The organism is Paraburkholderia domus (assembly GCF_905220705.1).
Classification (GTDB): domain Bacteria; phylum Pseudomonadota; class Gammaproteobacteria; order Burkholderiales; family Burkholderiaceae; genus Paraburkholderia; species Paraburkholderia domus.
Map to the genome: position 1 here is coordinate 57,672 of NZ_CAJNAT010000027.1, position 42,820 is coordinate 100,491.

Here is a 42,820-nt window from a genome sequence, read left to right on the forward strand (position 1 = left end):
CTGGCGTGGTAGTCATCGAGCCAGGTACGACGCAAAAGCTCGCGGTGGTGGGCATGACGCATCGCTTCTAGGTAGTCTCCCCAGGACGGCGGCTGGCCTGCCGTTCTCGAATCCCCCCCAAACCGGGTAGGGGGGGACTCTCCGGTCCCCGCGAAGATGATTCTGTTGAAACGAGGCGGCTGATGGGTTGCCACGAGCCACCAGAATAGGATCGGGAGAGTTGTCAGATGGAAGTAAATCGCACCGTTTTTCGCGACGACCATGAAATGCTTCGCGAATCCGCACGCCGCTTTTTCGAACGCGAGTGCGTGCCGCGCCAGGCGGCATGGGATGAAGCCGGTCGAGTAGACCGCGAAACCTGGCGCAAGGCTGGCCGCGAAGGTCTGCTGTGCGTCGCGATGCCGACCGAATACGGCGGAGGTGGTGGCGATTTCGGGCACTCGGCGATTATCGTCGAGGAAACGCACCGGGCCGGCATCTCGGGCGCAGGATTCTCCCTGCATTCCGACATCATTGCGCCGTACATCAATCGCCTCGGTACAGAGGAACAGAAACAGCGCTGGCTGCCCGGCGTCTGCGCGGGCGAAACGATTCTGGCGATTGCCGTTACCGAACCCGGTGGCGGCTCCGACGTGAAGGCATGCCGCACGACGGCGGTGCGCGAGGGCGACGAATTCGTCATCAACGGAAGCAAGACGTTCATCTCGAACGGCATGAGCGCCGACATGATTCTGGCGGTCTGCAAGACAGACCCGTCAGCCGGCGCGAAGGGCGTGAGCCTGTTGATGGTCGAAACCGATCGACCAGGGTTTCGCCGCGGTCGCAAGCTACAGAAAGTCGGTCAGCCGGCGGCGGACACTGCTGAAATCTTCTTCGACGACGTGCGCGTACCCGCAACCAACTTGCTGGGCGAAGTGAACCAGGGTTTCGGCTATCTGATGCAGGAACTCGCCCAGGAGCGTCTCATCATCGCGGTGTACTCGGCGGTGGCGATCGAGCGACTGCTCGGCCTCACCCTCGAGTATGTGAAGGACCGCGAGGCCTTCGGCCAGACCGTGTGGGACTTCCAGAACACCAAATTCAAGCTGGCCGACGTCAAGGCCCAGGCGGTGGCGATACGCACTATGGTGGACTACTACCTCGCCGAACACATGCGCCGCAAGCTGACCGTCAGCGAGGCGGCGATCGCGAAGATGCATGCGACCGAAACGCTGTGGAAATGCATCGACGACATGGTCCAGCTGCATGGCGGCTACGGCTACATGCTGGAGTACCCGATTGCACGGGCGTTCACCGATTATCGCGTGTCGCGCGTGGTGGGTGGCGCCAATGAAGTCATGCGCGAGTTGATTGCGCGAAAGCTGTAACTCACAAAAAAAACAGTGGCTATTTGCGGTCGGCAGACCGGCGGCCACGCCCTTTCACTATCAGAGGAAATGAAATGAGCGAGAAAGTCCTGGTTGGTGGCGTTGGCATGATCCCGTTTTCGAAGCCGGGCGCGAGTCCGAGCTACACGGACATGGGCGCCAATGCCGTGCGACGCGCGCTGGCTGACGCCGGCATCGGCTATGACCTGGTGCAGCAGGCATACGTCGGCTATGTCTACGGCGATTCGACCTGCGGTCAGACGGCGCTCTACGAAGTCGGTATGACGGGTATTCCGGTCGTGAACGTCAACAATAATTGTTCGACCGGTTCGAGCGCGCTGTACCTGGCGCGTCAGGCCGTCGCGCTGGGTGACGCCGATTGCGTGCTGGCACTCGGCTTCGAACAGATGCAAGCCGGCGCGCTGAAGTCGCATTGGGATGACCGTCCGCCGACCCGTGCGCGGTTTCAGCCGATCGTGCAGGCGCTCACGGGCGACGTCGAAGGATTGCCCGGCGCACTGCGTAGCTTCGGTGGCGCGGGCCGCGAACATATGCAGCGCTACGGCACGAAGATGGAAACTTTTGCCGCGATCCGCGCGAAAGCCAGCCGTCACGCTGCGAACAATCCGCTGGCGCTCTTCAAAAACGTCGTCACCACCGAAGAGGTGATGAACGACAAAGTGTTGTGGCCCGGGGTGATGACGCGCCTCATGGCGTGCCCGCCGACATGCGGCGCAGCCGCCGCGCTGATCGTTTCCGAGCGCTTCGCGAAGAAGCACAACCTTCGCACCGACGTGCAGATTCTTGCGCAGGCCATGACCACTGATCCGGTCGAGTCGTTCGATCCACCTTCGATGATTTCGTACGTGGGCAGTTACATGGCCCGCGCCGCAGCGAACAAGGTCTACGAGCAGGCTGGCGTAGGTCCCGAAGATATCAAGGTGTGCGAGCTGCACGATTGTTTCGCGCATAACGAATTGCTCAGCTACGAGGCACTCGGTTTCTGCCCGACCGGCGAAGCGGAGAAATTCATTCTGGACGGCGACAACACCTACGGTGGCAAGGTCGTGACCAATCCTTCGGGCGGCCTGTTGTCCAAGGGGCATCCGCTTGGCGCCACCGGCCTCGCGCAATGCTACGAACTGACCAACCAGTTGCGCGGCACAGCCGATAAACGCCAGGTCGAAGGCGCGCGATTGGGTCTTCAGCACAACCTGGGTCTTGGCGGCGCGTGCGTCGTCACGCTGTACGCGAAAAACTGACACCACGTCGGCCCCGTCCAATTCAGAATCTAGCAGGAGCAGCAAGAGAAATGAGCAAGACCCTTGATGGAAAAGTAGCGATTGTGACCGGCGCAGGTCGTGGCATCGGCCGCGAAGTGGCACTGAAGCTGGCGAGCCAGGGCGCGCGCGTGGTCATCAACGATCTCGATGCAGCACCCGCGGACGAAGTCGTCGCGGAGATCGCGAAGGCGGGCGGCGAGGCCATGACGTTTGCCTGCAACGTAACCGACAGCGATTTCGGTGCGCGCCTCGGGAAAGCGACGCTGGACAGGTTCGGCGCGATCGACATCATCGTGAATAACGCCGGCTACACGTGGGACAACGTGATCCAGAAGATGACCGATGAACAGTGGGACGCGATCCTCGATTGCCATCTGAAGGCGCCGTTCAACCTTCTGCGCGCGGTTCAGCCGTATTTCCGCGAAGTCAGCAAGGCGGAAGCCGAAGCGGGCAAGGAAGTCTTCCGCAAGGTCGTGAATATCTCGTCGGTCTCCGGCACGCAGGGCAACGCGGGGCAGGTCAACTATGCGGCGGCGAAGGCTGGCGTGATGGGGATGACCAAGACACTCGCGCGCGAGTGGGGACGCATGAAGGTCAACGTGAACTGCGTTGCGTTCGGCTTTATCGCGACACGTCTGACCGAGCCGACCACCGAGCAGAAGACGGTCAGCATCGAAGGCCACGAGATCAAGGTCGGCGTGAACCCGGATCGCATTGTCGCCGCTAGCAAGGAGATCGCACTGGGTCGTCCGGGCACGGCCGAAGAAGCAGCGGGTTCGGTCTACATGTTCTGTATTCCCGAGTCCAACTACGTGACGGGTCAAACGCTGATTTGCGGCGGTGGCCGCGGCGGCTTCTAACCCGCGGTAAGGATGGCGCGCCGAGCGCCATCCTCCTGCTGGTGCAATAGATGAGCGGGTCCACAAAGAGACCCTGCCCGCCCCGCGCTGTCGGGGCCAGAAACGGAGACATTGACATGTACATGACACAGTCGCTGCATCGTTCGATGCAGCAGCGCCCCGACAAGATCGCGCTGCGCTTCAATGGACAGAGCACGACTTATGCCGAGTTCGGCGATCGCGTCGCGCGCCTCGCGGCGGCGCTGCGCAAGCTCGGTGTCGCGGAGGGCGAGCGCGTGGCGATGTTTTCGCTCAACTCGGCGCGCTATATCGAGTACTACATGGCTGTACCGTGGGCCGGCGCGGTACTCAATCCGGTGAATATCCGTTGGAGCGCGCCGGAGGTAATCTATTCGGTCAACGATTGCAGTACGGCGGTGCTGATCGTCGACGATCCGTTCGTCGATATCGCACGCAAGGTTGCCGCAGCCTGCCCGAGTCTTCGCCGGATCATCTACGCGGGGGACGGCGAGACACCCGAAGGCATGCTGAACTACGAAGCGCTCGTGGCCGACAGCGAGCCGATGGAGGATGCGTACCGTCATGGCGACGACCTGGCCGGCATCTTCTATACCGGCGGCACGACGGGCGTGCCTAAAGGCGTGATGCTGAGTCATACCAATCTTGTTTCATCGTCCTGCAACCAGTTGATGGCTGGCACGCTCGACGAAGGGACGACGATGTTGCACGTGATGCCGATGTTCCATCTGGCCTGCTTCGCTTCGATCAATGGTGTCTTCCTGTCGGCGGGGACGCACGCTGTGCTGCGTGCGTTCGAGCCAGGCGCGATGATGGCAGCCATCGCGGAAACAAGCATTACTCACGTCCTTCTCGCACCGACGATGATCCAGATGGGTCTCGACTGGATGGGGAGCAATCCGGGGCGCGCCGCACACCTGGATCTGACGTCGCTGCGCAGCATCCGTTACGGTGCTTCGCCGATGACACCGACGCTGATGGCGCGCACGCGTGCGACATTTCCCCACGCTACGTTTACTCAGGGCTATGGGATGACCGAACTGGCGCCGGTGGCGACCCTGCTCGGTGCCGAATATCACACGGACGAAGCCGTTGCGACCGGCAAGATTCATTCGGTGGGTCGCCCCGTCCACACGACTGAAGTGAAAATCGTCGACGAGATGGGCAACGAAGTGCCGCGTGGCTGTGTCGGCGAAATCGCGGTGCGCGGCCCCAACGTGATGCTGGGCTACTGGAACAAGCCGGAGGCGACGGCCGAGGCGATCCGCAACGGCTGGATGCATACCGGCGACGGCGGATACATGGACGAAGACGGCTTCGTCTTCCTGATGGATCGAATCAAGGACATGATCGTGAGCGGCGGCGAGAACGTCTACTCGGCGGAAGTGGAGAAGGCCCTCGTCAATCACCCGGCGGTTGCGCAGTGCGCCGTGATTGGCGTGCCACACGAAAAGTGGGGCGAGGCCGTGCATGCGGTGATCGTGCTGAAGCCCGGCGCCACCACGACCCTCGAGTCCGTTCGCTCGCATTGCCGCGAACAGATTGCGGGCTACAAGTGCCCGGTGAGCGTGGACTTCCGCGAGGCGCTGCCGTTGTCGAGCATCGGCAAGGTTCTGAAGAACGAGTTGCGCAAGCCCTATTGGGCGCAGCCGGCATAAGCGCCGGGCGGGGCGCCACGCGAGTGGGGGCGCCGTGCCGCACATCAAGTCAACTTTCTTCGCGCGCACCATGCGTCTGCGGAGAAGCCGGCCGCGTGGAATGGATACGCCGCGGCCGTCGTGCTAAATCGAAAGCAATCGGAGGCATTACATGGAATCTGCAATGGTCGATACGCAACCCGCGATGACGCATGCTCAGGATGGCGAACACTGGCCGTTTTCAGTCAGGCGCTCGACGCCGTCGATCGGCGCGGAGATCGGCAATATCGATCTGCGCCAACCGCTGGACGACGATACCTATCTCGCGCTGCGTCGCGCGCTGGTCAAATTCAAAGTGCTGTTCTTTCGCGATCAGGACATCACGCCGGCGCAGCACGTTGCGCTCGCGCGGCGCTTTGGTGAACTCGAAATCCATCCGATGATTCCGCATCACGCGGACCATCCGGAGCTTGTCGTTTTCGGGCACGGCAAAAGCAGTCCGGGCCGCGAGAATCTTTACCATTCCGACGTTTCGTGGCGCGAAACGCCGTCGATGGGCTCGGTGCTGCGTTGCGTGAGCTGCCCGGAAGTGGGCGGCGACACGATCTGGGTCAACATGGTGGCAGCGTATGAAAACCTGTCCGCCGAGACGAAGGCGAAGATCGCGCGATTGCAGGGCGTCCACGACGCCATGCCCACGTTCGGTCAGGCACTGTCCGACGAGCAGTACGAAGCCATGCGGAAAAAGTATCCGCCTGCGGTGCATCCGGTCGTGCGCACGCACCCCGAAAGCGGCGAAAAGATCCTCTACGTCAACGAGGGCTTCACGACTCATCTGGCCAACTATGCTAAGGAGCAGCCCTACCGTATCGGTTCGGACTTCCGGCTCGGCGAAATGGATCTGCTTCAGTATTTGTATCGGCAGGCGGCGGCCCCGGAATATCAGGTGCGTCTGAAGTGGCAGCCGAACACGATCGCCTTCTGGGACAACCGCTCGGCCCAGCACTATGCCGTGCAGGACTATTTCCCGGCCGTACGCCACATGATGCGAGCCACGATTATTGGTGACCGTCCCGTTTGAATTGAAGTCCGGGCAGCGAACCTGAGAGAGCGAGCAAGCGAGCGAGACGCGATGCCGATACGTTGGCATCCGCTCCTCGCAAGTGCCATGGCCCAGGCTTATTCGCCCGGGCCTTTTTGATGTTTCGTCAACCCTATGCGGGAAGGCGCCGTCCTTGCGGCCATATCACCTTCACGGCTTCGCCTTCCATGCGATAGGTGTGGCAGGTACCGACCACCCACGGCTTCGGCAGCGACGTATCGGAGGCGGTCAGGACGTCCACGCGCTCCTGCGTCTGCATATTGGCGAATGACGCTTGCATCGCGGTGGTTGCCATCGGGCCGAGCAAATCCGTCAGGTGCGTGCATCCCCTCACACCGCCAACGCGTGCCTTGACCTCGGCTTTGAAGCCGGGCCCGATCCGTACACCGACCAGGTTGCGATAGGTCGAGTTCATTTCGGTGCAGTACGGCGTGGGAGCCGCCTGAGTGCGTGCTTCCAGTTCCTGAATCACCATGTTTTCATCGACCGCCATGACGATGACCATGTCGTGAAACGGCGTTCCCGGCTCGATCGTCTTGAAGGGCAACACGGCGGCATAGGTCTTGGTATCGACCATACGGCCTTCGATTTCGACCAGTCCGTCTCTGCGCCGATAGGCATCGCACGTGATCTGGCGCGTATGGACTCGTGTCCGTTCAGGTGCTCGTTGACTGATTGCGTTCATGAATTCCCATCCGGTTAAATCGGAGTCGTATTGCTCCTGTTTGCGAAACAGCGCTGGTTCAATGGTCATCAGACCGGCTCAACGGATGACTCCCCATGTTGGGGGGGCGGCCCAGGCAGCGGGGCTTCGGGTTTTCCCTTCCTACTCACTTTGGGGAGGTAGCGTGAACGCGGGTGGGGCGCACCATCCGTAGCAAGGAAGCCAAGCTTTTTACTGGAGGGATAGGCCTTGAAAATTCTTGTGGCAGTTAAACGCGTCGTCGATGCGAATGTGAAGGTTGGTGCGAAATCGGACGGCACGGGCGTCGACATCGCGAACGTGAAGATGTCGATGAATCCGTTCGACGAAATCGCGGTTGAAGAAGCCGTTCGTCTGCGTGAAGCAGGCGTGGCGACCGAAGTGATCGCCGTGTCGGCGGGTGTGACGCAATCGCAGGAAACGCTGCGCACGGCGCTGGCGATCGGTGCGGACCGCGCGATCCTGATCGAGTCGAATGAAGAGCTGCAGCCCCTGGCGGTTGCCAGGCTGCTGAAGGCGCTGGTCGACAAGGAACAGCCTGGGCTGGTCATCCTCGGCAAGCAGGCGATCGACGACGATTCGAACCAGACCGGCCAGATGCTGGCTGCGCTGGCGAATCTGCCGCAGGCCACGTTTGCGTCGAAGGTTGTTGTTGCAGACGGTAAAGCCACCGTTTCGCGTGAAGTCGATGGCGGCGCGGAAACGCTGTCGCTGAGCCTGCCGGCCGTGATCACGACTGACCTGCGCCTGAACGAGCCGCGCTACGTGACGCTGCCGAACATCATGAAGGCGAAGAAGAAGCCGCTGGAAATCATCAAGCCGGAAGACCTCGGCGTTGATGTGACGCCGCGCCTGAAGACCCTTAAAGTCGTCGAGCCGCCGAAGCGCTCCGCCGGTGTGAAGGTGCCGGATGTGAAGACGCTGGTCGAGAAGCTGAAGACCGAAGCCAAGGTGCTGTGAGGAGACGGACGAAATGACGAATCTGGTGAATCTTGTAATAGCAGAACACGATAATGCGTCGATCAAGGCCGCGACGCTGAACACGATTGCAGCGGCGCAGAAGATCGGTGGTGATATTCACGTGCTGGTAGCGGGTCACAACGCACAGGCTGCGGCGGATGCCGCAGCGAAGATTGCAGGTGTTTCGAAGGTGTTGCTGGCCGACGCGCCGCAACTGGCAGCAGGGCTGGCCGAAAACGTCGAAGCGACGGTGCTGAACATCGCGAAGGACTATTCGCACATCCTCACGCCGGCGACCGCCTACGGCAAGAACATCGCGCCGCGTATCGCCGCGAAGCTCGACGTTGCACAGATCAGCGACATCACGGCAGTAGACAGCGCCGACACGTTCGAGCGTCCGATCTACGCAGGCAACGCTATTGCAACGGTGCAGTCTCAGGACCCGATCAAGGTCATCACGGTCCGCACGACTGGTTTTGACGCGGTCGCGGCAGAAGGTGGCAGCGCAACGGTCGAGAAGATCGAAGCGGCAGCCGATACGGGCCTCTCGCAATTCGTCAGCCGTGAAGTGACGAAGCTGGACCGTCCGGAACTGACGTCGGCGAAAATCATCGTCTCGGGTGGCCGTGGTCTCGGCAACGGCGAGAACTACACCAAGGTTCTCGAACCGCTGGCCGACAAGCTGAACGCAGCGCTGGGCGCATCGCGTGCAGCGGTCGATGCGGGCTTTGTGCCGAACGACTATCAGGTCGGTCAGACCGGCAAGATCGTCGCGCCGCAACTGTATGTGGCCGTCGGCATCTCCGGTGCGATCCAGCATCTGGCCGGCATGAAGGACTCGAAGGTCATCGTGGCGATCAACAAGGACCCGGAAGCGCCGATTTTCAGCGTCGCCGATTATGGTCTCGTGGGCGACCTGTTCACGCTCGTGCCGGAACTGGTGGCGCAGGCAGGTCTGTCGTCGTAGTGACTTGCCGGGTGCTGCGACGACCCGGCAGATATCCACAAGGGACGCGGCGGGTAGTGACGCGCCGTTGCCGAAGGTTGCTGGAGGAACCCATGATGACTGGGGAAAGGACACTGCGTCTTCTCGTCGATAAATGGCTCGGCCCGCGCTCCGAGTTGCGCACGCGCATCACGCGGCTTAGCCGCTTCCGGCAGGCCCAAAGGCGTTATGTTTGCGTGGAGGCGGTCCGCTCGTCGGGCGCGCTGGCGATCGTGTTTTTTCGCCACGACGATGGCTCATGGTGCGTGTTCCCTCCCATGTCGAGGCGACCCGAAATGGGCTACGTGACTCGCGCAAGTCTGCAAGGTAGTCGCGACCCGTTCCCGGAAAAGCCATCGTTGAATGTGCCCGAACGGCATCTGCCGTACTGAAGCCGCGACACGATGCGGCGCTAGCGCGATCCGGATGTGTGCGTGTCAGGCGGCACAAGTCAAGCCATCCATCAAGCGGTTTCACCCGTCTAGCTGCGTTGATCGATAAAAAAATGAACCTGTGATGTTCACTGGAGAAGGTGTGGTGATGAGCGATTTCCTGAAAATCGAACGGGACGGCGGCATTATGGTTGCCACGATGAACCGTCCCGAAACGCGCAATGTAATATCTGACAACGACGCTGTCGACGCATTGGTCAATCTGTGCGCGACGGTCAATGCCGACCAGTCTGTGCGTGCGTTGATCCTGACGGGCGCCGGTTCGGCATTTTCGTCTGGCGGCAATCTGAAGACCATTCGCGATTCGTTTGGCGCCGGATTGGGGGAGCCCGCGCACAGCCGCTATGCCTATCGCGACGGTATCCAGCGCCTGCCGCTCGCATTGTGCAACCTGGAAGTGCCGACCATTGCTGCGGTCAATGGCCCGGCATATGGCGCGGGCAACGATCTGGCGTGCATGTGCGACATTCGTATCGCGTCGCAGGAGGCGCTGTTTGCCGAGAGCTTCGTCAAGCTCGGCCTGATTCCGGGCGACGGCGGCGCATGGCTGCTGCCCCGAGTCGTCGGCATGTCGCGGGCCTGCGAGATGTCGTTCACGGGCGATCCGATCGACGCCAATCAGGCCCTCGCTTGGGGTCTCGTTTCGCGCGTCGTACCGGCTGACCAGTTGATGACGACCGCGCTAGAACTCGCGGACCGCATCGTGGCGAATTCGGGCAAAGCGCTGCGTATGACCAAGCGCTTGCTGCGCGAAGGGCAGCAGACACGGCTCGACACTTTGCTGGAAATGTCGGCGGCCTTTCAGGCCGTCGCGCATTACACCGAAGAGCATGACGACGCACTCGACAATTTTCTGACACGCCGCGGCAAATAGCGCGTGCATAGCAAAGAGACGTATACGACACCGCGCACTGCCACGAAGTGCGCGTACGGCAATGGCTCGTATCGAATATTGTGCTGGAGGAGTCTGTTGAATTCAATTTTCCCCGCGTTGTCGCACGCAGCGATTCCGGCTGAAGACGAAGCACTGCGCGCGCCCGTGCGTGCGTTTTTGCAGGCGCGGCTGCGCGACGTGCCAACCGAGATTCGCGCGCGCTCATGGCTCGGTTTCGATGCCGACTTCAGTCGCGCGCTCGCCGCGCAAGGATGGCTTGGGTTGACCTTGCCGCAGCAGTACGGCGGTGCGGGCAGAAGCGGCTTCGCCCGGTTTGTCCTGCTCGAAGAACTCCTGGCGGCAGGCGCGCCGGTCTCCGCCCACTGGATTGCGGATCGCCAGACAGCGCCGCTCATTCTGCGCTTCGGCACGCCCGCACAACGGGAGTTCTACGTGCCGAAGATCGTGCGTGGCGAGGCCTTCTTCTGCATCGGCATGAGCGAGTCCGACACGGGCTCCGATCTCGCCAGCGTGCGCACGCGCGCCACGCGCACCGCGACCGGCTGGCGCTTGAGCGGGCGCAAGATCTGGACGACCAACGCGCACCGATCGCATTACATGATCGCGCTGGTGCGCACGTCAGGCGCACCGGAAGACCGGCATAAAGGTCTCTCGCAAGTAATCGTCGATCTGTCTTTGCCGGGCGTCTCGATACGGCCAATACACGACATGGCGGGCGACGGCCACTTCTGCGAAGTGCTGTTCGAGGACGTCGATCTGCCGCCCGAGGCGTTAGTGGGCGAGGAAGGTTCCGGCTGGACTCAGGTGACCGCCGAGCTGGCATTCGAGCGCAGCGGCCCGGAGCGGGTCTATTCGAGCATCGTGCTTGCCGATACCTGGCTTGCCGAAGTCAAGCAGGCCGGCGTGACCAGTCTCGCCGTTCGCGCAATTGCGGGGCGCATCGCAGGACGTCTCGCGGTGTTGAGGTCGATGTCGCTTGCGGTGGCAGACATGCTCAACCAGGGCCGCCATCCGGATCTCGAAGCAGCCGTCGTGAAGGATCTCGGGACGGAATTCGAGCAGACGGTGCCCGTATGGATCGGCGAGGCGCTGGGGCTGGAGCCGCACTTCAGGCCGTCGCCCGCGCTGCTGGCTACGCTCGCCTACGTCCGGCAAATTTCACCGACCTATTCGCTGCGCGGGGGCACCCGCCAGATCATGCGCGGCATCATCGCGCGCGGACTTGGACTTCGTTGAGCAAGACACTATGACCGACGCAATATCAGACGAATTTGAACGTGCCCTCGCGGGCCTGTGTTCCGACGATCGGCTGCGTGCCATCGAGGCGGGTTCGCTCGCGGACGCCGAAACCCAGTGGGTGGAGATCGACGCATTGGGCTTCACCGACGCGCTCGTGCCGGCCTGCCACGGGGGCGTGGGGTTGTCACTCGAAGAGGCGTGGCCCTTGTTGCTTGCCGCGGGCTACGCGGGACTCAGCGTGCCGTTCGGCGAGACGATGATTGCGCGCGCGTTGTTGGTCGATCGAGGCTGGGCCAGTGATGGCGGGTGCATTGCCATTGCTCGCGCGCAGCACAGCGATGAAGATGCCGTGACGTGCTCCGATGTTTCGGGTGCGTTGCTGGCGCGTCATGTGCTGGTGGAACGCGCCGAGGCATGGCTCCTGATGCCGTGTGAGCGGGCGCATAGCGTGCCGGGTGCTTACCGGCCGCATGTGTCGGCAACGCTTCGTTGGGAATCCGCAAACGAAGCGGTATTTCGCCTGCCGCGTGGTGCCGAAAGCGCGGAGTCGATTTGCAGCGCCGTACATGCGGCGGCGATGGCCGGCGTGATGCAGCGTGTTCTGGCGCTCACGGTCGAGTATGCCAGCGACAGACGTCAGTTTGGCAAGGCGATCGGACAGTTTCAGGCGATTCAGCAGGAACTGGCGGTGCTGGCAGCGCAGGCTACGTCGACGGTGATGGCGGCTCGCATGGGGTGCGCCGCGCGCGGCGCGCTGCCCGATCCGCTCCTTGCCGCGGCGGCCAAACTGCGCGCCTGCGAGGCGGCGGAGAAAGTGAGTACGGTGGCGCACGCCGTGCACGGCGCGATCGGAATCACAAGAGAGCACATGCTCGGCGTGTTCACCAACCGTCTGCACGAATGGCGCATGTCACCCGGTGTGGAATCGCGCTGTGCCGCGTTGATCGGCGAGTCGTTGCTGGACAGTTCGGACAGTGCGGGCAGATCGCTGATCGATTTCGTCCGTGCGCGGCTCACGGCCGGTGACGTGAGTGGCGGCGTGACGGCTTCCGAACTCGCGGAACAAGCCGAATGAAGCCACGCTTGCGCTGCGGCAAACGGCCCGCGGGCTGACACCCGTCACCTCGAACCAGGTGATCTTGATGGAGGCCACGCTTTACGCGTGGCCTCCATCATCGAACACGCAGCAATCTGCGTTTCTGTAAGACCGCTTAGCGGGGCTGCCAGCAGCGCTGCGTGTTGCCACCTTCAATCGCCGCCTCGATCTCCGCCGTATGTTCGCCTCGCAGCGGGATGCGCCCGGGCGTGGCGAGCTTGCCGTCGAAGCGAGGGGCGGGCGCGACTTGCAACTGCCCTTCACGTTCGAAGTACACCCCACGCGCCGCATTGTGCGGGTGCGTGGCGGCTTCGGCGGGGCTCAACACCGGCGCGAAACACACGTCGGTGTTTTCGAGTAACGCGCACCATTCCTCTCGCGTCCTGCGAGCAAACAATGCGGCGAATCGTTGTTGCTGGTCGGGCCAATTTTCCCGATCCCACTGGCGCGCGAAATACGGGTCGCTTTTCAGGCCGAGCTTGTCTAGCAGCAACGCATAAAACTGCGGTTCGAGCGCGCCGAGCGTGATGAAATGGCCATCCGCGCAGCGATAGGTGGAATAGAAGTGGGAACTGTCGTGGACGTTCTTGCCCCGGTCGCCAGTTATCAATCCCTTTGTGCCTGTGTAAAGAAGCAATTGCAGCATATGCGCGGAGCCGTCCACGATAGAGGCATCGACCACGGTGCCCTTGCCCGTTGTCCGCGCATTCAGAATGCCCGACAGCAACCCGACCGCCAGATACAGTGCACCGCCGCCAATGTCACCAGTCAGCGTGATAGCGGTCGAGGGCGGCTCGGCCGCGGTGCCGTTGTAATACAGCGCGCCTGACAGCGAAATGTAGTTGTTGTCATGACCGGCCGCCTGAGACAGCGGGCCGGACTGTCCCCATCCCGTCATGCGCCCATAGACGAGACGCGGGTTGACCGCGTGAAGTTCCTCCGGGCCGAGTCCGAGTCGTTCCATGACGCCGGGACGCATGCCTTCGATGAGCGCGTCGGCGTTCGCGATCAATTGCAGCACGAGCTGGCGACCCGCTTCGGTCTTCAGGTCCGCCACGAGTGAGCGTTTACCCCGGTTCAACACCATTCCTTCGTCGCCCGCTTTTTTTGCCACGCCGGCATCGGCGCGTTCCACGGCGATCACGTCGGCCCCCAGATCGGCCAGATGCATGCCGCAAAACGGACCCGGACCGATCCCGCTGATTTCCACGATTTTGATGCCGGACAGCATGGTGTCTCCTTGTGTTTGTTAGCCGCAATCGTTTGACAAGTTTGCGTCGCTAGAGTCTGGCCGCCACGGTGCCCCCCCTACCTCCCCGTTTCGGGTAGGCGTCGAGCCGGACCGTCCACTGATGATCTTCATCAAGAAGACAGCGCGACGTTGCGTCTGTCGCCTGTAGCTATCGAGGAGAGTGAGTCGTGGAAGTGAATCGCAGCGTCTTTCGTGAAGATCACGAACAATTCCGCACCACGGTGCGCCGGTTCATGGAGCGTGAATGTGTGCCGCGCATGGAGCAGTGGAACGAGGCTGGCGAGGTCGACCGTGAGACCTGGTTGAAAGCGGGCCGCGAAGGCCTGTTGTGCACGACGTTGCCGGTGGAGTACGGCGGTGGCGGCGGAGACTTCGGCCACGCGGCGGTGATTACGGAGGAACTGGCGCGCGCAGGTATCGGCGGACTGGCGATCGGGCTGCATTCGGACATCGTCGCGCCCTATGTCAATCGGCTTGGCACCGAGGAACAGAAGCAGCGCTGGCTGCCGGATATCTGTAGCGGCAAGACCATCCTCGCGGTGGCGATGACCGAACCCGGTGGCGGCAGCGATCTGAAGGCCGTGCGCACGACGGCCGTGCGTGAAGGCGACGAATACGTCATCAACGGCAGCAAGACGTTCATCAGCAACGGTTTCATTTCGGACATGGTGATGGTGGTCTGCAAGACCGATCCGGCGGCTGGCGCGAAAGGCGTGAGTCTGATCATGATGGAAACGAACCGCGACGGATTCCGGCGCGGCCGCAAGCTCAAAAAAGTCGGCATGCATTCGCAAGACACCGCGGAATTGTTTTTCGACAACGTGCGCGTGCCGGTCAGTAACCGCCTGGGCGAGGAAGGCAAGGGCTTCGCCTACATGATGCATGACCTCGCGCAGGAGCGTTTCATGATTGCGGTCGGCGCGGCCGCGAAGGTGGAGCGGCTGCTTGAGCACACGCTGGCCTATGTGAAAGACCGTCGCGCGTTCGGCCAGACGGTGTGGGATTTCCAGAACACGAAGTTCAAGCTCGCCGATGTGAAAGCGCAGTCGGTGGCGCTGCGCACGATGGTCGATTACTACCTGGGCGAGCACATGCGCCGGCGTCTGAGCGCGGAAGAAGCCTCGATCGCCAAGTTGCATTCGACCGAGACGATGTGGAAATGCATCGACGACATGGTGCAACTGCACGGCGGCTACGGCTACATGCTGGAGTACCCAATTGCGCGCGCCTTCGTGGACGCGCGCGTCACGCGCGTGTACGGCGGCAGCAACGAAGTCATGCGCGACATCATCACGCGAAAGATGTGAGTGTGCCGGACCGGCGGCCGCACGAGCTATCTGTGCGCTCGGCGCCGGGCCATCGTGAAAGACATGGCGCGCCCGCCGCAAGGTTGCCGCGCCATGCACAACCTGAGTAGAGGAGACGTATTAGATGGCAGATAAAAGCATGATCGGCCTGGTGACCTCGCACGGCACCGTCGATGTGGAGAAGGGGCGCCTTGCATTCTTCGCGAAGGCGATTGGTGAAAGCGACCCGGTGTATCTCGATGTCGCGGCGGCACACGACGCGGGGCACCCGGCGCTTCCCGTGCCGCCGACTTTCCTGATGTGCCTGAACAGCGAAGTCTCGCGGCCGTTCAACGTGCTGGGGACGTTGCAACTCGATCTCGCGCGCATCCTTCACGCGGAGCAGGCCTTCGAGTATCACCGTATGGCTTACGCCGGCGACACCCTGAGTTTCGAAAGCACAGTCACTGACGTCTACGACAAGAAAGACGGCGCGCTGCACTTCGTCGTAAGCACGACCCGTGTGATCAACCAGAAGGGCGAACACATTGCCGACCTGCGCGGCACGCTCGTCGAACGTCGCGGTTAAGGAGACTATCAACATGCAAGCACCGCATTTCAACGAAGTGAAGGTGGGCGACACGTTGCCCGCACTGGCGCTGCCCGCTATCAATCGCACCACGCTGGCGCTGTACTGCGGCGCGTCGGGCGACCACAACCCGATTCATATCGACATCGACTTTGCGCGCAAGGCGCGCATGCCGGACGTGTTCGCGCACGGCATGTTGTCGGCGGCTTACGTGGGTCGATTGTTGACCAGCTGGGTGCCGCAGCAGCAGATTCGCAACGTATCGATCCGTTTCACCGGCATTACCCATCTCGGCAATCAGCCGACGTGCACCGGCGAAGTCGTCGAGAAGTTCGAGGCCGATGGCGAGCAGCGCGTCAAGCTGCGGCTCAGGTGCAGCAACCAGTACGGCGAGGACAAGCTGGTGGGTGAGGCTGTTGTTGCGCTGAAGTAAAGCACGCAAGCATTGAACGATCAAATGACTGGGCGGGCCGCGAGCGGCTCGTCACCTATCGCATGGAAAGGAAGAGACAAATGAGCAAACTCGCAGGCAAGTCCGCACTCGTTACCGGCTCGGGCCGTGGCATCGGCCGTGAAGTGGCGCTGAAGCTGGCGTCCGAAGGCGCACGCGTGGTCGTGAACGATCTCGACGCCGATCCGGCCAACGAAGTGGTGGAATTGATCCGCGCGCAGGGTGGTGAGGCCGTGGCGTGCGTGGGCAGCGTCACGGCGACCGATTTCGCGGAGCGTCTTGTGAAAACTGCCGTGGACAACTTCAAAGGCATCGACATCGTCATCAACAACGCCGGCTTTACGTGGGACAACGTCGTGCAGAAAATGAGCGACGAGCAATGGTACGCAATCATGGACTGCCATCTGACTGCACCGTTTCGCATTCTGCGCGCGGCGTATCCTGTGATCAGCGCGGCGGCGAAGGCCGAAGCCGCTGAAGGGCGCGAAGTGTTCCGCAAGGTGGTGAATGTATCGTCGGGCGCGGCGGGCGGCAACGTGGGTCAGATCAACTATTCATCGGCCAAGGCGGGCATGCTGGGCATGACCAAGACGCTCGCCAAGGAATGGGGACGCCTCAAGGTCAACGTCAACGCAGTCGCATTCGGTCATATCGAAACGCGGTTGACGGTGCCGTTTGCTGGCGCGGATAGCGCAACCGTGAATATCGAGGGCCGTGAGATCAAGGTCGGCATCAGCGAGGCGCTGCTGGAAAAGTCGAAGAAGATGATTCCGTTGGGCCGCCCGGGAACGGTGGTCGAAGCGGCGGGCTCGGTGTACCTCTTCTGCACGCCGGAGTCGGATTACCTGTCGGGTCAGGTGGTGTACTGCGGCGGTGGCCCCGGCAGCAATTTCTGATTGGCGCAACACGTCGTCCGGGAAGCCGCGTGGGCATCGCAGCACCTTCCTGGTCCCGGGATGGCGTACGGTGATGGACGACAGGGTATGTCGGGCGACCGCGCATCAAGCGCGGCGCGAAGCGGTTCTCAGGAGACGAGATGACAAACAGTGCGCAAGCCGGGCGCTATCAACCACGAGCAGCATGGGCGATGACAGCGATGATGCTGCTATTCATGCTGGTCAATTTTCTCGATAAGGTTGCACTGGGCATGGTGGCCGTGCCCCTGATGGCCGAGCTGCACATGTCGCCCGCGCAATTCGGGCTGATCGCCGGAAGTTTCTACTGGGTGTTTTCGATCTCGGCGATCATTGTCGGATTCCTTTCCGCCCGCATCGCCACGCGCTGGATGCTGCTGGTGATGGGTGTCGCCTGGGCCGTGTTGCAGTTGCCTATCGCATTTGCGGGCGGTGCGGTCACCATCCTCCTTTGCCGCGTACTGCTGGGCGTTGCAGAAGGGCCGGCGTTTCCCGTCTCGGTGCATGCGCTGTACAAATGGTTTCCCGACGAAAAGCGCAGCCTTCCTGTCGCGGTGATCAGCCAGGGCGCTTGCCTCGGGCTGTTGCTGGCGGGGCTGCTGATTCCGTTGGTGACGCACCGTTGGGGCTGGCGCATGAACTTCGTCGTGCTGGGCGCCGCCGGTGGGCTTTGGAGCGTGATGTGGGCGTGTGTGGGTCGCGAAGGGCAGCTCGACGAGCGACGCTGGCACGCCAGTACCCTCAACGCTGATTCGGGCGTGACGGTGGCGCGGCTGCCTTATCGGAAGATTTTGCGCGACCCGTCCGTGCTGGCGCTTCTTCTTCTGGGCTTTGCGGCTTACTGGATGCTCGGCCTGACCTTGACGTGGCTGCCCGCTTATCTGCAGAAGGGCCTGGGCTTTGATAGCGTGTCGGCGGGGCGCTGGTTCGCGCTCGTCGTGATTGCAGCGATGCCCGTCACGGTTGGCTTGAGCTGGCTGTCGCAACGCATGCTGAAACGGGGCGCCACGACGCGCGCCGCGCGCGCTCGACTGGTCTGCCTGTGCGCGCTGACGAGCGCGGTGATCCTGATCGTGCTGGTCGCGACGGGGTTGCCTGCCGGGCAGAAGGCTGTGCTGTTCGCGCTGGCTGGCGCGCTGTCACCGCTCGCGATTACATTGGGACCCGTCATGCTCGGCGAAATGGTGCCCGCGAGCCAGTGCGCCGCGTTGGTGGCGATTTTTACGGCAGTGGGGAATGTGGCCGGCGCGATCGCACCTGCGGTGATGGGGCGCCTCGTGCAGACGCACGGCGCCGCTGACGCCCACGGTTACGAAGCTGGCATTCTGTGCGGCGCGGTACTGCTGGTCGTGGCCGCGTTCGCCGGTCTGCGGTGGCTTTACCCCGGACGATCGCGTCAGACGTTGATGCTGGGAAGCGCGCCGGCGAGTTAGGCAAACGGAGTCGGGGCGGCACTCCCGCGCGCGGGCGGCAGCCTGCACGATATTCGGGCCGCGCGCGCCGACTGTAGAAAGGCGACGGGCGCCGCACCGCCTAGTCGGATGGAAACGAGTCGACAAGACTGATCTTGAGATCGCGCGCGCGGCCTACCGCTTCGTCGCGCCCAGCCACGCCGAGTTTGCCGAAGATATTTTTCAGGTGCCACTTTACCGTCTCGGGCGAGACGTTAATCACGCGCGCGATCTTCTTGTTCGGCATAGCCTGCGCGACGAGGCTCAATACCTCGAGTTCGCGTTCACTTAGCGCTTCGACCATAGCCTTGGCCACGGGCTTCGTCTCAAGCGCGCCGAGCGGACTGATGGTCGCCGCCTGCAACCGCTTCACATAAAACGCGTGGACCGGGTCGAGTATCTTGTCTTCGATCAGCGATGCCAGCATAGGCGATACCGAGGGCGACGCATCCAGCAGGGTGCGGACCAGGTCCCGCTCATGCCCGAGTTTGACTGCGATGAGCAGGTGCTCGCGTGCTTGCCTGTCATAGCCGCGCCCTTGTTTCGCGACAGCAGCCTGCGCATGCAAGGCGACGAGCCTGCGCCACTTGCCGCTTGCTTCGAGCTGCGGAATGAGCCTGTCGATCGCGGCCGATGCGCCCGCATAGTCGCGCTCGTGCAGCATCATCACGATCCGCGCCTGGTGGACTGCTGCGGCCACCTCCGCGGCCACGATTTTGCTGGGACCGTCATGCGCGGCGGCGAGTGCCTCGGCACGCGACAGCGTCGCGTGCGCGTCATCCGTCGAACCGAGCCACAGATGGAAGCGTAGACGCGCCGACAGTGCAAAGGCGAGCAGGCGGTCGAGATGAAATCTCACCGCGTAGTCTTCCAGCCGGTCGAGGCAGGCATGCGCTTCGAGACGGCGTCCGGCAAGCCAGTGGCAAGCCGCCAGCGTGTATAACGCTCTGACCACGGTGTCGGGAATCGACACGCGCTCGATCAATTCGACACGCAGCGCCAGCAATTGAGTCGCCGCCTGTATTTCGTTCGATTCGTAGAGCGTATAACTGAGGAGGCCCGCTGCCATGCACGCCATACCGACGTAAGGCGGGCCGCCCTGTTCGGTTTCCTCCAGCACGTCCCGCAGGATCTCTTCTGCCTGCGCCATATGTCCCGCAATGGTCAGGCTCATCGCGCTGATGCATCGTCCGGCCAGATGCTGCAGTGGTGCGCCGCCGCCGTCGTGCGTGGCATCGAGAGCCTGTTGCATGTGGGTGTAATCGCCCTGGCACATGTGCATCCACGACAATGCGGTGCCGCCGCCGGCTCGAACGCGATCGCTCGCGTCGTGCGGTACGTCGAGCAGTTCGCTCTGCATGGCGAGAACGGCGTCGGGGTTGTCCTGTCTCAGCGCCAGTCCTGCACGCAGCACGGTTAGCGAATATCGCTGCGACGTGTCGAGCGACGCGCGTTTCGCTTCCAACTGTTCCAGGCTGCGTGAGAGGCTGTCGAGGTCATGCGCGTAGAGTTTCAGCGAGGCCGCCGCCATCTGCAGTTCGAAGCGCGCCTGTACCTGCTCCTGCGGCAGATTGCGCAGCAGGCCTGCGAGTTGACCGAGGTCGCCCCGTGTCAAGAGTGCTTCGACCCGCGATTCGACCATGTCCGCGGCGGCGACGGCGTCATTGGCCTGAACCGCGTGATGGACCGCCTCGTCGATATAGCCGTGCGAAGTGAACCAGTTCCATGCCCCTGAATGCAACGCGTGTTGCTCGGCCTCCGGCCAGCGCGCCACGCGTGCCAGCAGCACCTCGCGCAGCAGTGGATGCAGGCGATACCAAGTCTCCCGTTCGTGGCTTTGTACCTGGCTGATGAACAGATTGCTGTTATCCATCTGCGTGAGCCATGTCATCTTCCGCGCCAATGCCTGGGGGCGCCCGGAGAGGCTTGCGCAGAGTGACGCGCAAAAGCGGGCGCAAATGGCCACGCGGGTGAGAAGATCCAGATCGTCCGGCGCGAGGCGAACCAGCACTTCGCGCTCGAAATAGCTGGCGAAGGCGCCGGCATCGCGGATTTCCTGGCGCGAATACGAGGCGCCCTGTTTGGTTTTCAGATCGATCGCAAAGAGTTGCAGTCCGGCTACCCAGCCATCGGTCAATTCGTGCAGCGTCTCGGCGTCACGTTTGTCGATGTGGCCCAACTGTTCGCGCAAGTAACGTTCAGACTCGGCCGCGGTGAAACGTAGATCGCGCAGATCGATCTCTTCGACATGGCCTTGGGCTCGCAGCCGGGCAAGTGACAAAGGGAGTACGGTGCGCGTGCCGAAAGCGATGTGCAGATGCGGCGGCGCGTAGTCCAGCAACCATTGCAGTGCCTGCACGATGCGTGGGTCGTCGATGGTGTGAACGTCGTCGAGCACCAGCACAAGCTCGCGCTGACGCTGTGCGATGGCTTCGACGAGTGTGATCACCCAGTGTTCGACCACCGATTCACTGCTGCCGTGTCCCATCAGGAGCGCGGCGTTTCGCACAATCGCTGGATCGACTTCGGCAAGGCTCGCGAGCAGGCAGTCGAAGAAGCGCGCGAGTTCGTTGTCTTCAGGCGCGAGCGAGAGCCACGCGACATCGAAATTCAAAGAAATCAGCGCTTTGCGCCATTCCACGAGCGCGCTGGTTTTGCCGCTTCCCGCAGCACCCTGTACGCTTAAACAGCGCCGACGTCTACCTTCGAGCATGCGTGTCATCAACGACTCACGCGGAATGAGGCTGCGCGCACCGCGCGGCGGCGTCAATTTCGTACTCGCGACAGGCTCGATGTCACGTGGCGACGGCGACGGTTTCACCATGGGTGGAATGTGTTGCTGGGACATCGGGAAGAACTCTAAGTCAGAAAAGGGGCGCTCAAGATCGATGCAGCAGGCGGTATTGACGCGCTTTGCGCGTTGCCGGCATGCTATGGCGAGTAACATTTTGTCTCAACTTGCACGTCGCACCCATCCCCGATTTTCTGCTTGCGCGACCCGGTTGTCCATTGAAGCTTGTACCAGGGTGGACTGAGTTGGTGGCTTGACGCTTGGGAGGCGTTGCGCCGGACTCACCTAGATTTACGTAAGTACCGGTGCGCTTGAATGGCCATCGGACGCTCCCTGGACATGAACGGGCCTTGAATTGGCATAAACGTTCGCTCGTATTGTCGGTCTTCACATAGAGGGATGTCTATGCGCCGACTCGTCTCTGAGGAGGGCGCTGGACCACTGGAATTTACTGTACTTGACACCGGCTGCAATAGCATAAGCAGCACCGCATTCACGGTTCGCCGACGAATGCACGATAGGGATTGTTGATCGAGCGCGACGGAAGCGCAGAATGCATTGAATGGGATGCAAAGACGAACAAGATGCGATCGGCGTAGCTTCGGTGGTGCTATTCGCGTGCCGCTATGGGCGGTCGTGAGGCTGCTAGTGGACACGTCTCTTGAACTGAAAGCGGAAAGCAGCGGAGACTGTGCGACCCACGTGCATGGGTCACAGGTACGCATTCGCTCGCTGCGAAATCAGTCATTCGCGACCGCCGACCTTCGAATGTCTGGAGAACGACCCGTAGCGACCTGAACGACGTCGATACTCGAATGGCGCCAATGGCTGGCGGATCCAACCGGTGGATGCAACACACTAGTGAGGCCGATTGAAAAAGGTGGACGGCCGGTGAAGCATGGGCTGACGATTCTGTGAGCGTGCCGCAGCACATGCTGTCGCGAACGCACGCAGGGGGCGCGCTTGCGGGCGAGTCAATTTACTAGGAATAAGTGATGTGCGCGTGGCAGCCATGCGTGCCGAAGCGGCATACACCCATGCACAGAAGTGATCGGCGTGCTCGTCGGTGCCGATACCTGCCTGCGCGTCCCGGACGGGGCATCTCGCTCAGCTCAATTGCTGGCTGCTTCCACAGCACAACGTCGACTACGATGCGGCCACCCGCTTGCGCGCATTCACTGCAGTTCGCATGGCCTTCTGGGGTGAGCCGGACTGGGTGTCGTCTTCGAGCACCAGCCGCGCAGTTGTCTCAAAGTGCCTGCGCAGCAGGTCACAGGCACGGTCCGCGTCGCGCGCAAGCACGGCTTTGACGATCTCCTCGTGCTCGTTGCCGACGTTGCGTTCATCGGCATGCTGACTGCGCAGCGACTGGTGCCGGTAGCGTGCGGTCTGTGTGCGCAAAGTCGCCGCGAAATGCTTCAGCCATCTGGAGCGGCAGCCAGCCAGCAATGTGGTGTGGAAGTTGTCGTGCGCACGCTCCCACGCGGGATTCATCCTTGGCGGCTCGTCGATTACGGTGGGCAGGCTGTTGACCTGGTGAAACGCCGCCAGGACCGCGCCTTCCCATTCGAGGTTGGCACTCTCGATCGCATCGCGCAACGCCTCCGACTCAATGCACTGGCGCACCGAGGTGACGTCTTTCAGATCGGCGCGGGAAATCTGCGTGACCCGGAAGCCGCGCTGATCCTCTGCCTCGACGAAGCCGCTCATCGCGAGTCTCGACACCGCCTCGCGCAGCGGAATGACACCCGCCTGATAGCGGTCGGCAAGCTCCCTGATCTTCAGCTTCGAGCCAGGCGGCAGCGCGCCGGTGACGATGTCCTGCAGAATCGCATCGGCCAGCATGGAGGCCATCGTCCGCGGGGGGGGCGCCTCAGGATTATCAAACGTCAAGTCCACGAATTTCTCCTGCAGTTGGCGTAATTATATTCAAAAGGCTCACCGTATGCAGATGCCAGGGTAAACATGCAAAGACAAAAATATATATATTTTATAAATTTGTATCCATCGGATCGCGACACGACAACCGTCGTCTGCCGGCGAACCCCACGATGACATGGAGATGGAATGCGCTACGTACACTTCTCGCCCGACGGGCACAAAAAGCTGCTGGGTATTCTTCAGGGTTCCACAATCGTCTCATTGGGCGATGTCACATTGGGACAACTCCTCGCCGCCGGCTCCGACCTGATCGCGTTCGCCAAGGCGAATTGGGGCGGCGGCGAGGAGTTTTCGGCCGATGCGGTGAGCTGGCTGCCGCCGCTGACGCACCCCGTCAAGATCATCTGTGTGGGTCTGAACTATGCGGACCACACGAAGGAAAGTCCCTATGAGCAGCCGTCCTACCCGACGCTGTTTCCCCGCTTCAACACCAGCCTGATCGGGCACCGCGCGCCGTTGATCCGCCCGCTGATCTCCGATTCGCTGGATTTCGAAGGAGAACTGGCGGTGATCCTCGGCAGCGGTGGACGCCACATTCCGCAGACGCATGCGCTGGATTGTGTGGCCGGCTATTCGATCTTCAACGACGGCTCGGTGCGCGAATACCAGTTCAAGGCGCCGCAATGGACGGTCGGCAAGAATTTCGACGGTACCGGCGCGTTCGGCCCGACCTTCGTCACCGCGGACGAACTGCCGGCAGGCGGGAAAGGCCTGAAGCTCGAGACACGGCTGAACGGCAAGGTCGTCCAGTCGGCGAATACGAGCGATATGCTGTTCGATGTGGCCACCCTGATTTCCGTTATCAGTGAAGCCATCACGCTGGAGGCCGGGGACGTGATCGTCAGCGGTACCCCGGCGGGCATTGGCTGGGCGCGCGAACCGAAGCTGATCATGCGTGACGGCGATGTTTGCGAAGTCGAAATCGAAGGGCTGGGCGTACTGAGCAACACGGTCCGCGACGAGCAGCCGCAGCGCTGAGCGCCAGCCGAACGAACAGACGGGTAGAGAAAACAGGAGAAGACATGAGACAGATTCGCGTCCCGGTATTCGTGGTGGGAGCGGGCCCCGCCGGACTGACAGCCGCCGCGCTGCTGGCGAAATACGGCGTCGAGGTATTGGCCATCACGCGCTATCCCGGCACCGCGCATTCGCCCCGTGCGCACATCACGAACCAGCGCACGGTAGAGGTGTTCCGCGATCTCGGCATCGAGGACCGCGTGCAGGCCCTTGCCACATCGAACGAGCTGATGAGCAACAACGTGTGGGCGACAAGTTTCGCCGGCACTGAAATCGCCCGGCTACAGACGTGGGGCACCGGTGTGAAGCGCAAGTCGGACTATGAAACGGCGAGTCCGTCGCAGATGTGCAATGCGCCGCAGCATCTACTCGAGCCGGTCATTCTGACCGCGGCGCGTGAATATGGCGCGAACGTATTGTTCAATACCGAGCTCGTATCGATCCGCCAGACTGACGAAGCGGTTTACTCACGTGTCGTCGACCGCTCGACGGGCGAGGAAATCGAGGTGATTTCCGATTACGCAGTCGGTGCCGACGGAGCGCAGAGCGTGGTCGTCAAGGATCTCGGCTTCGAGCTGGAGGGAGAGATGGGGCTCGGCTGCGCGATCAACTGCTGGCTCGAGGTCGATCTCACAAAGTACTGCGCCCACCGCCCGGGTGTGCTGTACTGGATGAGCCAGCCGGGCAGCGAATACTGGGTGGGCAGCGGCACGTATATCTGCGTGCGTCCGTGGAACGAATGGGTGCTGCTCTTCATGTACAACCCGAAGGAAGGCGAGCCGGATCTGAGCGAGGAAGCGGTGATCGCGCGGGCGCGGGCAACCATCGGCGACCCGGACATTCCGATCCGGGTGAAGTCCGTGTCGAAGTGGACGATTAACAGGATGTTTGCGCGCAGCATGGTCAAGGGCCGCGTCGCCATCGCGGGCGACGCGGCCCACCGGCATCCGCCTGCAAACGGGCTCGGGTCCAACACGTCGGCTCAGGATGCATTCAACCTTGCGTGGAAACTGGCACTGATCGTCAAGGGCCAGGCCTCGCCAACGCTGCTACAAGCCTATTCTGACGAGCGGCAACCGGTAGCCGAAGGCGTGGTGAACCGGGCGATCAAGTCGGTTGGAGAGATGTTGCCGATCGCCAAGGCGCTCGGTTTTTCCGAGGGACAGAGCGAGGCGGAGGGGTGGGCGTCGGTTGACGAGCTGTTCTCGGACAGCGAAGTCGGGCGGCAGCGCCGAAAGGCGCTCGCGGAAGCAGTCGAACTCCAGAACTACCAGTTCAACTGTCACGGTGTCGAACTGGGCCAACGCTACACATCGTCCGCGATCGTGCGTGACGGCGCGACGTTTCCCGCGCCGACCCGGGATCCGGAGCTGTACTACCATGCCACCACGACGCCGGGCGCCTATCTTCCGCATGCCTGGATTCAACGCGGCAACGAGCGGGTTTCGACGCTGGATCTCGTGGGACAGGGTGCGTTTACCGTGCTAACTGGGGCCGGTGGCCAGTCCTGGATCGATGCCGCGGGGCAGGTCGGCAAGGAGTTCGGCATTTCCATCAACGCCGTGTCCATTGCGCACGGCACGTCGACGTTCGATGTCTACGGCGATTGGGCGCGACAGCGCGAAATGGAAGACGACGGTTGCGTGCTGGTCCGTCCGGACCGTTTCGTCGCCTGGCGCGCGAACGGGCGCGCAGCTGATCCCGCTGCCGAATTGCGGCGCGTATTCGCGCAGATACTCGGCAAGGCGCCGCGCACAGAGGCTGCAACGAGTGCCAGTTTCGTGGCGACCGACGCATAAAGGGGGTGCGCTCATGACACGTTCGACGACAGCCCGCGCGGCGTTCGGCATTCACAGCATCGACCATTTCGCACTCGACGTTCCGGACCTCACCGAGGCCACGCGTTTCCTCTCAGCGTTCGGCTTCGAGCTGGAAACGCAGGAGCAACAGCTTCTCTTACGCACCCCAGTCAGTGACCACGCCTGGGCGAAAGTGCAGCAGGGCCCCCGCAAGCGGCTTAGGTATCTGTCGCTGAACTGTTTTGCGGACGACTTCGCGCCGCTGTGTGCGCAGATCAAGCAGGCGGGCGGCCGCGAGGCCGCTCCTGCGACGCAGGCAGTGGCCGAAGGCTTCTGGTTCGAAGATCCGGATGGCAACCTGCTGCAGCTGAGGCCCGGTGCCAAGACGACGCCCGATTTCAAGCCGGCTGCGCGCCGCGAAGCGGCGTTGCCCCGGCTGCGCGGTGCGAGCTTTCGCGCCGATGCCGCGCCCGCGCGGCCGATGCGGTTGTCGCATGTGCTGATGTTCACGCCGGACATCCGCACGGCGATCGTGTTCTACGAACAGGCGCTCGGCATGAAGTTGTCCGACGGCTCGGAAGGGATTGTCGCCTTCCTGCACGGGCGCCACGGCAGCGATCATCACCTGATCGCATTTGCCCAGGGCGCGGCAAAGGGTTGGCATCACAGTGCGTGGGATGTGCCTTCCGTCGACGAGGTCGGCGTCGGCAAGATGCAGATGCGGCGCGCCGGCTATGTACAGGGGTGGGGCGTGGGGCGCCACGTTCTTGGCTCCAACTATTTCCAGTACGTGCGCGATTCATGGGGATCGTACTGGGAGTATTCGGCTGACATCGATTTCGTATCGCCGGGAAGTGAGTGGCCGTGCGGCAATCATCCGCCGGAGGACTCGCTATATCTTTGGGGGCCGGACGTGCCTGACTACTTCTTCGAAAATACCGAGCAGGAAAGCACGCGGACCTGAAATCCGCTAGACGCGTTTGCGTCCAGCCTGCCTTCAGAGGCAGGCACATGGTGTGCCGGATCCTGGCGCATCGCCTGAGTATTTATGTAGTCATACTAATTACATTAAATAGAAGAGATGAGACAAAAAACCATGAGGAAACAACTTTGTCTTGCGGCTGCAGTGTGGGTGTCGCAGGCGGTTCCCGCTTACGCCCAGAGCAGCGTGACGCTATTCGGCACGATGGACGCCGGTATGAGCTATGTCAGCAATGAGGGTGGCCACGGCAACGCGAAGTTCGACGACGGGATTTTCACGCCGAATCTGTTTGGGCTGCGCGGAAGCGAGGATCTGGGCGGCGGCACGCACGCGATCTTTCAACTGGTCAATCAGTTTTCGCTCGGTACAGGCGCTACGATCGGCGATGGGCTGTTCGCGCGAACCGCCTACGTCGGTCTGGAGAATCCGGGCTTCGGTACGCTGACGATGGGCAACCAGTACGACTTCATGCCGGATGCCCTGTTCTTTGGGGGCAATGAACCCGCGCGGGATATCGGCGGACTGTACAACTTCCGTAACGGGCCGTTCCAGAAGCTGGCACTGCCAGGCAACCCGACGGGCGCGTTTGACTGGGATCGGGTAGCGGGAACCCAGCGCGTATCGAATTCCGTCAAGTATGTCAGTCCCTCTCTGGCTGGCGCGAGCTTCGGTGCAATGTACGCGTTTGGCGGCGTCCCAGGGGCCATCGGGGCCAATAACGCGGTGAGCTTCAGCCTGAACTACGCGGCTGACCCGTTCGGCGCGGCCGCTGCATACACGAACCAGAAATACGGCGCCACCGCCGGCTCGCCCGCCACGAGCGTCCAGAACTGGGGCGTCGGAGCGCACTACCAGATCGGCGACCTGAGCACTAGCGCGCTGCTCACGACCGTGCGTAATTCTGCATCTGATGGTGCGGTATGGATGAGCGAACTCGGTGCGACCTGGCACTTCACGCAGGCACTGCTGCTCGGGGCCGACTACATGTACATGAAGGGCAACGCCGCGCTCGACAACGATCACGCGCATCAGATCACCGCCTCTGTTCAATACTGGTTGTCGAAGCGGACGATGGTGTACGCGAGTGGCGTTTGGCAACGCGCCAACAATGGCGCGCAAGCTCAGATCAATGGCGTGCTGGATCCAGACGGTGCCTCCAGCAGCGCGACGCAGGCAATCGCGCGCGTGGGTATTCATACCTTCTTTTAGTCGCCTGCGGGTATAGCTGCCGCGTCGCGACGCCCGACAACCTCATGTCGTTCAGCGATGCGATCGCCGCTGATTTTCCCATCCTGTTCGCCGGCCCTTCCGGGTGGCGACACAACGGCATTCAATGAATGGAGAACCTGACATGAAACGCACTTCGCCCTCCGATTGGGACACCTCGTACGAGTGGAAGATTGTTGCACTACTGTCGCTCGGATTCGGACTGGTCGGTATCGACCGGTTCATGATCATGCCGCTCTTTCCGGTGATGATGCGCGACCTCAACCTCGACTATCAGGATCTTGGACACATTACCGCCGCGCTGTCTGTTGCATGGGGACTATCCGCGATGTTTGCGGGTAACCTTTCGGACCGGTTCGGTCATCGCAAGGTGATCATTCCCGCGATGTTTGCTTTTTCCATGCTGGCCTGCGCGAGTGGCCTCGCATGGGGAGTCGGAAGCCTGATGATGATTCGCGCGATGATGGGCTTTGCGGAAGGGGCGTATACGCCATCGAGCATTACCGCCACGCTCGATGCGTCGAAGCCCACGCGGCATGGACGCAACGTCGGGATCCAGCAGGCCGCGCTGCCGCTGCTGGGCCTTGGGCTCGCACCGATCGCCGTCACGCAGCTGCTCAAGGTCGTGCCATGGCACTGGATCTTCGCGTTGGTGGCGGTACCGGGGCTCGTCGTGTGCGCGCTGACCTGGCGGACCTTGCGCAATACGAGCGCAGCAGCGGCCGCAGTTCATACGGAAACACACGATATGGCGAGCCATCGCTGGTACGAAGTCCTGCGCTATCGAAATGTGCCGCTGAGTTTCGTCGGCATGTTGTGCTGGCTGACCTGTTTGATCGTTCTGAGCGCGTTGATGCCAAACTACCTGACCGACTATCTGCACCTGACGCTGGAACAGATGGGCTTCGTGCTGTCCGCAATCGGGGTGGGCGGCACGCTGGGTGGGCTCACCATGCCGGCCTTGTCCGACCGGATCGGACGCAAACCGGTGATGGTATTCTCCGTTGTGGGTGCCTTTGCCGGGCTGTGGTGGCTGTCGCGCACGGGTGCGAATCCAACAGAGCTTTTCTTCGGCCTGCTGATTACAATCTTTTTTGTGTTCAGCATGATCACGTTGACAGTTGGCCCAATCAGTGCCGAAGCGGCTCCCGCGAAGTTGATGACAACCGCGTCTGGTCTCGTGATCGGTGTTGGGGAGGTGTTCGGCGGAGGCGTGGCGCCTTCGCTGGCCGGTTACGTGGCCAAGCACTTCGGCATCCAGTACATCATGCAGCTCGGCATGGGGGCGCTGGTAGTCGGGCTGATCATTGCGCTTTCGCTGAAGGAGACGGCACCGGCAAGGCTCGCGAGTGGCGCGGTAGCCGCTGGGTCGTAAACCGCTCGCCGCGTTTGTGACGCGATGAGCGGCGCGTTCCATGGTGGAAATCGGTGTCGCGGGGGCGACTCATGTCGCCCTCGGCACCACGCGGTACACGGTTGTTTTACTCCGCGCGCATGGTCGTCTCGATACGTGTGCCTCGCTTGATAAATAGTGTGACCGGCGTCCTCTCGCAGATTTCCGCTAGACGCTTGCGCCGGGCCTGCTCCAATTGCGCATCAACGCAGACAGTGCGGCGAATGTACTGTAAGCCATCGCGATCGACATGCAGATCGGCGTTGACGCTGATCCGCCCAACTGGCCACGCTTTCTTCTGCATGTACATTCTGAGCGTGGCCGCTACTCCTTCGTTGCCAAGGAGCGCGTGGTTGCCCGCCTCGATTCTGACGAGATAGTCAGACGTGTCGACGCCGATTTCAGCGGTAGCGGCAGCGGTGGCGAGTGGCATGGTGTCTCCTTATTGATGATTCGATGGCGCAACGGGGGGCGGCGGCAATGGAATCCGGTCGGTTTCGCCGGGCACGGGAGGGAATTCGTCGGCCTCCCAACGTCGCGTTGCTTCGTCGATGGCTTCCTGCGAGCTGGATTCAAAGTTCCAGCCCATGAAGCACGGCCCGTCGAGCGGGGCGCCGCCGAGCAGAAAAACCCTGGTGGCCGAAGTCGCGGGCACCTCTACCTCGTGGGCAGTCGTCAGGACTGCCATCGTGCCGACTGCTACGGTTGCGCCATTGACGGGGCAACGTCAGGTTATTGGGCGGGGTCGCGGTGATCGCGCGGGCGCGGGCGACCATCGGTGATCCGGACATTCCGGTTCGCGTGAAGTCCATTTCGAAGTGGACGATCAACAAGATGTTTGCGCGCAGCATGGTCAAGGGTCGCGTCGCCATCACGGACGACGCGACCCACCGGCATCCGCCCGCAAGCAGGCTCGGGTCCAACACGTCGGTCCAGGATGCGTTCAATCTCGCGTGGAAACTGGCGCTGATCGTCAAGGGCCAGTGCAGCAGGGCGCCCGCAAACAGCAGGTTTATCTGTCGCTGAGCTGTTTCCCGGACGACTTTGCACCGTTGCGTGCGCAGATCCTGCAGGCAGGGGCAGGGAGGCCGCTCCTGCGGCGCAGGCAGTGGCCGAAGGGTTCTGGTTCGAAGATCCGGATGGCAATCTGTTGCAACTCAGACCCGGTATCAAGACGTCGCCCGATTTCAAGCCGGCTACCCGCAATGGGCCAGCGTTGCCGCGGCTGCGCGGCGCGAGCTTTCGGGCCGAAACGCCGACCGCGCGGCCATTGCGACTGTCGCATGTGCTGATGTACACGCCAGACATCCGCGCAGCGATCGCGTTCTACGAACAGGCGCTTGGCATGGAATTGTCCGACGGCTCGGAGGGGATTGTCGCATTCCTGCACCGACGCCACGGCAGCGATCATCATCTGATCGCGTTTGCCCAGGGCGCCGCAAAAAGGTGGCACCACAGCGTATGGGACGTGCCTTCCGTCGACGAGGTTGGCGTCGGCACGATGCAGATGCGCCACGCGGGCTACGTGCAGGGATGGGGCGTGGGGCGCCATGTCCTCGGCTCCAACTATTTCCAGTACGTGCGCGATCCATGGGGATCGTACTGGGAGTATTCGGCTGGCTGACATCGATTTCGTGTCGCCCGGCAGTGAGTCGCCCTGCGGTAATCATCCGCCGGAGGATTCGCTGTACCTCTGGGGGCCGGACGTACCCGCCTATTTCTTCGAGAACACCGAAGAGGATCGCGCGCAGGCCTGAGATTCAACGGACACCACAGCATCGCGCTGTGGTCACTGTCGCACACCGGTGTGAACCCGGTGTTCTTTTTCGTCCTGCTGATGACCACGATTTTCTTCGTCTTCAGCATAATCACTCTCACGGTCGGGCCGATCAGCGCGGAGGCCGTTCCCGTCAGGCCGATGGCCACCGCGTCAGGCCTCGTCATCGGATTCGGGGAGATTTCTGGTGGCGGCGTTGGGCCATCGGTCTCTCGCTATGTGGCGGACCGCTTCAGTATCCAGTAAGTCATGCAGCGCAGGATGGGCTGACTGGTCATCGGTCTCGTCGTCGCGCTTTCGTTGAAGGACACGCGCCGGTGAGGCTGATGTCCGGAGCGGTTTCTACGGCGCTATGAGGCCCGGCGAACGGGACCGGTTGACCAGATGATGGCAGAATGGATCCGGCATGCCATTAACCATGTCGACTGAAGCGTGCTCCGTCGTCGGCGACCCGATGCGGAGTTGCGCATCGCCCACGCGGATGGCAAGGGCAGGAGTTCGAGGCGCGCTGTTGCGAAACCACGGCGCGTGATCATTTAGCGAGGTGCCATGATGCGCATTGCACTTTTTGGGGCAACCGGTCGCGTGGGTTCTCGTGTGCTGGCCGAAGCGCTCACCCGTAACCATGAGATCATCGCAATATCTCATGGGCAGAAAAATACCGAACAACGCGACCGTGTGTGCGTCATCATGGGGGACATCCTCGACCCACATTCGATAGAACTCTGCGCGCGTGGCACGGACGCAGCCGTTTGCGCCTATGGTCCCGGACAGGACACCATGACCCGTGATTTGCAGGAAACGCTGCCTCGCTCGGCGCGCGCCCTGGTCGCGGGTTTACCGCGTGCAGGAGTGAGACGTCTGGTGGTGGTTGGTGGCGCGGGAAGTCTGGAGGTTGCGCCCGGGGTCCAACTCGTCGACACGAAAGCGTTCGGGTCAGGATTCAGTGCAAAACAACACCCCGTACCCACCTCGGCCCTTGTAGGTAACGGCCTTGCCGCTCAGCATATGATTCGTTGATTGGCCCGTCATGTCTCGGCTCCTTAAGTAACTCAAATGACGTGGACGTATCCGATGTCTGGCTTTGGTCGGAGTGGCCCAGCAAATTCAGCGGCGATCTGGGGATCGATCTGGTCGCAAAAGAGCACAACAGCGGAAATTACTGGGCCATCCAAGTGCAAGTTTTACGATCCGGACACCCCGATCAACAAGGCCGAGATCGATTCGTTTTTGTCCCTCTCGGGCAAGTGGTTCGCGACAAGCGATGGCGAGCGCGGTTTCAGCGAGCGCCTGATCGTGTCCACCACCGACAAGTGGGGAAAGAATGCTGAACTGAGTCTATCGAACCAGGCAGTCCCGTTACGCGTCTCTGGTTCAAGGATCTGGCTGCCAGCTCATATTCGACAGCGCGCATCAACGGTTCTTCTTCCGTCGCTGCTGCGACGACGGCTGCTGTCACTTGGCGCGAAGCTGGCAAACGAATGGCGGCAGGTGGATTGCCGAGCAATGGCAATTTTGCGAGCGGCCAGTTGATTTGGCGTTCGAATCCCGCGCCCGGCACGAGCATCCGCTGGGTGTGCATCGCGAATGGTTCGCTCGACGAAATCGGTGTCGTGCACGGCGCGATAGAAGGCGGTTCGTCGACACTAACCGTCACCGATGCGTCGACGTTTGCAGTGGGCAGCTGTATCTGTCTGGAAGGGCTGCCAGATGCGGCGAAGATCATCGCGATTGACGGTCACGAACTGACGCTCAATCGCGTCGCGTTGCGCGGCACGCGGGGTCGAGTGCTGTCACTGGGCCCTGGACAACGGTACCGTACGATTTCTTCATGCCTGCTCATTCAAATCATATCATCACGGTCATTCAAGCCATGAGCCTGCCGCAAGCGAAGAGAACCGATGACTGCCCGGATCCGCTAACTGTGACGCCGTTAGCATCGTCCCTCATGTACGACGTGCTGCCGGAAGAAGAGATCCGGCGTGTGCAGCAATGGACCGGCGACTGGTTTCTCGCGGCGTTGGAACAGGGATTGATTGGGTGCCCCTATGTCACGAACGAAGCAACGATCCGCGATATTCAGTTTTGCTACCAATCAGGATTGACGCCGGAAGAAGGCGTGCAGTACATCTACGGCCCACGCAGCTAGAGCACTGTCCTGAAGATATTGCACTGTCGTAGGGGGATAAACGAGGTGAACGTTTATGCGCTGCAGAGCATAAACGCGTACCCTGTTCATCCCCCAGGAGCACGTACTCCATCGACATTGTCGTCAACGATCAGCCACTGCTCTGCTCCGTCACGCATGACCCAGAAGTCAGCTATTGGCTCCATCATTGGCTGAACAGATAGCGCAGGTCGCTCGCAGTAGTTCGTCACGCCGGGATTGGCCTCGAGCATGATCCACAGGCGAACTTGTGTCGCTGAGACAAACATGACGGGACGGCGGAGTTTCGGTGCCCAAGCGTGATGTAGTGTCTGCTTGGGAAGACGCTGAACAGGGAGGGGAACAGGTTCTCTCATCGCAACAAGTCGGGCCGAAATAATGTTCCAACATTAGTTCAATTTCCCGAGAAGTTGCAAGTTTAAGTCAATCTGAATTGACACAAAGATGCAACCCGGAACACGATCGTTCCTTGATTGGCGCAGTTTTGCAGCCCGTCAGGGGGTTACATGGTTAGTGTGATTGACAATTTCCACGGCGTTAGTCGAGTATGAGAGCGGAAGAACCAGCGGCGCTAAAAGAGGGCGTATCGAGGCCTCAGCTTCCCAGAATGACGCGCTCCCTCGCCATCGCGGTCGTTACCTGATCGACTTAGCGCGACGGAGCCTGCCGAATTTAACGTCTTCATCGAGCTTTCAGTCATTCATATTATTCCGCACATCATAGCGGACCGCCTTATCGGGACAGAAGCCTTCGTTACTTGTCTCGTACCCTGCTATTGCCTCCTTGTTGATTTTCCATTCGGACAGCAATTGCAGTTGCAGTGCGATGCAGCGAGTCAAGGTGCTGCGCGGCGATCTGCGTGACAGTGCGAACGCCTTGTATCCATACGATCGTAATGCAGCCCAAAACGGTATCGCCGCTCAGGATCGGTACCGCGATCGCATTGAGTCGGTCATCCAGCTCGGCGCGCGACCTGTCGTAGTCACCTCCGAATGACTCTTCGCGCACGCCGTAGCCCATACGCCGGGCTCGCTGAAGGACGGCATCGAGGGAGGCTGGATCGCGCGCCAGCGAGTCTCCAGGGCGGCTGCTTCGACGAAGCCCCGCCACAATGTGCTCCCGCTCCTTGTCAGGACAGAAAGCCAGAAACGCGCGACCAATGGCCGAACGCAGCATATTCACACGGACGCCAATGCGGTCACGACGAATCATGAAATAAGACTGCGAGCGGTTGGTCTCACACAGCATCATCCTTGTGCCGCTGCGCACCGCCAAGTCCGACGGCCAAAGAATGGCCTGCTGCAAGCGATGCAGTTCCGATGCGGCGCACTGCGCAAGCCGATTGGTCGCGTCCGACGTGTGCTTTGTCGCGTCTGCCGAACTGCCGGGGCAGAAAAAACCGTCGGCAATCCGCCGCCAGACCAACTGGCGTCGTTCGAGCGTGACTAGTAAACGCAACAGCGTGGCCTTCGGGAGGCCGGTGTACAGGTGAAGTTCGTGCAGGCTCGCGCCGTTGGTCTCGCGGACCACGTCCAGTACCGTCAATCCCTTATCCAGCGCAGCAATGGTCTTAACTTTCGGTGTCCACATGGTGTTTACTCTGATGGGTTTCACACGGTGAAACTTTAGCAAAAGTCACTTGAGTAATACAGGCCGAAAAAATATCGTTAGTCCGACGCGTTCCCCTAGAGCGCTCAATACACGGAGACAAAGATGCAATACCCGCCCCGTTCGCCGGTGCGCAACGTACTGTTCATCATGGCCGATCAACTGCGGCGCGACTACCTGTCGTGCTATGGACATCCGACGCTGCACACGCCTCATCTGGATCAGCTTGCCGCACAAGGCGTGCGTTTTGACAACGCGTATGTGCAGGGACCCGTCTGCGGCCCGTCGCGAATGTCGTATTACACTGGACGTTACGTGACCAGCCACGGTGCGGTCTGGAATTTTGTGCCGACTTCGGTGCGAGAGTTAGGGCTTGGGGACTATCTGAGGCCGCATGGCATTCGCACTGCGGTTGCCGGCAAAACGCACATGGAAGTCGATTCTGCCGGCATGGAGCGGCTCGGCATTGATCCCCGCAGTGAACGTGGGGTGCTGGCGGCGGAACTGGGCTTCGAGCCGTTCGAACGGGACGATGGATGCTGGCCACCGGGTTTTGTGAACGAGCACAATCAGTACGCTGCTTTTCTTGGGCGCCACGGGTATCACAGCGACAACCCCTGGCACGACTTTGCCAACTCGGCCGCAGGCCCTCGCGGAGAAATCCTGTCGGGTTGGGAAATGCGCCATGCTCACCTGCCGGCGCAGGTCAAGGCGGAGCACGCCGAAACGCCCTACATCACGGGTCGCGCAATTGACTTCATCAGCGCCCAGGGAGAGGCACCCTGGTGTCTGCACCTCTCGTATATCAAGCCGCACTGGCCGTATGTCGCGCCGGCGCCGTATCACAACATGTACACGGCGGACGACGTCGTGCCTGTCAAGCAGCACACGGCCGAGCGCGGAGAGCATGCGCATCCCGTGATGCAGGGTTTCCAAAGCTTCTCCGGAGCGGGGAACTTCTCCCAGGAGGCCATCCGGCGTCATGTAATTCCCGCCTACATGGGGCTGGTCAAGCAACTCGACGATGAAATCGGTCGCCTGATGGCATACCTCAAGGAAGCGGGCCGTCTGGACGACACCATGATCGTCTTCTGCAGCGATCATGGGGACTACCTGGGGGACCACTATCTCGCAGAGAAAGAACTGTTCCACGACACCGTCGCACGCGTGCCTTTCATCATTTACGATCCGCGACGCGAGGCCGATGGCACCCGGGGTACTGTCCAATCACGCCTGGTCGAATCGATCGATGTCGTCCCCACGATCCTTACCGCACTCGGGGTGGAACCGGACACGCACATCCTCGAGGGCCGCTCGCTGCAGCCACTTCTGCACGGAGAAAAAATCGAGAGCTGGCGGGACGCGGCCTTTAGCGAGATGAATTATGCGTTCCGCGATTTTGTGCGCCTCCCCATCGGGCAGCCTGTCGATCGCTGTCACGGTTATATGGTGCGCGACGAACGCTGGAAGTGTGTGTTCTTTGATGATCTCCGTGCGCAGCTATTCGACCTGGAAAACGATCCGGATGAATTCCACGATCTGGGCGGCGACCCCGACTATGCGGGAGTGCGTGAGCGGGCGCGCGAGCGGCTGTTTGACTGGCTACGTCACCGCAAGATACACCCCACCGTCAGTTACCAGCGCATGTCCGCCTGGACACGCAAGGAGCAGGAAGCCGGCATTCAGATCTGCGCCTGGTAGCTGAAGCACTTCCGGCAAGGGCCAAACAGGCATCCGGGAAAAAATACAACACAAGGAGACGTCGTGATTAAACGCATTCTGTTGCGATGGGGACTGTGCGCCCTGTCGCTTTGCAGTGTCCTGTATCTACCGTCGGCCTGGGCTTCGACTACGTTGGTGATCAACACCTATCTGCCGGTGCAGCACCCGATCAATACACGGCTTCTGAAGCCCTGGGCGGCGGATGTGGAGCGGGTGACGCAAGGGCGGGTCAAGGTTGTCTTCCCACCTGCAAGCATCGCGGCGCCTCAACAGATGTGGGAGGCGGTCACTGGTAGCGTGGTGGATGGCGCCTATATCTTCAATGGAAATTTCTATCGGCAGTTGCCGCTGATGCAGATCACACACCTGCCCCTCGGGTCCGCATCAGCGCAGTCGATGTCGCTCGCCTTGTGGGAAACGTATCAGGACTTCTTCAAACCTGCCGACGAATACAAGGACGTTGAACTGCTGGCCCTATTCGTCATCCCTGCCGGTCAGATATACGGCTTGAATCATCCGATCGATTCCGTTGCGGACTTGCGGGGCAAAAAAATTTGGGCTGTCCCAGGGGTTGCAGCCGAGGTCATGGAGTCTGCTCAAGCCGGTGTCATGTCGACTCCGGCCGCGAAGATGAGCGAGATCGTGGCCAGTGGCATGGTGGACGGTTTTGCCGGCATTCCAGAAATGGATGCCTCCGCACTGAAGGTCATCCGTTACGCAAAATTCGAAACCGTGGTACCGGGAGGCCTGACGTCTCCCAGCTTTTCCCTGATTCTCAATAAACAGAAGTGGCAGGAGATTTCACCGCAGGATCGTGCCGCTATCGCTGGTGTGTCGGGGGAAGTATTCGCACGTCGTCTGAGTGCTCTGGATCAGATCAACTCGAAGGCCTTGAAGAATGCTGAAGCCGACGGCCTCAAGGTCAGCGTCGCATCGCCAAAGTTCGTGAAGCAGTTGCGGCAGATCGCGGCACCCATTGAAAACGCGTGGATAGAGCGTGCCGCGGCGTCACACGTTGACGGGAAAACGGCGCTCGCCTTTTATCGACATGCAGTTGAGGTGACTAAAAAATGAGCCTGGAGATCAATATGCTGGAGACCAACGTTTCGTACGTGACCAGCGAAGGCAAATGGATCAGTGGGGCTGAGCGGGTGTTGCAGGGCATCGTCGCCGCCGCGATCCTGTTCATCATGGGGCTGACGTTCACGGATGTCTTCATGCGGTATGTGGTTTCGTCCCCGATCAAGGGCGGCTCGGAGATGGTCCAGTTTGCCATGGCGGTCCTGATTTTTGCGGCGTTTCCGCTCGTGACCTACCACGACAAACACATCAACGTGAGTATCCTGCACGGCAAACTGCGAGGCGTGAGTGGCTGGCTTCATCGCCTTGTCATCCTCCTGTTCAATGTGGCGACCTGTTTTGCCATCGCCTGGCAACTGGCGCGGGAAGGGCATTACCTGAGTATCAGCGGCATGTCGACGATGGTACTCGGCTGGTCGCTCGCTCCGCTGAGCTATGTCATGTGCGCCCTGTCGGTCGTTTCTGGACTCGCGGCGCTGACCCTGACGGCGGCACATATCCACGGTTTTCGCAGATCTGTTTTGGGAAGGTCGGTATGACACTCGCACTTCTGGGTTTCGCCACGGTGCTGATCCTCGCGTTCGTCGGCATTCCGCTGGGCTTTGCGATGCTCACCGTCGGCGCCGGTTTCTTTGCACTCATCCGGGGTTTCGATCCTGCCATGATCATGGCAGGACAGACGATTTCAGCGCTGGCGGCGAATGACGCCCTCTCGGTCGTGCCGATGTTCATCCTGATGGGCACGTTCATTTACAAGGCGAATCTGGCGGAAGAGCTGTACGACGCAGCCTATTCGCTACTCGGTCATCGGAAAGGCGGCCTGGCTTACGCCACGGTACTCGCCAGCGCCGGCTTCGCTGCCATTTCAGGCAGCTCGATTGCCACCGCCGCCACCATGACCAAAGTGGCTATGCCGCAGATGCGACGTCATCGCTATGCAGATAGTCTCGCCAGCGGCTGCGTTAGCTCGGCGGGGACTCTGGGTGCGCTGATTCCACCCAGTGTGCCGCTGTTGATCTACGGCATCATCACCCAGCAGGACATTGGCAAGCTGTTTGCTGCCGGTATTACGCCCGGCATTCTGTTAGGGCTGCTGTTCATGACCGCCATCTGGTGGACGGTCCACCGCAATCCGGCCAAGGGGCCGGCCGGCGATTACTCCGACTGGCATACGCGACTCAGGCGGATCTCCAAGGTCTGGGGTGTACTGGCTTTGTTTGTCGTCGTGGTGGGTGGACTGTACAGTGGCATCTTTACGGCGACCGAAGCCGGCGGTATTGGCGCCACCGGCGCGCTGATCTTCACTGCGCTGCGTGGGAAGCTGGACCGCCGCGTCCTGCTGGAATCTCTGGTCGAGGCGGGGCGAACCACCGCGATGATCTTCATCATCGCCTTTGGCGGTCTGGTGTTTGCCAACTTCGTCACCTTGTCCGGTCTCACCACCACCCTGGTGACATGGATCCAGTCGCTGCACCTGCCGACAATCGGCGTCATTCTGATCATCGTACTGATTTATGTGGTGCTCGGCTCCGTGATGGAAGCCGTCTCCATGATGCTGCTGACCGTGCCGGTCTTTGCCGCAGTGGTGCAGCCACTGGGTGTCGATCTGATCTGGTTCGGTATCTTTATCGCGATGATGATCGAGATCGGCCTGATTCATCCGCCGGTCGGCATGAATGTGTTCATGGTGAAATCCGTAATGCCGGATCTTCCAATCAGGACGATATTCATAGGCACCATTCCGTTTTTGATCGCGAACATCTTCGCTTTGGCGCTCATCATTATTTTCCCGGTGATTCCGCTCTGGCCGCTAAAATTTATGCATTGATAGAAGGCACAGTAACCCGGACCACGCTTTCTCCTGATTGTGCGGTCCAGGCGGATGCCTCGACAGATAGAAGATTTTAAGAAAGTGGAGACGACGTGCAATATATAAAATCTGTAGTGCTAACTGGATTCATAATGATGGAGATTGTTCGCCCCTGCGCTGCGCAGAGTAGCGTGACGATGTATGGGCTACTTCAGAACGCATTCGAGGAATACCACGTTAGCGGCGCGAATGCATCAAGTGCGGTAAGCAATCCGGCCAGCAATACCAGTCGACTGGCGACGTACGGATCGTTCTTTGGCCTGCAGGGCAAGGAAGATCTCGGCGATGGACTGAAAGCGATTTTCCAGCTCGAGAGCTATGTCTTTCTGAACGGTCAACAGCCGGCCGGATTCAATCCGGTGAATTCGCGCAATACGCGCGTCGGGCTGGAGAGCCAGCAATATGGCACGGTGTTCTTTGGCGTGTGGGACACCCCGTTCCGGGATCTGTTGAGTCGCGTGCCGTTTCCCGGTACCACGCTCGATGCAGGACAGTTGCTCGGCAATGGCATTGGCAATACCGTCGGTAATGCACAGGTGCCAGCGTCATTTGAGCGCCGGCAGACCAATACAGTGGCATATTGGTCACCCGTCATCCATGGTTTCCAGGCTCGCATCCACTATGCACTGAACGATGGATCAACCGGCAGCAATGGGGCACATCTGCTCTCGGTGCGTGGCTCGTATACCGGTGGCCCGTTCACAATCATGGCCGCTTACGAAACGCATCACGACTATGGCGGATTGGATACCAACGACCGGGGCTTGGCACTTTATGGCGATGCGACCATCGGACGGGGAAAGCTGGGGGCGGTTTTCACGCAGCTATCTTACGAACGCGCGGTAAGCGGTGGCGAAGAGACCCTTCGGGTCAACAACTGGACGTTGTTCGGTAACTACCTATTCGGGTCCAGTGGCATCAACGTGGCGTTTACGCGCGCCGGCAGTGGCAGCGGCAGTCTTAAGGGGCTAGCATTTTCGCCGACGGGCCAGGTCACCGTGAATCCGGCAATGTTTGCCGGCCAGGCGACGAGTGGCGGCGGAACGGGTGCCAACATGTACGAAATTGGCTACGACTATTATCTTTCCAAGCGCTCCACGCTTTTTGCAAACCTCATGTATCTGAAAAACGAAGAACATGGATCATATGCGCCCTTTGGTGCTGTGCCGGCGACGTCCGGCGCACTGGGTCTCAGTGAGACCGTCCTCGCATTGGGGATGGTAACGCGTTTTTGACAGGCATTCGTTCTGGCGATTGCTGTCGTGGCCTGCCGGGATGTGACTGGCGTCCGGCGTGACCGGTGACACATTCCATGCCGGCTTATCTGGACCGTCAGGCATGTCTTTCGCACACAACGAGCCGGCGGCGACCGCCGGCATCACTCAACAACCTCGTGGGTATCACGGTGCTCTCCTTTCTGCTGACCCTACCCGGTAAGCGGCTCACGACGGCCGGTCTCGATTTCGCACGCGCGCGAGGCATGGTGATGACCGGGAGAGTTACGGGTAGATCGGGTGAGATCCTGTCCATGATCGTCGATCATGGACAGGATCGATCTGGATCGGTCGCGTCAGGCATCAGGAGGCGGCGGGCTGGTCTGTTGCGGAGCTTGTCGGTTACGCGCCAGGGCAGGAGTTCGTCGATGCGATTGATTTTATGCTCAGCTATGTGAGTCAGTACGAAGTCCAGGTAGGCACGCGGAATGATGCCGTTCAACTTGCAGGCGCCAATCAGCGAATACATCGCGGCAGCCCGCTTACCTCCGCTGTCGGAGCCGACGAACATGTAGTTTTTCCGGCAATGGAATTATGTGCATTGCCGGAATAATGCGCAGCCAGAAATTATGCGGAGTCCGTCACTGTCGAATAATGCCATGCGAGTCGCCGAAGCGATCCGCAAGGATTCGCGGTTCGGCGAGCTGCACATAATTGCAACGACTCTAGGAACCGCAGGATGCGGTCCGGTGGTCGATATCGACGATTCTTTACTTGCGGCGGCTGAATCCTGCTCAGCGCTCGCTCCTTCATTGTATCCGTCAGCGGAACTCGTCGGCGTAGTTCTCCGCGGCTAGATGTCGACGATTTTTCGCAGTAAGGCGTAGGAAACACGCCAGTGACCATCGGTGTCATTGACGGCAATCGAGGCCGTCTTCGCATTCAGCCGAACGATGATGCCGACGCGTTCGCTCAGGTGCTTGTCGGTGAAGCCGACTGTGTCGCCGATGAAGAACTCTTCGCGCTGTGTTCTCGACGGCGGTGCCGGTTCGACGTGAGGCTGACCAGTTGAAGTTTGCGGGATGATGATCGCCGCATAGAGCACGCCCCACCGGCGTCGCGTCGCGCTGTCCTGAACCACCGCCTGGGTTTGCCGGAGTTCAACAATCGTGCCTTGTGCCGGCGGACCAAGCGGGTTGTCGCCAATGTAGTTGACTGCCATCCCCAGATGGAGGCGTTGACGTATTTCGAGAATGCGGCGGGGATCGTCAAGCATTTTTCCGATCGCAAGATAGAGGCGATAGAGCTCGGCGCCAGGCGCCTGGCGAAGCGAGTCTGGAATGTCCATGTGCAGAGGTGTTTTAGCGGGCGAGCGGCAGCAATTCGTGCACGCGATTGACGGGATACGACGGCAATTGTTCGAGCGTTCGCTCAAGCCACGCGTAGGGTTCGACACCGTTCAGGCGAGCCGTACCGATGAGTGAGTACATCGTTGCAGCTGCACGGGCGCCGCGAGGAGATGCCGCAAACATCCAGTTCGACCTTCCGAGGGCAATCGGCCTGATCTGCCGCTCAAGCGCATTATGCCGACTCCCCGATTATGCCGCGTCGTGCATGCCCGTGATGGAGGGTATGGCCTTTCACGATCGCCGTGTCGGCATAAACGTATGATTTCTCAGGCTGGCTATCGCG

Annotated in this window: 40 protein-coding genes and 5 pseudogenes (1 of these 45 running past the window's edge); 34 read left to right on the forward strand and 11 right to left on the reverse strand. The window is 61.0% G+C overall.

The window, feature by feature from the left end:
• The 6 genes from KHO31_RS31030 to KHO31_RS31055 form a co-directional block, all read left to right on the forward strand.
• A protein-coding gene (locus tag KHO31_RS31030) for a porin (RefSeq protein WP_211624925.1) crosses the window boundary here: on the forward strand, positions 1 to 71 show its 3' end. Its footprint begins 1,051 nt before the window's first position; only the last 71 of its 1,122 coding nucleotides appear in the window; its start codon lies off the left edge, out of view; its stop codon occupies positions 69 to 71.
• A 156-nt stretch (positions 72 to 227) separates the two neighbouring features.
• Entirely contained in the window at positions 228 to 1,367 is a 1,140-nt protein-coding gene (locus KHO31_RS31035) for an acyl-CoA dehydrogenase family protein (protein ID WP_211624927.1), read from the forward strand.
• Between the two features lie 74 nt (positions 1,368 to 1,441).
• Positions 1,442 to 2,629: a lipid-transfer protein gene (locus KHO31_RS31040; protein ID WP_211624929.1), complete on the forward strand. Its 1,188-nt coding sequence runs from the start codon at positions 1,442 to 1,444 to the stop codon at positions 2,627 to 2,629.
• Positions 2,630 to 2,679: 50 nt separating this feature from the next.
• Positions 2,680 to 3,510, forward strand: coding sequence for an SDR family NAD(P)-dependent oxidoreductase (locus tag KHO31_RS31045; RefSeq protein ID WP_211624931.1), 831 nt, complete (start codon positions 2,680 to 2,682; stop codon positions 3,508 to 3,510).
• Positions 3,511 to 3,626: 116 nt separating this feature from the next.
• Positions 3,627 to 5,186 carry a long-chain-fatty-acid--CoA ligase gene (locus tag KHO31_RS31050; protein WP_211624934.1) on the forward strand — a complete coding sequence of 520 codons (1,560 nt, stop codon included), beginning with the start codon at positions 3,627 to 3,629 and terminating at the stop codon, positions 5,184 to 5,186.
• 151 nt (positions 5,187 to 5,337) lie between these two features.
• Positions 5,338 to 6,246: a TauD/TfdA dioxygenase family protein gene (locus tag KHO31_RS31055; protein WP_211624936.1), complete on the forward strand. Its 909-nt coding sequence runs from the start codon at positions 5,338 to 5,340 to the stop codon at positions 6,244 to 6,246.
• A gap of 133 nt (positions 6,247 to 6,379) precedes the next feature.
• Here the strand turns inward: KHO31_RS31055 and KHO31_RS31060 are convergent, their stop codons facing one another.
• Entirely contained in the window at positions 6,380 to 7,021 is a 642-nt protein-coding gene (locus KHO31_RS31060; RefSeq protein WP_211624938.1) for a DUF2889 domain-containing protein, read from the reverse strand.
• Positions 7,022 to 7,180: 159 nt separating this feature from the next.
• Here KHO31_RS31060 and KHO31_RS31065 point away from each other — a divergent pair, with 159 nt between their 5' ends.
• From KHO31_RS31065 to KHO31_RS31090, 6 genes are all read left to right on the forward strand, one after another.
• A complete protein-coding gene (locus tag KHO31_RS31065; RefSeq protein WP_211624940.1) occupies positions 7,181 to 7,930 on the forward strand; it encodes an electron transfer flavoprotein subunit beta/FixA family protein in 750 nt (249 codons plus the stop codon).
• Positions 7,931 to 7,952: 22 nt separating this feature from the next.
• Positions 7,953 to 8,897, forward strand: a complete 945-nt coding sequence (locus KHO31_RS31070; protein ID WP_211624998.1) for an electron transfer flavoprotein subunit alpha/FixB family protein — start codon at positions 7,953 to 7,955, stop codon at positions 8,895 to 8,897.
• Positions 8,898 to 8,989: 92 nt separating this feature from the next.
• The gene (locus KHO31_RS31075; protein WP_236071554.1) at positions 8,990 to 9,307 is read left to right on the forward strand and encodes a hypothetical protein; all 318 of its coding nucleotides are present in this window, start codon (positions 8,990 to 8,992) and stop codon (positions 9,305 to 9,307) included.
• Between the two features lie 148 nt (positions 9,308 to 9,455).
• Positions 9,456 to 10,241 (forward strand): crotonase/enoyl-CoA hydratase family protein, encoded by a 786-nt coding sequence (locus tag KHO31_RS31080; protein ID WP_211625000.1) that lies wholly within the window; start codon positions 9,456 to 9,458, stop codon positions 10,239 to 10,241.
• Between the two features lie 96 nt (positions 10,242 to 10,337).
• Positions 10,338 to 11,498: an acyl-CoA dehydrogenase family protein gene (locus KHO31_RS31085; protein WP_211624942.1), complete on the forward strand. Its 1,161-nt coding sequence runs from the start codon at positions 10,338 to 10,340 to the stop codon at positions 11,496 to 11,498.
• 10 nt (positions 11,499 to 11,508) lie between these two features.
• Positions 11,509 to 12,576, forward strand: a complete 1,068-nt coding sequence (locus tag KHO31_RS31090; RefSeq protein WP_211624944.1) for an acyl-CoA dehydrogenase family protein — start codon at positions 11,509 to 11,511, stop codon at positions 12,574 to 12,576.
• Positions 12,577 to 12,712: 136 nt separating this feature from the next.
• Here the strand turns inward: KHO31_RS31090 and KHO31_RS31095 are convergent, their stop codons facing one another.
• Positions 12,713 to 13,828, reverse strand: coding sequence for a CaiB/BaiF CoA transferase family protein (locus KHO31_RS31095; protein WP_211624946.1), 1,116 nt, complete (start codon positions 13,826 to 13,828; stop codon positions 12,713 to 12,715).
• Between the two features lie 188 nt (positions 13,829 to 14,016).
• On the opposite strand from KHO31_RS31095, the gene KHO31_RS31100 reads away from it, so the two are divergent.
• The 5 genes from KHO31_RS31100 (at position 14,017) to KHO31_RS31120 (ending at position 18,522) form a co-directional block, all read left to right on the forward strand.
• The gene (locus tag KHO31_RS31100) at positions 14,017 to 15,156 is read left to right on the forward strand and encodes an acyl-CoA dehydrogenase family protein (protein ID WP_211624948.1); all 1,140 of its coding nucleotides are present in this window, start codon (positions 14,017 to 14,019) and stop codon (positions 15,154 to 15,156) included.
• 124 nt (positions 15,157 to 15,280) lie between these two features.
• The gene (locus KHO31_RS31105) at positions 15,281 to 15,724 is read left to right on the forward strand and encodes a MaoC family dehydratase N-terminal domain-containing protein (protein WP_211624950.1); all 444 of its coding nucleotides are present in this window, start codon (positions 15,281 to 15,283) and stop codon (positions 15,722 to 15,724) included.
• Between the two features lie 13 nt (positions 15,725 to 15,737).
• A complete protein-coding gene (locus KHO31_RS31110; protein ID WP_211624952.1) occupies positions 15,738 to 16,157 on the forward strand; it encodes a MaoC family dehydratase in 420 nt (139 codons plus the stop codon).
• Between the two features lie 80 nt (positions 16,158 to 16,237).
• The gene (locus KHO31_RS31115; protein WP_211624954.1) at positions 16,238 to 17,071 is read left to right on the forward strand and encodes an SDR family NAD(P)-dependent oxidoreductase; all 834 of its coding nucleotides are present in this window, start codon (positions 16,238 to 16,240) and stop codon (positions 17,069 to 17,071) included.
• Between the two features lie 140 nt (positions 17,072 to 17,211).
• A complete protein-coding gene (locus KHO31_RS31120) occupies positions 17,212 to 18,522 on the forward strand; it encodes an MFS transporter (RefSeq protein ID WP_211624956.1) in 1,311 nt (436 codons plus the stop codon).
• Positions 18,523 to 18,622: 100 nt separating this feature from the next.
• On the opposite strand, the gene KHO31_RS31125 is transcribed toward KHO31_RS31120, so the two are convergent.
• Positions 18,623 to 21,388, reverse strand: a complete 2,766-nt coding sequence (locus tag KHO31_RS31125; RefSeq protein WP_236071557.1) for a LuxR C-terminal-related transcriptional regulator — start codon at positions 21,386 to 21,388, stop codon at positions 18,623 to 18,625.
• A gap of 1,089 nt (positions 21,389 to 22,477) precedes the next feature.
• Positions 22,478 to 23,176, reverse strand: coding sequence for a GntR family transcriptional regulator (locus tag KHO31_RS31130; protein WP_236071560.1), 699 nt, complete (start codon positions 23,174 to 23,176; stop codon positions 22,478 to 22,480).
• Between the two features lie 222 nt (positions 23,177 to 23,398).
• Between KHO31_RS31130 and KHO31_RS31135 the strand changes: the two genes are divergently transcribed.
• From KHO31_RS31135 to KHO31_RS31155, 5 genes are all read left to right on the forward strand, one after another.
• Entirely contained in the window at positions 23,399 to 24,250 is an 852-nt protein-coding gene (locus KHO31_RS31135; RefSeq protein WP_211624958.1) for a fumarylacetoacetate hydrolase family protein, read from the forward strand.
• A 44-nt stretch (positions 24,251 to 24,294) separates the two neighbouring features.
• On the forward strand, positions 24,295 to 26,088 hold the full coding sequence (locus tag KHO31_RS31140; RefSeq protein WP_211624960.1) for an FAD-dependent monooxygenase: 1,794 nt from the start codon (positions 24,295 to 24,297) through the stop codon (positions 26,086 to 26,088).
• A 13-nt stretch (positions 26,089 to 26,101) separates the two neighbouring features.
• Positions 26,102 to 27,052 (forward strand): VOC family protein, encoded by a 951-nt coding sequence (locus KHO31_RS31145; protein WP_211624962.1) that lies wholly within the window; start codon positions 26,102 to 26,104, stop codon positions 27,050 to 27,052.
• 132 nt (positions 27,053 to 27,184) lie between these two features.
• Positions 27,185 to 28,279 (forward strand): porin, encoded by a 1,095-nt coding sequence (locus KHO31_RS31150; protein WP_211624964.1) that lies wholly within the window; start codon positions 27,185 to 27,187, stop codon positions 28,277 to 28,279.
• A 142-nt stretch (positions 28,280 to 28,421) separates the two neighbouring features.
• Positions 28,422 to 29,672, forward strand: coding sequence for an MFS transporter (locus KHO31_RS31155; protein ID WP_211624966.1), 1,251 nt, complete (start codon positions 28,422 to 28,424; stop codon positions 29,670 to 29,672).
• A gap of 106 nt (positions 29,673 to 29,778) precedes the next feature.
• Here the strand turns inward: KHO31_RS31155 and KHO31_RS31160 are convergent, their stop codons facing one another.
• Together KHO31_RS31160 and KHO31_RS31165 are read right to left on the reverse strand one after the other, a co-directional pair.
• Positions 29,779 to 30,123, reverse strand: a complete 345-nt coding sequence (locus KHO31_RS31160; RefSeq protein ID WP_211624968.1) for an OsmC family protein — start codon at positions 30,121 to 30,123, stop codon at positions 29,779 to 29,781.
• A gap of 9 nt (positions 30,124 to 30,132) precedes the next feature.
• Positions 30,133 to 30,396, reverse strand: a pseudogene (locus KHO31_RS31165) (pirin-like C-terminal cupin domain-containing protein); the annotation flags it as partial.
• A gap of 41 nt (positions 30,397 to 30,437) precedes the next feature.
• Here KHO31_RS31165 and KHO31_RS31170 point away from each other — a divergent pair.
• From KHO31_RS31170 to KHO31_RS31195, 7 genes and pseudogenes are all read left to right on the forward strand, one after another.
• Positions 30,438 to 30,680, forward strand: a pseudogene (locus KHO31_RS31170) (FAD-dependent monooxygenase); the annotation flags it as partial.
• 118 nt (positions 30,681 to 30,798) lie between these two features.
• Positions 30,799 to 31,314, forward strand: coding sequence for a VOC family protein (locus tag KHO31_RS39535; RefSeq protein ID WP_236071561.1), 516 nt, complete (start codon positions 30,799 to 30,801; stop codon positions 31,312 to 31,314).
• A 183-nt stretch (positions 31,315 to 31,497) separates the two neighbouring features.
• Positions 31,498 to 31,713: a hypothetical protein gene (locus KHO31_RS31180; RefSeq protein WP_211624972.1), complete on the forward strand. Its 216-nt coding sequence runs from the start codon at positions 31,498 to 31,500 to the stop codon at positions 31,711 to 31,713.
• 303 nt (positions 31,714 to 32,016) lie between these two features.
• Entirely contained in the window at positions 32,017 to 32,487 is a 471-nt protein-coding gene (locus KHO31_RS31185; protein ID WP_211624974.1) for an NAD(P)-dependent oxidoreductase, read from the forward strand.
• A 41-nt stretch (positions 32,488 to 32,528) separates the two neighbouring features.
• Positions 32,529 to 32,588, forward strand: a pseudogene (locus KHO31_RS40105) (hypothetical protein); the annotation flags it as partial.
• Positions 32,589 to 32,625: 37 nt separating this feature from the next.
• Complete coding sequence (locus tag KHO31_RS39765) at positions 32,626 to 33,000, forward strand: restriction endonuclease (RefSeq protein WP_407945973.1); 375 nt, start codon at positions 32,626 to 32,628, stop codon at positions 32,998 to 33,000.
• 298 nt (positions 33,001 to 33,298) lie between these two features.
• Entirely contained in the window at positions 33,299 to 33,616 is a 318-nt protein-coding gene (locus KHO31_RS31195) for a hypothetical protein (protein ID WP_211625006.1), read from the forward strand.
• A 771-nt stretch (positions 33,617 to 34,387) separates the two neighbouring features.
• Here the strand turns inward: KHO31_RS31195 and KHO31_RS31200 are convergent.
• Positions 34,388 to 35,224, reverse strand: a complete 837-nt coding sequence (locus KHO31_RS31200; RefSeq protein WP_211624976.1) for a helix-turn-helix domain-containing protein — start codon at positions 35,222 to 35,224, stop codon at positions 34,388 to 34,390.
• A gap of 123 nt (positions 35,225 to 35,347) precedes the next feature.
• Here KHO31_RS31200 and KHO31_RS31205 point away from each other — a divergent pair, with 123 nt between their 5' ends.
• The 5 genes from KHO31_RS31205 to KHO31_RS31225 all read left to right on the forward strand — a co-directional run bounded on the left by KHO31_RS31205 (position 35,348) and on the right by KHO31_RS31225 (position 41,149).
• Complete coding sequence (locus KHO31_RS31205) at positions 35,348 to 36,943, forward strand: alkaline phosphatase family protein (RefSeq protein WP_211624978.1); 1,596 nt, start codon at positions 35,348 to 35,350, stop codon at positions 36,941 to 36,943.
• Between the two features lie 63 nt (positions 36,944 to 37,006).
• On the forward strand, positions 37,007 to 38,038 hold the full coding sequence (dctP, locus tag KHO31_RS31210) for a TRAP transporter substrate-binding protein DctP (RefSeq protein WP_211624980.1): 1,032 nt from the start codon (positions 37,007 to 37,009) through the stop codon (positions 38,036 to 38,038).
• Positions 38,035 to 38,583 (forward strand): TRAP transporter small permease, encoded by a 549-nt coding sequence (locus tag KHO31_RS31215; RefSeq protein ID WP_211624982.1) that lies wholly within the window; start codon positions 38,035 to 38,037, stop codon positions 38,581 to 38,583. Before dctP ends, KHO31_RS31215 begins: the two co-directional genes overlap by 4 nt.
• A gap of 26 nt (positions 38,584 to 38,609) precedes the next feature.
• Positions 38,610 to 39,872 carry a TRAP transporter large permease gene (locus tag KHO31_RS31220; RefSeq protein ID WP_236071564.1) on the forward strand — a complete coding sequence of 421 codons (1,263 nt, stop codon included), beginning with the start codon at positions 38,610 to 38,612 and terminating at the stop codon, positions 39,870 to 39,872.
• Positions 39,873 to 40,006: 134 nt separating this feature from the next.
• A complete protein-coding gene (locus KHO31_RS31225) occupies positions 40,007 to 41,149 on the forward strand; it encodes a porin (protein ID WP_211624986.1) in 1,143 nt (380 codons plus the stop codon).
• Between the two features lie 335 nt (positions 41,150 to 41,484).
• Here the strand turns inward: KHO31_RS31225 and KHO31_RS31230 are convergent.
• The 4 genes and pseudogenes from KHO31_RS31230 to KHO31_RS40110 form a co-directional block, all read right to left on the reverse strand.
• Positions 41,485 to 41,711, reverse strand: a pseudogene (locus tag KHO31_RS31230) (transposase domain-containing protein); the annotation flags it as partial.
• 270 nt (positions 41,712 to 41,981) lie between these two features.
• On the reverse strand, positions 41,982 to 42,404 hold the full coding sequence (locus KHO31_RS31235; RefSeq protein WP_236071566.1) for a hypothetical protein: 423 nt from the start codon (positions 42,402 to 42,404) through the stop codon (positions 41,982 to 41,984).
• A gap of 85 nt (positions 42,405 to 42,489) precedes the next feature.
• Positions 42,490 to 42,618, reverse strand: a complete 129-nt coding sequence (locus tag KHO31_RS31240; protein WP_211624990.1) for a transposase domain-containing protein — start codon at positions 42,616 to 42,618, stop codon at positions 42,490 to 42,492.
• A 24-nt stretch (positions 42,619 to 42,642) separates the two neighbouring features.
• Positions 42,643 to 42,699 (reverse strand): annotated as a pseudogene (locus tag KHO31_RS40110) (hypothetical protein); the annotation flags it as partial.
• Between the last annotated feature and the right edge of the window lie 121 nt (positions 42,700 to 42,820).

What these genes read in the sequence shown, in the direction of transcription:
- KHO31_RS31045 (WP_211624931.1), top strand. Translation starts at nt 2,680, where the DNA reads ATGAGCAAGACCCTTGATGGAAAAGTAGCGATTGTGACCGGCGCAGGT.
- KHO31_RS31110 (WP_211624952.1), top strand. Translation starts at nt 15,738, where the DNA reads ATGCAAGCACCGCATTTCAACGAAGTGAAGGTGGGCGACACGTTGCCC.
- KHO31_RS31040 (WP_211624929.1), top strand. Translation starts at nt 1,442, where the DNA reads ATGAGCGAGAAAGTCCTGGTTGGTGGCGTTGGCATGATCCCGTTTTCG.
- KHO31_RS31195 (WP_211625006.1), top strand. Translation starts at nt 33,299, where the DNA reads ATGCCTGCTCATTCAAATCATATCATCACGGTCATTCAAGCCATGAGC.
- KHO31_RS31150 (WP_211624964.1), top strand. Translation starts at nt 27,185, where the DNA reads ATGAGGAAACAACTTTGTCTTGCGGCTGCAGTGTGGGTGTCGCAGGCG.
- KHO31_RS31120 (WP_211624956.1), top strand. Translation starts at nt 17,212, where the DNA reads ATGACAAACAGTGCGCAAGCCGGGCGCTATCAACCACGAGCAGCATGG.
- KHO31_RS31235 (WP_236071566.1), bottom strand. Translation starts at nt 42,404, where the DNA reads ATGCTTGACGATCCCCGCCGCATTCTCGAAATACGTCAACGCCTCCAT.
- KHO31_RS31140 (WP_211624960.1), top strand. Translation starts at nt 24,295, where the DNA reads ATGAGACAGATTCGCGTCCCGGTATTCGTGGTGGGAGCGGGCCCCGCC.
- KHO31_RS31060 (WP_211624938.1), bottom strand. Translation starts at nt 7,021, where the DNA reads ATGACCATTGAACCAGCGCTGTTTCGCAAACAGGAGCAATACGACTCC.
- KHO31_RS31055 (WP_211624936.1), top strand. Translation starts at nt 5,338, where the DNA reads ATGGAATCTGCAATGGTCGATACGCAACCCGCGATGACGCATGCTCAG.
- KHO31_RS31155 (WP_211624966.1), top strand. Translation starts at nt 28,422, where the DNA reads ATGAAACGCACTTCGCCCTCCGATTGGGACACCTCGTACGAGTGGAAG.
- KHO31_RS31185 (WP_211624974.1), top strand. Translation starts at nt 32,017, where the DNA reads ATGATGCGCATTGCACTTTTTGGGGCAACCGGTCGCGTGGGTTCTCGT.
- KHO31_RS31075 (WP_236071554.1), top strand. Translation starts at nt 8,990, where the DNA reads ATGATGACTGGGGAAAGGACACTGCGTCTTCTCGTCGATAAATGGCTC.
- KHO31_RS31225 (WP_211624986.1), top strand. Translation starts at nt 40,007, where the DNA reads ATGATGGAGATTGTTCGCCCCTGCGCTGCGCAGAGTAGCGTGACGATG.
- KHO31_RS31115 (WP_211624954.1), top strand. Translation starts at nt 16,238, where the DNA reads ATGAGCAAACTCGCAGGCAAGTCCGCACTCGTTACCGGCTCGGGCCGT.
- KHO31_RS31200 (WP_211624976.1), bottom strand. Translation starts at nt 35,224, where the DNA reads ATGTGGACACCGAAAGTTAAGACCATTGCTGCGCTGGATAAGGGATTG.
- KHO31_RS31095 (WP_211624946.1), bottom strand. Translation starts at nt 13,828, where the DNA reads ATGCTGTCCGGCATCAAAATCGTGGAAATCAGCGGGATCGGTCCGGGT.
- KHO31_RS31090 (WP_211624944.1), top strand. Translation starts at nt 11,509, where the DNA reads ATGACCGACGCAATATCAGACGAATTTGAACGTGCCCTCGCGGGCCTG.
- KHO31_RS31160 (WP_211624968.1), bottom strand. Translation starts at nt 30,123, where the DNA reads ATGCCACTCGCCACCGCTGCCGCTACCGCTGAAATCGGCGTCGACACG.
- KHO31_RS31050 (WP_211624934.1), top strand. Translation starts at nt 3,627, where the DNA reads ATGTACATGACACAGTCGCTGCATCGTTCGATGCAGCAGCGCCCCGAC.
- KHO31_RS31105 (WP_211624950.1), top strand. Translation starts at nt 15,281, where the DNA reads ATGGCAGATAAAAGCATGATCGGCCTGGTGACCTCGCACGGCACCGTC.
- KHO31_RS31130 (WP_236071560.1), bottom strand. Translation starts at nt 23,176, where the DNA reads ATGCTGGCCGATGCGATTCTGCAGGACATCGTCACCGGCGCGCTGCCG.
- KHO31_RS31145 (WP_211624962.1), top strand. Translation starts at nt 26,102, where the DNA reads ATGACACGTTCGACGACAGCCCGCGCGGCGTTCGGCATTCACAGCATC.
- KHO31_RS31080 (WP_211625000.1), top strand. Translation starts at nt 9,456, where the DNA reads ATGAGCGATTTCCTGAAAATCGAACGGGACGGCGGCATTATGGTTGCC.
- KHO31_RS31205 (WP_211624978.1), top strand. Translation starts at nt 35,348, where the DNA reads ATGCAATACCCGCCCCGTTCGCCGGTGCGCAACGTACTGTTCATCATG.
- KHO31_RS31240 (WP_211624990.1), bottom strand. Translation starts at nt 42,618, where the DNA reads ATGTACTCACTCATCGGTACGGCTCGCCTGAACGGTGTCGAACCCTAC.
- KHO31_RS31135 (WP_211624958.1), top strand. Translation starts at nt 23,399, where the DNA reads ATGCGCTACGTACACTTCTCGCCCGACGGGCACAAAAAGCTGCTGGGT.
- KHO31_RS31215 (WP_211624982.1), top strand. Translation starts at nt 38,035, where the DNA reads ATGAGCCTGGAGATCAATATGCTGGAGACCAACGTTTCGTACGTGACC.
- KHO31_RS31035 (WP_211624927.1), top strand. Translation starts at nt 228, where the DNA reads ATGGAAGTAAATCGCACCGTTTTTCGCGACGACCATGAAATGCTTCGC.
- KHO31_RS31125 (WP_236071557.1), bottom strand. Translation starts at nt 21,388, where the DNA reads ATGTCCCAGCAACACATTCCACCCATGGTGAAACCGTCGCCGTCGCCA.